This is a genomic window from Verrucomicrobiales bacterium (assembly GCA_016793885.1).
Taxonomy (GTDB): domain Bacteria; phylum Verrucomicrobiota; class Verrucomicrobiia; order Limisphaerales; family UBA11320; genus UBA11320.
This window is the reverse complement of sequence record JAEUHE010000067.1, coordinates 1-57671: the sequence shown is the minus strand read 5'-3', so window position 1 is coordinate 57671 and position 57671 is coordinate 1. Positions and strand designations below refer to the sequence as shown.

Annotated in this window: 35 protein-coding genes (1 of these 35 running past the window's edge); 18 read left to right on the top strand and 17 right to left on the bottom strand. The window is 60.3% G+C overall.

Annotated elements, in window-relative coordinates; translation table 11 throughout:
• Positions 1–4390: the 3' portion of an autotransporter-associated beta strand repeat-containing protein gene (locus JNN07_08585; protein ID MBL9167784.1), read on the top strand. It extends 344 nt beyond the left edge of the window; 4390 of the gene's 4734 nt are visible here — the last part of the coding sequence; its start codon lies beyond the left edge, outside the window; the stop codon is at positions 4388–4390.
• Positions 4391–5037: 647 nt separating this feature from the next.
• Here JNN07_08585 and JNN07_08580 read toward each other — a convergent pair.
• Both JNN07_08580 and JNN07_08575 read right to left on the bottom strand, forming a co-directional pair.
• Entirely contained in the window at positions 5038–8598 is a 3561-nt protein-coding gene (locus tag JNN07_08580; GenBank protein ID MBL9167783.1) for a TonB-dependent receptor, read from the bottom strand.
• A 32-nt stretch (positions 8599–8630) separates the two neighbouring features.
• A complete protein-coding gene (locus tag JNN07_08575) occupies positions 8631–10640 on the bottom strand; it encodes a hypothetical protein (protein ID MBL9167782.1) in 2010 nt (669 codons plus the stop codon).
• Positions 10641–11149: 509 nt separating this feature from the next.
• Here JNN07_08575 and JNN07_08570 point away from each other — a divergent pair.
• The 4 genes from JNN07_08570 to JNN07_08555 all read left to right on the top strand — a co-directional run bounded on the left by JNN07_08570 (position 11150) and on the right by JNN07_08555 (position 17276).
• On the top strand, positions 11150–11932 hold the full coding sequence (locus tag JNN07_08570) for a hypothetical protein (GenBank protein MBL9167781.1): 783 nt from the start codon (positions 11150–11152) through the stop codon (positions 11930–11932).
• Positions 11933–11956: 24 nt separating this feature from the next.
• Positions 11957–12793, top strand: a complete 837-nt coding sequence (locus JNN07_08565; GenBank protein MBL9167780.1) for an alpha/beta fold hydrolase — start codon at positions 11957–11959, stop codon at positions 12791–12793.
• Positions 12794–12949: 156 nt separating this feature from the next.
• A complete protein-coding gene (locus JNN07_08560; GenBank protein ID MBL9167779.1) occupies positions 12950–13693 on the top strand; it encodes a sigma-70 family RNA polymerase sigma factor in 744 nt (247 codons plus the stop codon).
• A gap of 70 nt (positions 13694–13763) precedes the next feature.
• The gene (locus JNN07_08555; GenBank protein ID MBL9167778.1) at positions 13764–17276 is read left to right on the top strand and encodes a protein kinase; all 3513 of its coding nucleotides are present in this window, start codon (positions 13764–13766) and stop codon (positions 17274–17276) included.
• Between the two features lie 15 nt (positions 17277–17291).
• Here JNN07_08555 and JNN07_08550 read toward each other — a convergent pair whose 3' ends face one another.
• The 6 genes from JNN07_08550 to JNN07_08525 all read right to left on the bottom strand — a co-directional run bounded on the left by JNN07_08550 (position 17292) and on the right by JNN07_08525 (position 25110).
• The gene (locus JNN07_08550; protein MBL9167777.1) at positions 17292–18359 is read right to left on the bottom strand and encodes a hypothetical protein; all 1068 of its coding nucleotides are present in this window, start codon (positions 18357–18359) and stop codon (positions 17292–17294) included.
• Positions 18360–18440: 81 nt separating this feature from the next.
• Entirely contained in the window at positions 18441–19757 is a 1317-nt protein-coding gene (locus JNN07_08545) for a hypothetical protein (GenBank protein ID MBL9167776.1), read from the bottom strand.
• Between the two features lie 19 nt (positions 19758–19776).
• Entirely contained in the window at positions 19777–20946 is a 1170-nt protein-coding gene (locus JNN07_08540) for a hypothetical protein (protein ID MBL9167775.1), read from the bottom strand.
• A gap of 175 nt (positions 20947–21121) precedes the next feature.
• A complete protein-coding gene (locus JNN07_08535) occupies positions 21122–22825 on the bottom strand; it encodes a hypothetical protein (GenBank protein ID MBL9167774.1) in 1704 nt (567 codons plus the stop codon).
• Between the two features lie 115 nt (positions 22826–22940).
• Positions 22941–23594 carry a hypothetical protein gene (locus JNN07_08530; GenBank protein MBL9167773.1) on the bottom strand — a complete coding sequence of 218 codons (654 nt, stop codon included), beginning with the start codon at positions 23592–23594 and terminating at the stop codon, positions 22941–22943.
• 100 nt (positions 23595–23694) lie between these two features.
• Complete coding sequence (locus tag JNN07_08525) at positions 23695–25110, bottom strand: Gfo/Idh/MocA family oxidoreductase (protein ID MBL9167772.1); 1416 nt, start codon at positions 25108–25110, stop codon at positions 23695–23697.
• A gap of 589 nt (positions 25111–25699) precedes the next feature.
• Between JNN07_08525 and JNN07_08520 the strand changes: the two genes are divergently transcribed.
• Positions 25700–26146 carry an SRPBCC family protein gene (locus JNN07_08520; protein ID MBL9167771.1) on the top strand — a complete coding sequence of 149 codons (447 nt, stop codon included), beginning with the start codon at positions 25700–25702 and terminating at the stop codon, positions 26144–26146.
• A 253-nt stretch (positions 26147–26399) separates the two neighbouring features.
• Here the strand turns inward: JNN07_08520 and JNN07_08515 are convergent, their stop codons facing one another.
• Both JNN07_08515 and JNN07_08510 read right to left on the bottom strand, forming a co-directional pair.
• Positions 26400–27155, bottom strand: coding sequence for a glucose 1-dehydrogenase (locus JNN07_08515; protein ID MBL9167770.1), 756 nt, complete (start codon positions 27153–27155; stop codon positions 26400–26402).
• 188 nt (positions 27156–27343) lie between these two features.
• Positions 27344–28096 (bottom strand): hypothetical protein, encoded by a 753-nt coding sequence (locus JNN07_08510; protein ID MBL9167769.1) that lies wholly within the window; start codon positions 28094–28096, stop codon positions 27344–27346.
• 579 nt (positions 28097–28675) lie between these two features.
• Between JNN07_08510 and JNN07_08505 the strand changes: the two genes are divergently transcribed.
• The 3 genes from JNN07_08505 (at position 28676) to JNN07_08495 (ending at position 31811) form a co-directional block, all read left to right on the top strand.
• Positions 28676–30268, top strand: coding sequence for a Na+/H+ antiporter (locus tag JNN07_08505; protein MBL9167768.1), 1593 nt, complete (start codon positions 28676–28678; stop codon positions 30266–30268).
• Positions 30269–30485: 217 nt separating this feature from the next.
• Positions 30486–30734 carry a hypothetical protein gene (locus JNN07_08500; protein ID MBL9167767.1) on the top strand — a complete coding sequence of 83 codons (249 nt, stop codon included), beginning with the start codon at positions 30486–30488 and terminating at the stop codon, positions 30732–30734.
• A gap of 9 nt (positions 30735–30743) precedes the next feature.
• Positions 30744–31811 (top strand): ABC transporter substrate-binding protein, encoded by a 1068-nt coding sequence (locus JNN07_08495; protein MBL9167766.1) that lies wholly within the window; start codon positions 30744–30746, stop codon positions 31809–31811.
• Here JNN07_08495 and JNN07_08490 read toward each other — a convergent pair.
• Entirely contained in the window at positions 31808–33871 is a 2064-nt protein-coding gene (locus tag JNN07_08490) for a hypothetical protein (GenBank protein MBL9167765.1), read from the bottom strand. The genes JNN07_08495 and JNN07_08490 overlap by 4 nt on opposite strands.
• A 396-nt stretch (positions 33872–34267) precedes the next feature.
• Between JNN07_08490 and JNN07_08485 the strand changes: the two genes are divergently transcribed.
• The 3 genes from JNN07_08485 to JNN07_08475 all read left to right on the top strand — a co-directional run bounded on the left by JNN07_08485 (position 34268) and on the right by JNN07_08475 (position 40127).
• Positions 34268–37708, top strand: a complete 3441-nt coding sequence (locus JNN07_08485) for a hypothetical protein (GenBank protein ID MBL9167764.1) — start codon at positions 34268–34270, stop codon at positions 37706–37708.
• 186 nt (positions 37709–37894) lie between these two features.
• Complete coding sequence (locus tag JNN07_08480) at positions 37895–38845, top strand: methyltransferase domain-containing protein (protein ID MBL9167763.1); 951 nt, start codon at positions 37895–37897, stop codon at positions 38843–38845.
• 10 nt (positions 38846–38855) lie between these two features.
• Entirely contained in the window at positions 38856–40127 is a 1272-nt protein-coding gene (locus tag JNN07_08475; GenBank protein ID MBL9167762.1) for an amino acid permease, read from the top strand.
• Between the two features lie 150 nt (positions 40128–40277).
• Here the strand turns inward: JNN07_08475 and JNN07_08470 are convergent, their stop codons facing one another.
• The gene (locus tag JNN07_08470; GenBank protein MBL9167761.1) at positions 40278–40838 is read right to left on the bottom strand and encodes a hypothetical protein; all 561 of its coding nucleotides are present in this window, start codon (positions 40836–40838) and stop codon (positions 40278–40280) included.
• Positions 40839–41032: 194 nt separating this feature from the next.
• On the bottom strand, positions 41033–43213 hold the full coding sequence (katG, locus tag JNN07_08465; protein ID MBL9167760.1) for a catalase/peroxidase HPI: 2181 nt from the start codon (positions 43211–43213) through the stop codon (positions 41033–41035).
• 259 nt (positions 43214–43472) lie between these two features.
• Between katG and JNN07_08460 the strand changes: the two genes are divergently transcribed.
• Together JNN07_08460 and JNN07_08455 are read left to right on the top strand one after the other, a co-directional pair.
• Positions 43473–43964, top strand: coding sequence for a hypothetical protein (locus JNN07_08460; GenBank protein ID MBL9167759.1), 492 nt, complete (start codon positions 43473–43475; stop codon positions 43962–43964).
• A gap of 3 nt (positions 43965–43967) precedes the next feature.
• A complete protein-coding gene (locus JNN07_08455; GenBank protein MBL9167758.1) occupies positions 43968–44129 on the top strand; it encodes a hypothetical protein in 162 nt (53 codons plus the stop codon).
• Between the two features lie 185 nt (positions 44130–44314).
• On the opposite strand, the gene JNN07_08450 is transcribed toward JNN07_08455, so the two are convergent.
• Complete coding sequence (locus JNN07_08450; protein ID MBL9167757.1) at positions 44315–45472, bottom strand: hypothetical protein; 1158 nt, start codon at positions 45470–45472, stop codon at positions 44315–44317.
• Between the two features lie 275 nt (positions 45473–45747).
• Between JNN07_08450 and JNN07_08445 the strand changes: the two genes are divergently transcribed.
• The 3 genes from JNN07_08445 to JNN07_08435 all read left to right on the top strand — a co-directional run bounded on the left by JNN07_08445 (position 45748) and on the right by JNN07_08435 (position 49841).
• Positions 45748–46707 carry a TPM domain-containing protein gene (locus tag JNN07_08445; GenBank protein ID MBL9167756.1) on the top strand — a complete coding sequence of 320 codons (960 nt, stop codon included), beginning with the start codon at positions 45748–45750 and terminating at the stop codon, positions 46705–46707.
• Positions 46708–47109: 402 nt separating this feature from the next.
• Positions 47110–48174: a ligase-associated DNA damage response exonuclease gene (locus JNN07_08440; protein MBL9167755.1), complete on the top strand. Its 1065-nt coding sequence runs from the start codon at positions 47110–47112 to the stop codon at positions 48172–48174.
• Positions 48171–49841 carry an ATP-dependent DNA ligase gene (locus tag JNN07_08435; GenBank protein MBL9167754.1) on the top strand — a complete coding sequence of 557 codons (1671 nt, stop codon included), beginning with the start codon at positions 48171–48173 and terminating at the stop codon, positions 49839–49841. Before JNN07_08440 ends, JNN07_08435 begins: the two co-directional genes overlap by 4 nt.
• A gap of 39 nt (positions 49842–49880) precedes the next feature.
• Here JNN07_08435 and JNN07_08430 read toward each other — a convergent pair whose 3' ends face one another.
• The 3 genes from JNN07_08430 to JNN07_08420 all read right to left on the bottom strand — a co-directional run bounded on the left by JNN07_08430 (position 49881) and on the right by JNN07_08420 (position 55832).
• Positions 49881–50741 (bottom strand): sugar phosphate isomerase/epimerase, encoded by an 861-nt coding sequence (locus tag JNN07_08430; protein MBL9167753.1) that lies wholly within the window; start codon positions 50739–50741, stop codon positions 49881–49883.
• A gap of 101 nt (positions 50742–50842) precedes the next feature.
• Positions 50843–53143, bottom strand: a complete 2301-nt coding sequence (locus tag JNN07_08425; GenBank protein ID MBL9167752.1) for a choice-of-anchor D domain-containing protein — start codon at positions 53141–53143, stop codon at positions 50843–50845.
• A gap of 136 nt (positions 53144–53279) precedes the next feature.
• On the bottom strand, positions 53280–55832 hold the full coding sequence (locus JNN07_08420; protein MBL9167751.1) for a phospholipase C, phosphocholine-specific: 2553 nt from the start codon (positions 55830–55832) through the stop codon (positions 53280–53282).
• Positions 55833–56264: 432 nt separating this feature from the next.
• On the opposite strand from JNN07_08420, the gene JNN07_08415 reads away from it, so the two are divergent.
• Positions 56265–57320, top strand: coding sequence for an endonuclease/exonuclease/phosphatase family protein (locus JNN07_08415; protein MBL9167750.1), 1056 nt, complete (start codon positions 56265–56267; stop codon positions 57318–57320).
• Positions 57321–57671 lie beyond the last annotated feature (351 nt).

The window sequence follows — 57671 nt, the reverse complement described above, 5'->3', positions numbered from 1 at the left end:
CGCCAGCGTCGGCGCACTTTTCCACAGCAGCCTCGAGGTCGAAGTGGAAAATCAGGCCGAGATTGAGGTGAACTTTAATCACTCGATCACGATTCAAGGCCGCATCTCCGGCGCGGGCGGCCTACGCAAAACGGGATTAGGCGGGCTGGAGTTCATGGGAGCGAGCCCGAACACCTATGCTGGGGAAACCTCGGTACATGCCGGAACGCTGCGCTTGAACAAGAACGCCGGCGTGACGGCCGTGCCCGGCGATCTGGAAGTGGGCGACGGTTCCGGCGGCAACGATGTCGATATCGTGCGCCTGCTGCAGGACAACCAGATCAGCAACACTTCCGCAATCACGGTCAATTCGGCCGGATACCTGAACTTCAACAACAACGACGATACGGTCGGAGCCATCACCCTGCAGGGTGGCCGCATCGGGACCGGCACGGGGGTGCTGTTCATGAACGGGGGTGTCACGACACTCGCATCCCTCGAATCATCCCTGATCGAGGGTCGAATTGACCTCGGCGTGCGGGGAAAAACCTTTGCCGTCGCCAATGGTCTGGCCTCCCAGGACCTCATCGTTTCGGCGCGCATCAGCGGAGGAATCCTCGTCGGGTTCAGCAAGAACGGAGCAGGTTCGATGACCTTGAGCGCCAGCAACACATTCTCCGGACCGTTGAGCCTCAACCAGGGCACGCTCAATGCATTGAACAACTGGGCGTTCGGTAGCACCAATGCCGGAACAACTGTCGCCGAGGGAGCGACGCTTTCACTCGGTACTATCCAAGTGCCCGCGGAGCCTCTGGCACTCAGCGGAACGGGCGTTGCCGACAGAGGCGCGCTTGAGGCTTTCGACAGTTCAGCGATTTGGGACGGGCCGATCAACCTCGTCACCGATGCAACCATCAACATCGCCTCCGGGGTGACATGTTATCTGCGCGGTCGCATCGAGGGTCCCGGCGGTTTCACGAAGGTGGGCGAAGGCGACCTGCGCCTCACCGGCGACCAGGCAAACACCTACTTGGGAGACACAGCCGTGCTCGGTGGCACGCTCACCGTAAGCAAGATCGCGAACCTGGTGTCGATTCCGGGCCGGCTGGTCGTCGGCCACGACACTCAGCCCGCGCCGTTCCCTCGCGACACCGTCAAGGTGATGAGCAACCATCAGATTGCCAACAGTGCCCCGATCGAAATTCACAACTCGGGCTCGCTGGAGTTTGAAGGGGTGTCGGAGGCGATCGCGTCGCTCGACTTCACCGGCGGCCGGATGGAGGTGGATGGCGGAACGGTGACGATGCTTGGCAACATTCACTGCTCTGCACCCGCGAACAGCATGGCGTTCATCACCGGCAGCGGCGTGTTCTCGATGGGCGCTCAGTCGCGGATTATCTCCGTAGACGCTCATTCAGGCCTCGCCATCACGGCAGCCATCGCCGGCAGCTCCGGCATCGGGTTCCTGAAACAGGGCGAAGGCATTCTCGACCTGCGCGCGGCCAATACCTACTCCGGCATCACTACCGTCGAAGCGGGTCGGGTGCTGGTGACGGGACCGGATGGCAATCTCGGCGGGAACGCGCAGGGTACGATCGTTGCGCCGGGCGCACAGCTGGCCATTAGCTGGGTGCAACTCGGTGAAGACCTTGTTCTCAGCGGAGACGCTGAGAACGGTCGTCCCAGCTTCGCCGTTCATGGCGACTGCACCTGGGCGGGGGACATCGCTCTCGGCGGTGCAACGAACACCATTGATATCCAGACGGTGCGGTTGATCGCCAGCGGCGTGATCAGCGGCGGCGGCACGCTCCGCCTGCGCGGCCACAAGGTGAATGAGGCGCCGACGCTGGCCTGGCTGAGCGGCACCTTGGCGAATACCTACACGGGTGCGACCGTGTGCGAATCAGTCGCGCTTCGGCTGAGCAAGCTGCCAGGTCAGAACGCGATTCCAGGCCCGCTCTTCCTGCTCGCTCCAGCAGACGCGAGTCAGGCTCCCTGCCGGGCGATCCTCACTCTCCCGAACCAGATCGCCGACAATGCTCCCATCACCCTCCTCGACGGCGCTGTGTTTGACGCGGGCGATATCAACGAAACGATCGGCCCGGTGCACCTTGATCACGCCACTCTCATGACGACGAACGGCGTGCTGACCTTGAACGGCGACGTGACGGTGGCGGCGACCCCGTCATCCTACATCCGGGGAAACCTCTCACTAGGGCCGGTGAGCCGAACGTTCAACGTGTCGGGCAAGGTCGGTGGGGCGATGGAGTTCTATCTGATGGCCAAGGTGTCCGGAACCAGCATCAATGCCGGCCTCGTGAAGACGGGTTCGGGCGAAGTCAACGTGTCGGGCAACAACTCCTATGCGGGAGCCACCCTGATCCAGCAGGGAGGCATGCGTCTGACCCACAACAACGCGCTCGGGTCGGGTGCGCACGGGACTTTGGTAAGTTCCGGCGCCGTGCTTCAATTGTGGAACGATATCACAATCGCCCAGGAAGTCTTGACGCTGAACGGCACCGGAATCGGTGGCGAGATCTACAACGCGGCGCTGATTTCCATGGCCGGAGTCACCAACGTGTGGGCCGGGCCGGTCGTTCTCGCTTCGGGTTCGGCCATCAAGATGGAGAACCCAGGCGATAGGCTGATTCTTTCCGGAGTGGTCAGCGGGGCAGGAACGTTGTGGAAGCGCGGTCAGGGGACTCTGGAGTTCGCCGGGTCGAACGCCAACACCCATGAAGCGGATGTGATCGTCGAACAGGGGGAACTGGCGCTGAACAAAACCGCCGCTCTTGCGGTCGCCGGCGGTCTGATCATCGGCGATGGTGCCGGCGGCGCGAACAGCGATGTGGCGCGTCTGCTGCAGGCAAATCAAATCGGAGACACCGTCCCGGTCGCGGTGCTGGGCAGCGGCCTGCTCCATCTCAACAACTTTAGCGACGCCATCGGGTCCCTCGTCGGCAGCGGCGCAGTGAACACGCTGTTCGCCACCCTCACAGTGGGCGGCGCCAACACGGACACGACGTTCAGCGGGCTGATTGGCGGGGTTGGTTTCGTGACATTGACCAAGACCGGGACAGGCGAGCTGACTCTGCTCGGCAATAATCCCTACACGGGCAAAACGATCATCAACAACGGCAAGCTCGTGATCGACGGCCTCCAGGCGGGCAGTGCGGTGGAGGTGAATCCGCTGGGCACGCTGGGCGGCACCGGCTCGGTCGGCCCTGTTACCGCGTTCATCGGTGCAGACATCGTCCCCGGACACAGTCCCGGCATTCTGCGCACGAAAGGATTCATCCTTGATGACAACGTCGCTGTGCATATCGAGCTTGAAGGCAGTCAGCCCGGCACCGGCTACGATCAGATCGACGTGACCGGATCGGTCCTCGTCACGCTGGCGCAGTTGCGGGTGACGAACGCTCCGAGCTTCAAGTCGGCCGTGGGAGATCAGTTCGTCATTATCAAGAATGACGGGAACGACGCGGTGTCCGGTGAGTTCGTCGGAATGCCGCAGAACAGCACGTTCGTGCTGAACGGTATGCTTTTCCGAATCAGCTACCACGGCGGCGACGGGAATGACGTGGTATTGACCCATGTGAACACCCCGCCGTCGCTCGCCGGACTGAACATCACGGCCAACAGCCCCGAAGGAAGCCTGGTGCACATCAGCGCCCAGATCAAGGATCCGGACCTCGCCGATGGATTCATCCTGATGGTGAGCTGGGGAGACGGCACCCCGGCCCAGCAGTTCGAGTTCGCGCCGGGCACCACCGACTTCAACGTTTCGCATGCCTATGCGGATGACAATCCGACGAGCACGTCGGCCGACGCGTATCTCATCGACTACACACTCCACGACAGCAGCGACCCGGGTGCGTTTGGAAACCACATCGTGACCATCGCGAACGTGGCACCGGTGGTGAACGCCGGCGCCGACGTGAAGATCGCCAAGGAAACGACGTTCAACGCCAGCGGCAGCTTCACGGACGCCGGGGTGAACGACACCTGGGTAGCCACGGTTGATTACGGCGATGGTTCCGGCCTGCAACCGCTCGCGCTGAACCCGGACAAGACCTTCGTCCTCAGCCACGCCTACACCGAGACAGGCAGTTTCACGGTTACCGTTCGTGTGAACGACGATGACTCCGGCCAGGGTGTCGACACACTCTTGGTCAATGTCGCCGAGTCTCAGGCGGCACCCGTGCTAAAGATTGCTCCCGGACCAGGCAATGGTCGGGTGACGGTGTCGTGGCCGTTGGCTGCGGTTGGGTTCGAACTCGAATCAACCACCGATCTGAACAGCGGGGTGTGGACCAAGGTCCCGTTCACGCCAGCGGATGAATTGGCCGAGAAGGTCGTAATCGTGCCTAAGAGCGAGTCCACCCTGTTCTTCCGCTTGGTGAAGCAATAGTTCGGATTGTCATGTGAGAAACAGCACCCGTTCAATATTAGGATGAAGAAGAGGCTAGGGAAGATTCCTACGTTTTCGGGTGAGTTTCTGTCCGCACCGCGAACCCGCAGGGTTCAAAGGGATTATACGGGGCGTGGAGCGCAGCGCCACCCCCGGTCGGTCCGGTCCCCTATCTGACAGCGCCCTGAGAGGCGTGCCACCCGCTGGCGATGGGACTCAAGAACGGATTGATTCCTTTTGAGTAGGGGTGACGCAAGTCTAAGACACCGGTGGCATCGCTGCGCGATGCTCCGCATTTTTAACAATTCCGGGGGTGCCAACACCCCCGGCTATTCTCTGTGAACCCAGCAGGTTCGGGCTCCGACATCGCTGTACGTTCAGGCTATCAAAGATGAGGTCGTCCACCTCCAATGAGGTAGGGAGAGACTCTGTCGAGCCCATACATTCCCACCGTGTAGGAAGCTTCAAAGGAATCACCGCGAGGAGCCCCGATAGATAACCGATGTCGTCATGCCCTCTTCGGCGGAGCCTCTATCCTGAAGGACGCCTGAGGCCATCGTGGGCTCGACGGAGTCTCTCCCTACCTTATTGGGGATTGGCGGCTAACCATCGTGTGTAGCGTCGAGATTGATGGGTATGAATACTAATCAAAAGCTCAGCCTCAAACTCGCGACGAAGGTGCGCTCGCGGGGCAACTCGGCCGACAGGTTCAATGGATTGAGCCGATAGTCCCGATCCGCCAGATTCAACAGTCCCAGCCGGACCTCCGCCCGACGATTCGGAAAACGATATCCGGCGTGCACATTGAACTGCCAGAACGTGTCTCCGGGCAAGGCGGGCTCATAGCCCTGATTGCTTTGGGCGAACAGCACCGACTCCACTCTTCCGAAAAATCCGGAGTCGTGATTGATCACCGCGAACAGCTGCACTTGATGCAGAAGACTCTCCAACTCCTGACGCGGCCGAAGCTGATACGGCGGAAAAAAATGAGGCACCGACCCTGGTATCTGCGGGAACTGATCGTCCAAGCGGGCGTTGCTCAGCCGATACTGCGTGCCGAGGGCCACGTTCTCCCCCACCAATTGGTTCACCGTGACGATCAAACTGGCCTCCCGAAAATCCAACTCCTCCAAGGTGCTCGACGGCTCCGCCAGAAAGTTTAAGTCGAATACCCCCACCTGACGGCTCAAGCGGGATCGCGCCAATTCCCCACGAACGGCGACATAGGTTTCCGTGGCAAACCGGTGATCCCATTCCAAGGATCCCATGTCCACACGCCCCCCGGATTGGCTTCCCACCACGGAGTCGGGTATCAGGCCCCGCCACGCTTGCGCAAAACCCGCGACTTGCGATGGCTCCAAGCGGTAGCTCTGATCAAGGCTCACCCCGCCTAAAGAACGCGTGTAGGCCCCGCGAAGCCGTGAGGCCGACGTGATGTTCCACAGAAAGCCCGCCTTGGGAGACCATTGCTCCTGAGTCTGCTCGTCACGCAACACGGGAGCGAAGCGGAAATTGCTCGGGGACTCCAAATAGTCATAGGTCACGCCTCCCAACAGGCGCAACGCATCGTCGACCTGCCACTGAGCATAACCATACCCGCTCCACCGATGAAGGCCCGGGTCGACCCGCTGCTCGAGAGGCACCGGCAGCGCCGCCGCCTGATCCGCGAGGTTTTCTTGGCGGCTCCAGGTATCGAAGTCTCCCTCTTGCGCCCGCGCGCCCCCGATGAACGTCCATGAATCCAGCTGCGCAATGTGCTGCAGCTCGGCGCTCAGGGTTTCCTGCTTGCTTCGATAGCGCTGATCAACGCTCGTCAACAGCGTGCCTGTCACCTCGTTAGCCAGATTCTTGGACACCAGCAAGACGGGCTGCGCCGGATCCGATGCGTTCACCTCGTCGTGAAGTCGGCCGGCGGTGACCAGAGTGTGCTGCCCGGGACTCCACCGATGGTGATATCCGGCAAAGATCAAAGGCTCCTGCTTCTCTTCAAATCGATATTGTGACCGAAACAGCGCCCCATTCGACGGATCATAGACACGCCCCAAATCTCCCCCGCTGGCATCGTAGTAGACCGTTTGCAGAAAAAGAGAGTCGTTCGGCCCGAACTGTTGCTTGAGCTTCAACGACACCGTCAGCTGCTCCAGATCATTGTTGGGGCGCTGACCCGGGCTGCTCCGGTAATCCTCTTCCAATGAGTACGCCGAACTCCCCAGCAAACCATACTGAGCCGCGCTCTGAGTCCATTCTCCGTTGCTCCGATACTCCGTCAGCGACGAAAAGCCCAACCCGTCGCGCTCAAAGAGCCGGGAGAACTCCTGAGCCGAAACGGTTTGGGAAAGCGTTCCGGCGGCAGCTGGCGCCAGAAGATTCGCCACCAGGTATTCGCCAAACCAAGGCGTTTCGTAACGGAGATCCACCTGACCGGGATCGCGTAATTCGTGATAGCTATTGGCCAGGAAGAGGTGTGCCGAATAGTTGGCGTAGTCGCTGTTGACTGCATCCACCGCCTCCCGACGACTGAGATCCTGGAAGCCGGCATCGCGGTACAGCGCGCTCAGGTTCGCACCCCGCACCGCCTGGTCCTCGTCGAGCAGATGACGGGATCGGTAGAGTCGTCGTCCCTCGTTAAGCTGCTTCGAGGTCTCAAGCTCACGAATGCCTTCATTGATGCGTCCCTGTTCCTGGTCGAGAAGAGCGGCGTAGAGCCAGGCCGTCGGATCATTCGGATCCAATGATTTGGCCAGTGAGAACTCAAGCTCCGCCCGTCGCCGATCGCCGGCGGCCGCGAACGCTTTGCCGAGATAGCTTCGCAGCAGGGCGCGTTGAGGTTCGACCGCGGCGGCCACCTCCAAGTCTTCCAGGCCTTCGCGGATGCTCCCCTGCTGAATCCGACACAACCCGCGTCCCAGCCAGGCGTTTCCCAACCCTGGGTCCAGTGTCAATGCATGTTCGAACTGCTCCAGGGCACCCGACACCTTTTCCTGAGCACACAGCTGAAAGCCCTGCAAAACGAAGGCAGCGGCGTGACGAGGAGAGTGCGACAAGCCGCGGCGGAGCGCCTTACCCGCCTCGGCGCTTCGGCCATGGCCAAATTCCAGTTCGGCCAGACGGATCCAAGCCGGACCGAACCCGGTGGAACGAAGAGCAGCGGCTTGCGCCGCGTCGCGGGCTGGGCCCAGTTTTCCAATCGACTGCTGATAGTACGACTCCGCCAGCCACTCGCTGGCGAGTTCAGGTGCGCCGGCCGATGATGCCGGCCTTGATCCTGAGCGAACCGCCGCCTGCATGAGCCGAAGTGCACCGGCCAAACGGGCTGTCCGGTCCGAAGTCGGGGATGACAGGGTCCTTCGATCGAGCAGGGTTTCACTGGGCGCCACCTGGCCGGTCGCCAACAGCAGCGCCGCCAAATAGACCTGCTCCCTATCCGACTCCGGCTCGCGTCCCTCAGGATATTGTTCGAGGGCGCGGAGCAGATCACCGCTGCGATACGCAGCTAAAGAACCAGCTAACAAACGGACTTCCGCCTCGGTAAGGAGCAACTCATCGGCATCCAGCACGATCGGATAATAGAGACACCACTGGATTACGTTGAGGGAGTAGATGACCGGGGTCCGTTGGGGCTTCTGCCCGGGGACAGCCTCTCCACCCTCCCCCGCTTCCAAGAGCAACTTGCCTTGGTCATTGCTCAGGTCGACCCGTCCATCGACAACTCGGATCACCAGGCCGCCATCCTCGCGGGCCTCCGCCACGAACTCCGTTCCGCGAATCGCCGCCGAAGCGCTCCGGGTGTGCACCTCCACGTCCGTGGGCGAACCTCGATGGAAAAAGTAGAGCATTCCCTTCAATAGTCTCAACCAGGTGACCTCATTCGTCGACGGCGAGGGGGCGATCTCGAGGGTGCTGAGCGGGGGAATTTGAATCACCCCCAGATGCGGGGTCTGGAGAAAGAGACGCGTGTTGCGACCCGTGCGCAAGCGGTCGCCGGGACGGATGTCCTGCGGCATGCGAGTCGAGGCCATTACCCAGTCAGCCGCACCCGCGGGAGCGATCCACCAGTTTGTGCCCTGGATCGCGATGGCCCTCACCCCATTCGTTGAGGAGGATGCCCCCACCGAGTTCTGCGCCGCCAGCTGCCCGCTCAGGCCCATCAGCGCAACCCAGCCGAAGAGAGCCAGGGAGCAGATTCGACTGAGGCGAGGCGGGTTCATTCCATGAGATCGGTCATCCAGCTGAGCAAAACCTATGGGGTCGCTCGGGAGAAGCGATAAAACCGGGTCAATCCCGTGCTGACATTCCACAGGCTGGGTTCCCGGGAAGGAAGAATCGTCCCTATCGACTCCCAGCGTATGCCAGCCTCGATCCGATCAGCGGCGTCCAGGTTAATGGGTTCCGGGGTTGCGCCCAGCAGTTGGAAGGTCCCTGCAGAAACCCGCGCAATCGCGGGGGGGGCGCTCTGGCAGGGATCGACCACCACCAGAATCACGCCCGGCAACACGAGGCGGTTCGTGCCATTCTGGATGCTGACCGCATAGCGCCCCGCGTCCCCGTAGTCGATCGCGGGAAGCACCCAACGTTCGCGGTCAGCTCCAGCAATGCGTCGTCCATTCAGGCTCCATTGAAATGTTCCATTTAATGGTATCAATGGCGGATTCACTTCGAATGCCAGGCTGCTTCCGCGCATTTCCATCGACAGATCGACGTCGGTACCCAGTCGAATCGTTCGCAGAGGTGCAGGAGAGTCGGACTCAAAGTGGACATTGAAATGGATGTTCGTGCCGCGCCTTCCTCCCACGGTGTCCACCACCACCCGATATACGGTCCCCGCCGAGGCCTGAAAGCTAACCCGGCTGCCTCTTCCCGTCGCTCCATCCGGGGCCAGGACCTCGTCGCAATCGCCAAAGGCCCGGTGGTTGCAGTCCACCAGGGGCTCATAGAGATTGGTGCAGATCGCAAAATTCTGGAGATACACGGCGAGCACCGTGTCCACCCCGCTACCTTCGGTGTCCAAGGTGCAGATGCCATCGGACTCGGCCACCAGCTGAAACCATCTAGAAATCCCCCCCGCCACTCCGCAATGGGCCGGCTCGCATCGATCCGTGGTGCCGCCGCTGAAGAATCGTTGGTTGATGGTGGTGCCTGAGGCCAGCGAGAACGTGCCGGCCGAGGGGCCAGCCAGAAGGGACGCCAGCGCGGGACCATTGGCTATGGCGGGGGCCTCGGCGAGCTTGTCCTTGGATTGGATGTCGGGGTTGGGACCGATCTCCAAATCCACAGGCGCACTCACCACCGACCGTCCGAGAGAATTAGTCACCGCCAGCGCATACTGGCCCAAGTGAGCATCCTGAACGTTGGAAATTGTGAGACGAGAGGAAGTGGCGCCCGGGACGGGAACCCCGTGATGCAGCCATTGGTATCGCAGAGAAGGCTCCGCCTGAGCGATCACACCTTCGAAAATGGCGGTTCCTCCCGGCGGCACTGTTTGGCCCCGCGGCGACTGAACGAAGACCGGAAGTCGGTCGAGCGTGATCTCGAGATTCCATTGGCACACGTACATGCCGGTTTCGCCTGTCACCCCATCGATGACAATTCGATAATCCGTCCCCGCCTGAGCATTCCAGCTGACTTGGCTGGTATGAAATTCCCCGCCATCATCATCGCTCACCAACTCCGTGAGCGTTTTCAAGTCCGTCCCGGTATACACCGCCAACACCGTATCAAAGGTGCTGCCGCGGGTGTTAAAAGTCACCACGCCGCTGAGCGGCGCCTTCCAGACGTACCAGACGGAGTTGCTCGTCGCCAAGGAGCGATGCACTGGCTCCCCGATCTCACGGGACGCATCGAAGCTGAAGCCGCGGACTGTGTTGCTAATCGCGGCAATGAGCTGACCCTCCACAAAGCGATCCGCACCAGGAAGTAGCGTAGCGGTCACCATCAGCACCCCCTCATCGCTTTCGCGCGTGCCCAAGCTGTTGGAGACCAGGGCGCGGTAGGCACCTCCGTCGGAAACGGACAGATTGCTCAAGCTGAGGCATTGATTGGTCTGGTGCGGCAACAAAACTCCGTTCTTTTGCCATTGATAGGAGAAGGGCCCGCTGCCCTCGGCGCGAGCACACAACATCACGGAGGATCCTGGAGCCGCGTTGGTGGCCGCAGGATCGGTCCAGGCTGCCACTGGCTGCGCGCTCGAGGAACAGCGACACAGAAAAAGCTCCACCAGGAGGAGAAAGCCGCATACTCCAACTCGCGCCATAGACAACTTGGGCCCTGATTTCATCACATCTTTCCTCTCCCGTAGGCCGCAAGACTACACAACTTCGACACGCCTGCAAGAAAGCACAGGGCGCTTGTTTCCTACCGCGAGATCCGTTCTCGCTCTATGCGTCGCAGGATCGGCTCATGAAGAGGAGATGCATTCAAAAGGTTCATGCCAACCGTTCCCGGCACAGGGAACAACCCTGCACCAACTACTCCGGAAGCGCAGGTCCAGGTCTTACAAGGAAATGGGTGAGCCAGCAGAATTGGGGAACGCCGGAAGCCAGTGGATTCGCCCTCGCCCCCTACCGAAGACGAATATCTCCGGACCGCCAACTCTGGTAGCGTTCCACCATGTACTACGTCGTGTCGTCCGCTCGTCAGCCCAGCCCCGCGATCAAGAGCTGCGAGCCATCTTCCAGATTTCCGGGTGGGCCAGAATCGACACCGCAGAAGCCGAACATCCATACCACCTCGTCGCTTTTTCTGTGCTCAATTGGGCTCCTCATGATGCTCTTGTCACCGGTTTCTGCGGCTCCTGTCACCTTTTGGTTCGCAGGCCAGGTCGCACGCACCAACAGTCATTCCACCGCCTTGCCTCTCGGCATCGAAATCGGCACCCCGTTCGCCGGACGGGTGACCTACGATGCGGATTTCATTGATTATCAAAGCACCAGTGCGGGAGGTGACATTGGCAACTACTATTTCCGCACACTGGCCGGCTTCTCCGCCCATATCCAAATGGGGACGCACACCCTGACCAACGCGCGCATTGCGACCTCGGGCTGGAGCGGAAACATCAGCGTTTACAATGACTTTCAGAACGCCGACCAAATGTTCATCGATATCGGTCAGGCTGGACTGATAATGGATGGACAGCAGCACACCAACTCGGTCATCGAGCTCTACCTGAACGATCAGAGCCTCTCGGCCCATGCCTCCCGCAGCCTTCCCACCCAGGGACCTACCGCGGTCGCATTTCCGGACCAGCGGGAGCTGACCTGGACCGAGCAGGACGGCCACGGCAAACTCCTGTTCGGACTTTCAGGCTCGATCACGCACCTAACGACCGCACCGCTAGTGTTGCTGAACGTGCGTCGGCTCGACAACGATCAGCTCAGGATCAGCTGGCCGCTGGCGGTAAGCGGCGGCACCCTCGAAGAGTCCGATGGGCTGGCCCCGGAGGATTGGCACCCGGTGGGAGAAGATGTTTTGCCCGATGGGATGGAAAACGCGGTAATCCTACCGCCCGGCAGTCCGGCGCGGTTTTTCAGACTAATCTTGCCCTAAGACGCCGAAGCGCCACTTTTGAGAATGGCTTTGATCCCAAACCACGGTGCCGAGCTCTACTTCGAAGTCCACGGGACCGAGGGAGCCGCGGTGTTGCTCATCCAAGGTGTGGGTGCGATCGGCAATGCCTGGAAACCGCAGGTGGACGAGCTCGCCGCCAGCCATCGGCTGGCATTGTTTGACAACCGCGGCATCGGGCAAAGCACCATCGAGAAGAACGCGCCGTTCTCGATTGCCCAGATGGCAGATGACGCCAGGGCTGTGATGGATGCGGCGGGGTGGGATTCCGCGCACGTGGTGGGACATTCGATGGGGGGCGTGATTGCTCAGCAACTTGCCCTCGCGCATCCCCAACGTGTGCGCAGCCTGGCGCTGTTGTGTACGGTGGCTCGGGGCAAGGACGCAGTTCAAATGACACCAGGCATGATCTGGACCGCGCTGAGAACCAGCCTGGGACTGAAATCCGCGCGCCGAAAGGCATTCCTCCAACTGATTTACCCGAAAGACTTTCTCCGTAGCATCGATTGCGCCGCCTTGGCCGCAGAGCTCGCGCCGCTCTTCGGTCATGACTTAGCCGAGCAATCGCCCATGGCCATGAGGCAGGCCATGTCGCTTCGCCGACACGATGGCACTCCCGGATTGCCATCCCTTGGCGGTATTCCAACCTTCGTCCTCAGCGCCGCCCATGACCCCATCGCGCCTCCCAAATTCGGCAAGCAGCTGGCAGCCCAGATTCCAGGGGCTCGGTTCGTGGAGATTCCCGATGCGTCCCACGGCATCACCATCCATCAGTCTACGAAGGTGAATCGTCTTCTCGCCGACCATTTCTCCCGCGCTGGCAGGCCAGCCAGCGGAGAGTGAGAGCGTAGGCTCCAGGTTACCTTCGTCGGGGTCAAATCGACGATAGGGGGGGCCGACGAAGCCCGATATCGGTTTTGTCGGTTGAATAGACTGACACAAATCATTAAGAATCTGGGCAACCGCGTTGGCAAACCCAAACGTCTACACCTTGGCATCATGAGCGACAGTCCCAACAAGCCCGGCTCAGATCCCGTGTTCGTGACCACGCATTGGAGCATGGTGTTGCGCGCCAGCAAGCCCGAAACGCCGGAGGCGCTGGCGGCACTCTCCGAGCTGTGCCAGAAATACTGGTTTCCGCTCTACGCCTTCGCACGCCGACAAGGATGCGATACTCACCACGCCCAGGACCTCACTCAGGAGTTTTTCAGCAAGCTTTTGGAGAAAAACTACCTGAGCGGCGCCGATCGCCGCCGGGGCCGATTCCGCTGGTTTCTCCTAACGGCATTCAAATGCTTTCTCGCCAACGAGTGGGATCGTACCCAAGCCCAGAAGCGAGGCGGAGGGAAACAAATCGTTTCGTTCGACGGCATGAGCGCGGAGGAACGCTACCTCCACGAGCCAGAGGACTCGGCCAGCGCGGATCAGCTTTACGACCGGCGCTGGGCTGCGGACCTTCTCGACGGGGCGCGTACCCTGTTGAGAGCTGAATATGCCGATGCCGACCGTGCGGAACGGTTTAAGTATCTCGAAGCCTACCTGCCCGGAGGCCACCCGACCCTGAGCCAATCCGAAATCGGTGCCGCTCTGGGGCTTACGGAAGGAACCGTGAAACAGGAAGTGTTCAAGGTGCGCCGCCGCTACGGGGAATTGCTCCGCGAGGCGGTCGCCCAAACAGTCGCCCACCCGGACGAGGTGGATGACGAGATCAACTATCTCATCGATGTGGTGTGCCGGCGTTGAAGCGAACGAATCTCAGCTAACCTGAGGCCTGATTTACTTAATTCTTTAGAGGTCCCCGGTAGACCTGGCTGTGAACGACCTTGCCCCCAAAGAAAAGTGCCCTGAGTGCGGCCTCGCGATCCCCCCTGGACAGGGGTGTCTAGGATGTTCGCTGCGGCTGGCGCTATCCCCGGAGGCCATCACTCCCACGGAAGCGCGACGCCCGGTGCCGCCCGGGTTGAAATCGCGCTTCTTCGCGGACTACGAGATCATCGAAGAAATCGCGCGGGGTGGCATGGGGGTGGTCTACCGGGCTCGGCAGCTTGGAATCAACCGGCAGGTGGCCTTGAAGATGGTTCAGTCGGCGCACCTGCTCTCCGACGAGGCGCGTCTGCGGTTCCGCATGGAGATCGAGGCGGTGGCCCAACTGCACCACCCTCACATCGTTTCTCTCTACGAAAGCGGCGAGCACGAGGGCGCGCACTTTTTCACCATGCGCTTGGTGGAAGGGGGCGATCTAGCTTCCCAGCTGAACCTGCAACGCCCTGTGCGGGAACGAGTCCAGCAGCTCATCACGATCTGCCGCGCCGTCCACTATGCCCACCAGCGCGGCATCCTGCACCGGGACCTCAAACCCTCCAACATTCTGCTGGACGAGCGAGGGGAGCCGCATGTGGCAGACTTCGGACTGGCCAAATCGCTCGATCAGGATACCGGCTTCACCTTCACCTCGTCCGTTCTGGGTTCGCCCAACTACATGGCTCCCGAGCAGGCAGCCGGCAAGACACGCCAGCTGACCACCGCCGTCGATGTCTATGGTCTCGGAGCAATTCTATACCATCTGGTCGCTGGTCGACCACCGTTCCAGGCCAAGACACCTATCGAAACCTTGCGCCAGGTGGTCGATCAGGATCCCTTGCCGCCGCGCCAAGCCAATCCCCAGGTGGATCGCGACCTCGAAACCATCACGCTCAAGTGCCTCCGCAAGGAGCCCTCCGCCCGCTATGGCACCGCTGAGGAGTTGGCGGAAGACCTGGAGCGCTGGTTGGTAGGCCTGCCAATCCTTGCTCGTCCACTGGGCCCCATATCCTCGGCTTGGCGGTGGAGCCGACGGCGCCCCGCGTTGGCGGGCCTCTGCCTGGTCAGCCTCATTGCCGCGTTAACCCTGACCATCGGTAGCAATCTCGCGGCTCGCCGGCTGAAAACAGCCAATGATCGTTCGGTTCAGCTGGTCAAACAACTGCAGCGCGAGAAAGTCGAGAGCTTGCTGGAGGGAGGGGAAAGCTCCAAGGCGCTTGCCTTGCTGGCTCATCTGCTAGAACGCGAGCCTCAGGAGATTGCCTTGGGAGAGAGATTAATGTCCGTCTTGGCGCAGCGTTCGTTCGCTATGCCCACCGCCAGGCCTTGGAGCAGCGGCTCCGAGATAATGGCGGTGGGGTTCTCCCGCGATGGCAACAACTCCCTGGCATTGGCACGAAACGGCCGATACCGCTATCTCGACCTGAGGACTCAGCAATCCACGGATGGATCACTGGAGTCCACCAGCCCCCCTATCGTCAGCGCCCGGGCGCACCCAGTCTCTGAGCTGCTGACAACTGTTCATTCCGACGGAGTTCGGATCTGGCGGATCGCCCCGCGCTTGTTGGTATCCGCAACCCTGCCCCATGACGCCACCATCCGATCCCTGACCCTCGACCCGAGGTCCCCAAAACTCGCCACCGTGGACGATCGGAGCCGCGTTCGGCTGTGGCAGCCTAGCCGGAGCCAGGAGGACCTGAGCCAATGGAGCTCCGAGATCCTGGTCCACTCCGAGCAGGATGCCATTCAGACCTGCGTTTTCAATGCGCAGGGGACTCGTTTGGCGCTCGGCTACGAATCCGGGCTGGTGCAGATCTGGTCCAGCGAAACCCGCTCTCTGGAAAAGCAGCGCGTGGTGAAGGGGACTGTCCTCGTGCAGGAGTTCGATGCCTCCGGCCGACGGCTCGCCACGGCAACCGACCTCGGCCAAGTGTCGGTCTGGGATCTGGAGCAGCCGGAGACAAACCTGGACTATTACCCATTCGACGCAGGGGCGACCGATCTCGAGTTCAGCCCGGATGGTAGATTTCTGGCCCTCGCCGGCTGGTCCCATCGAGGTGAGGCTTATGTCTGGGATCTCCGCTTGGGCCGTCGGGTGACCGACGCTCTCGTGCATAGAAGCCATGTGACCTCGGTGCGCTTCAGTCCGGATGGGACACAGCTCGTGACCTTGGGCGACGACGCGACTGCCCGTTGCTGGGACACCTCTACGTGGCGCTCCGCACGCGAGCCTCTCATCCACAGCTCGGGCGTGCTCCAGGTCGCGTTCAGCCAAGATTCCCGGCGCTTGGTGACGGGGAGTTACTCGGGAGCACTCTGGTGGGACATGGCGCCACCCCTAGGGCAACCGCGAATGATACCGCACGACGCACGCGTCACACGGGGCGCTTTTTCGCCCGATGGTGCCCTCACAGCCACAGCGACGCTCGCTGGAAAAGTGCAGCTTTGGAACACTTCGGACCTGAGGCTGGTCCAGTCCTACCAACCACATCAGGGTTATGTTCACTTTCTTGAGTTCAGTCCCTCCGGACGCTTTTTGGCCACCGGCGATGCTGAGGGGACCGTCCATCTTCAGAATGCGTCCGAGGGCCTGAGCCTCGGAACCCTGCCACATCCCGCACCCATACTCAGCCTGAGGTTTTCCTCGGACAGCGGCTTGATCGCTACCGCAGGACGGGACGGGTTCGCGCGACTCTGGCACATTCCGAGCGGCGAGCAGGCGAGTCCTCCCCTGAATCATGGAGCGCCCCTGCTGGGCGCTGAGTTCAGCCCGGATGGAAGGTGGATCGCCACCCACGGTGGTAATCACTTGGTTCGTTTGTGGGATACGCGGAGCGGCCGCGCTCATCTGGCCCCGCTGGCTCACGACGCGCTCGTCGAACAGGTAGAGTTCAGCCCAGACAGCCGATTTCTCGTCACCGGCGGAAGAGATGCACGGCCCGTCCGGTGGGAACTGGCCACCGGAAAACAAACGAACCTGCGCTCCGTGAGCGCTCGCGGTGTTTCCGCGCTCGCCTTTAGCCCAGACGGGCGGCTGCTTGCCTGCGCGTCCCATGACGGCACACTGGAGATCTTGGACACGACTGATCGCCAGCTACCATCGCGGCTGATCGCCCCCACGGCAGCCGCAACCCATCTGCAGTTCACCCCTGACAGCAGATGGGTTTGCTCCGTAACACTGCGTGGGGAAGCACAGCTCTGGGATCCACTCTCCGGCCTCCCAATTACCGATCCTCTACGTACGCAGCCCTCGTGCTCAGCCGCCTGCCTGTCCCCTGATGGGGCTTCGCTGCTCTCATTTGGCGACACCGAAACGGCTGGGCTGTGGCCGCTGCCCCGTTTCGACACCAGCAAGACACCATCGCTGATCCGACTCGCCCAACTGATTGGACGAAAACAAATTTCCGCCTCAGGTCAGTTCGCCGTCACCGCCTTCACTCCAGAAACCCCGGCAGCCCCTCGAGAGGAACTGAAGAGTTTGCTCTTTTTACCACCATCCGCGATCCCGTTTGACCCGCCTCGTTGAATCGTAGACCGCGAGTCACCCCTGTAGATAGCCTTCGCAATTCCGGCCAATCTTTCGACACAGCTCACGAAACAGTCTCTCTCTCAGCGTCGGATTATCCGTGTCGAACTGGAGGAAGAAGGGACGCTGCTCCCAATCGAAAGCCGAGGGGGCTTTCCCATGGAGGTACATGAGCATGGCCGCAAAATGAATCGCGTTTCGTCCTCCTCTCAGGACTCCCCTCAGGAGAGCGTCGATAACGCGAGGCGGATGGTGATTCTCGATTTCGAGCAACGCCTGCGTTAGCCCTCCGTAAGTGTCGGCCCTGTGCACGGCATCAACGAGAACTTCGGTTCGCTCCTCTTCCGACAGCAGATGAGCCGCGTACTGAACGAGGGCGACCCGAACGGAACACTCGGAGTCAGTCAGTGCGGCCCTCAATTTAACTCTGGCCCGAGGAGACTCCAGTTTGGCCAAGGCCTCCACATCACGCCAGTCATCAATCGGTCTGGATAGCAGCAGGGTCTCAATCTCAACCAATTCTTCGGAGGTCGCGGTCGAGAACAAGGAAGTGTCATAGCCAATACCCTCCCGCCATCGCTCGTAATCGATCACCATGCTCGCGCAAAAGCGGTCCACCAGCGGCGATACTCTGGCAGGGGAAGCCGGCAGCAAGTCCGGAACGAACAGCCTGCTCGTGTAGCCGGCCTCTTGGCGCCGAAGTCGTTCGGCTTCCTGATCGCGATACAACGCCGCATCCGCAGCCTTTTGCCGGGCTTCGATCTCCGCACGGATCGCGTCCATATCAGGAGGTGGTTGCGGAGGGTGCGGAGGTTCGAGCACAAAGAAGAACCGGGTGGCATCGGTGAACTCCCCCGAGTAACTCGACGAGTTTCTGTCGTAGAATCGAAGCTTGGGCGTGCTGTTCCTGGAGTGGGTGGTCACCGGTTTGGCCAACTTGACATACGCCCCAGCCGGTGGTGCCGGAAAGCAGCTCGCCAATTCCACAATCTCATTGCCGGCCTGCAACTCGGCTGCGATCAGCTCGCGAAGCTCCAGGGGAAACCCAGCAATGCGCTCACGGTACTGAACGGGAATACTCATTGGATTGGAGGACCAGCATCATGATGGTGAATCCGATCGTGCACAGAATGGCCAGAACGGCCGCGATGGAAAGCAGAAGCTTCATGAGGGGCTAACCGGGGACGAGTTGAGTTCGTGCAGGATCACATCGATGGCCGTCCTGAGAGTGTCGTCGGAGCGGCTCAAACGATGCCGCAGGCCTGTCAATCCGCGAATGACTTCGGGAGAGTTCAGACGGAGATCGCCCACTGCCACCAACAGCGACTCGAGACGACTCCACCCCACCACTCGTCCGGGCAGTTCCGGGGAGGGATCCAAGGACGCCTGGTTGATCGCTGTCAACAAGAGCTCCGCCAACCGGGCACGATCGCCCCGGAAGTCACGAGCCATGGCGATCCCCGCGCTGTTCCAGGTCGCATCGCTGCTGTCGAGAGCCTGTTTGAGGATCTGAAAGGCATCCGCACGACGAATCAGGAGGTCGGCCGCAATCACGCTGGCCGGACTGCGGAGCTGGGCCAGGTAGATCAACGTGGTGACGTCGCTATCCTTGCTCAGTTGTAGCGCCTCCCAGAGTGCGACGAATCCTTGGAGCATAGGCGGCATTCCAGCGGGGGGGCGGATGGACGGACACTTCGCTTTCCTAATGGCCTCGGTTCTCGACAAAGTCGCCTGCTCGCGCGTCAGTCTAGCCTCTGCCGTCGAAAGTGCTTCGATGGTTTCGCAGCGGAGATCGGCCGGATAGTAAAGGGTTGGATATCGGACCAAGTCCGCGGACATGGGCCACCGACTGGGTGCTCCGGCGTGGTCGATGTTCACCCGTGGCCACAAGGCTAACCACCGCAAGATCGGCTCCGGGACCTGGACTGGACGGTATGCAATGAAAGCCTCTCCCGTATAACGCCCATCGTCACCCACGCGCTCCGCGCAGGTAACGGTTCCGCAACGAAGGCACGCATGAACACAAATGTGGCCGGTTGGGATGAGCGATCGATGAAACAAAGGATCGCAGCCGCACGCCACCGCCACACCATCCAAGCAAACTGCAGGACGGGGGGCCTCTCCGCGAGAAGCATCCGCCGAACGTTGACTTTGATCCGCAGAGTGCCGGTCCCGCGTGCCCACCGGGTCGGCGCCCTTCGCTGGTATCGTGCGACTCTCTGAAACGAACTGACCCAGCTCAAAGAACTCCCTCATGCGACCGCTGCCCGGCCCTTCTTTGGAGGACAGCCCGAAAACAAGGCGCTGGACGGTCCCCTGACGTTCCAAGTCCAGATAGATCTCGTTCTGGCCGAAATCGACATCCATGCGTCGGAGCACGCCTTGTTCGCCGGCTCGAACGCGGATCTTACGTTGATCGACGAAGTCGCGAAGGACCCGCACCTCGTGATCGGCCCTGAGATGATCAATGACACAGCCCATAACTCAAGTTAACCCCAGCTCAGGCAGTCGCCCGCGGACTCTCCGCTTCGAACCGGAAGCTGTTGAGAACCAACTCCCCAAGATTGCAGGCAAACGTGGCCTTCTCGGGGGTGGCGGTGATCCGGGCGCGCACCACCAATCGATCATCCCGGAAGGCCGTCAGGAAGTGATACTGCTCAATCGCTTGCGCCCCATCGGCGATATTCCGGACGCCCAAAGCATCGATCTTGCCCGAACTCATGCGCCGGAACTCCGGGGCTGGGTAGTCCGACCGGGTGGCGCTCTCTATCTCTTCAAGCACGGCATCATTGGCTCGTCCCTCGCGTGGCAGAAGGCTCAGGTTGATCTGCACTTTTCCGCCCGGATCCAGCATCAAGGTGCGCTTGCCGTCATCGATGACATGCCATCCATAAGGAACATCGAATATCGCCATCACCGCACCCGCGGCTACAGTCGCATAGCGATGCTCATCATGAGTGCGAAGAACATTGGGCACCAAGCCCGCCCCACGGCTGCGCAGGTTCACATTGATGGGCGCCTCCGGATCGAGCGTGGCCGTATCGGTCGCGAGCGCGAAATCCCCTAAAGCCGAGGCGCGTTCCGGTGCGGGCGCAGCCTCCACGACACCACTCGAGCTGACTTCCTCCGCAGCAGGCTCCGGGACCGGACTAGAAACGGCTGCACCCGCAGTAAATCGGGAACCTTTCGGAGTCTCGAGCGTGAACGACTGCAACGCCGCAAACCAAACCTCCCGAACCGCATCCGCCAGCATTTCCGGAGCGGAAAACGAGAGGTTGACCAGTCGGTCCCCATCCTCGAAGAACGCAAACCGCACGACCATCGTGCCCATCTCAGACTCTTGGGTGGCCTCACCCACAACCGCGGGCACGCCCGCCACCTGATCCGACCCGACAGCGCGCGGTTTGAGCTGGTTGTGATTCAGATGATACCACGCCCAATCGTGCAAGGTGCCATCGCCATGAGCCGGACGTGCCGCGACCGCGAAGATAATCGCTGCGTGAGGCGCCGTCACGACAGCCAATGGAAAGAACTCGGTCGGCTGAGATAAATCCGGCCCCTCCCCCGGCAGCTGATGCACAACCCAGTCGGCGGGCAGGCGGGTGGTGAATCCCAAATCGGCGATTCGCGACGGGAAGTGACGAGGTTCAAGGTTGAGCGGAGTAGCCATGGATGAGTTGGAGTTAAAAGTTAACCTCAGCCGGGGTGGTGATGTTCATCACCGCCTCCCGCTGGGAGCAGGAGCATAGATTCGTAGTGGCGCCGGCGTTCATATTAGTAACGTCGCATCATCCTTAGCATGGCCGGGGGGGGCCAACAATTCGCCTAAGGACGAAGGCCCGTAGTCAATCCTTGATCCACAGGGAGTGGACAGCAGCCGCTCCGGAGTCGGTGCGAAGGATCGTGAGCACCGGCTCAGGAACCTTGTCCGCCACGCGCGGACGGGTCCCCCAGAAGGCGACCGCATTCGTCGCGGGAAATATCTGCTGAAGCTCGCCAATCCCCGTGTCAGCCTCCCATACGGCCTTGCCGTTTGCATCCACGCGAGCAACGAACAGTCGCCGCTGGAACAGGTTCGTCTTTTGCCAATAAGTCAGGAGCTGCCCATCGGGGTTAGCCAGCCTGAGGGTTGACGTTCGTCCGGAATCTCGGATCAAGGACTGGTCCAAGCGTGCCGGATCCGAGGAAGGTGAAGGGGAGAGATAGGAGTTCACCGGATGAGGCGGAAAGACCGGCTTGTTGCCACGCGATGGCGGCGCTGGCTGTGCGATGAGAGTCTTCGGATCGATTTCAACCACGATCGACCGATCCCGGGTGCTCACCCTCAACCGATCGATCACTTCATAATACCCTTGAGGCCACAATGTCTCCAAGGAGGGGTTCAGTCGCCGAAGATCTTCCAAACGAAGCAGCTTGCCCGCTTGATAGTCGTAGCCGAGGATCTCCCGACTCAGAACCCAGAGGACTTTTCCATCGAAGCCGAGAATGCGTGTCGACTGGTGCGACTCAGAGGCCCGGAGATTACTCTGCAGTAGAATGAGCCGACGTGCGCTCTTACCGTCCCGGGGTTCCACGAGGAGGTGGACTCGAAACCGATCGTTGTTCGGGTTGCGGTGAAGGGAGGGGATATAAGGCTCCTGCCTCGCCACCAGCAGGGCGATGAAATCAGGCGTTCCGCAGCCCTCACCAATGGGCACGCCGATTGTTCGCACACTCAACGCCTTGTAACCTAACCCAAAGGCCGCAGCCCCGACCAGGAGGATGATGCCGAGAATCAACCGCAGCCGGCGATACCGGCTAAGGAACTCGACGTTGGCGGCTCGAGAGCTTCCGGAACTCGCACGGGTTACGCTCGGACTCCTCGCGGGCTGGAGCAACCGGAGAATCAACCTCCAAGCGACGACATCCGCGACTTTGTGGGGATGGGCATTGCGTGAGGTCTCCCAATCGTAGAATTGCCGCAGGAAGGCCAGGAAGCGGTTGGGATCCCGGAACTCCTCCCTTCGGCTCGACTCGCCATAGTCAGCGCGCACGAATCGGCCCTGACTGAAGTTGATCGTGGTGCCGCCCTCCTTATGCGCGGTGGAAAAGGAAGCACCCTCGCGCATGCGGCTCAGAATTTCCTGCTGGATGGACTGCACCTCCATCAGATGCGCTTCAGCGCTGACGGCGGTGTCGGCCAACTCTCGATACCGCTCGATCGAGCCGATGCCCGGCAAGGGCGGCGCCGACGCCTTGAAGTTTCTTGTCCAGAGGCCAAACCAGCTTTCCAACGATTTGCGGTAGGCGTCGGACTGCAGCAAGGGAGAACCAAGCTCGACGGCTTGGATGCGCAGCGAATAGGAATTACGACCGCCGTGAGTCTCCTCGAAACGGAGCTTAAGCTCATGGGGGATGCCGGCGACGGGGATTCTGGCTCGAAACGTGAGTTTCGGCTCCTCCGGATCTACTTGGAAGAGCTCCATCAACTCCCGTTCGAGCTCGAACCTAATATGATGCGGAGGGCGAGAATCTTCAAAATGGAGAATCTTGGCTTCAAAGGGTGCCATGAGTCGGAGCCGTGAAGGTTTCGTCAAACGTGTCGCGCGCGGGCTGGAAATCGACAGCCGAGCTGAAAAGCTTGATCGCCAATGATTTCAATACCGGCGCAGGATTCACAACCGATCAGTTCCAGCGGGCATTGCGGCCGCAGACCAGGATCACCAACATGAACAGCCCGTATCCCGCTCCCACCAGCAAGATCGGTCCGCCCGCTACCAGAGCTGCCGCGCGAACTTGCCCAGTCCACTTAAGCCAAATGCTGGTTCCGGCCAGCGACAGGAGGACAAGAAGGATCATCAGCAGCGAACGACCCGAACTGGAAGTGACCGTGAAGTTCTTCAGGAGCACGCTTATCAGGTAGAGCGTAGCAGCGCCCAGCAGAAACCAGCTCACCAAGAGGAGCGCTGGCCAGAGCCCGTTGGGACTCGGAGCGGCCGAAACCTCCGCGGGAACCGAGGCGGAACCTCGGCCCCAGGCCAGGGCGACCGCCACTCCCAACAACGACCAGATCAGCCAGGCCCCAAGCGCGAGTCTCCACAGCTGCCCCCCGCTCATAAAATGCCCCCAACGCAACGGAACTCCCGCCACATAGTTTTTCCAGGACATCTCGCCCACCTCCGTGGTCTGGAGCAGGAGCGCAGCCGCACCGCACAAGCAACCCCATGCGGTCACCCACAGGACCAAGGCGGGCACAACTCCCATTCGTGTCAATAACCAGCCAAGGGCCATCAAAGCGAGCCCTGGAGGAACAACCTGCATAATCACCATTTTGAGCATGAGCAATCCTTCGTAATTCAGCAACGATCTTACCTCGGATTGCGGCCTCAGCAATTCGCCTTTAGGCGAACACGGGCCTCCCGCCCGGAACCGCTCCCCATCAGAGCTTCCACCCCTCACGACTCGGACGCTCAACCCAAGCGTTCAGTTCCGGAAGATTGGTGACCTTCATGTTGGGGCCATCCCAGCGGACGGGCTTGCCCGGGCCCGCCTTCATGGCCAAGTTGCCGAGGAGGGCGAATTCAGTCAGACGGGCTCCATACTCAAACGGCACTGCAGTCTCAGTCTTACCAGAGCGCACGGCTTCCAGGAAATCAGTAAAGATATTCCTCGGTCGCGGTAGGGATCTGGGCGGAGCTGGGATTTCACGCATCTTCGCATACGGAACGATATGCATCTTGTCGCCATAGGTCCCGGTAAAGATGACCCCCTTCTCACCCACATACAGTGTGCCGCTGTCCCCCGCATCCAATTCCTCATCGGGATACTTGGCTCTCAGCTCGAGAAGCAGCGCAGGAAGATTGCGATCGTCTCCCTTGACCGCACGCAACGAGCCCATGGGCTTTCCGGTAGTGGTCGCGTTGAGCCCTTCATACCAATACGCCTTGAGGGCCGGCATGTCGCCACGGGCCGGTATGTCCCATCGAACGCGGCTCCCGGTGGGATATCTTTCGTCGCTGCCCCCACGAAGCTGCTCCACCTCAATGCTCGTCGGGTGGTCGCACTTAAGTGCCCAGAAGACACCATCGAGAACATGGCAGCCCATGTTCCCGATCGAGCCGTTTCCAAAATCATACCAGCCATGCCACTCGTGCGGATGGAGATCGTCGTGAAAATCACGATAGGGGGCCGGCCCGATCCACTCGTCCCAATGAAGACCTGCGGGGGGAGCGATTTTCGGCGGCCGAGGTCCCTCCCCGCCATTGGCTCGGTTCGTCCAGCTATGGGTTTCCGTGACGTTGCCAATCACCCCGCTCCAGATGTACTCGCAGAGTTTACGATATCCGTCCTCGCAGTGGCCTTGATTGCCCATCTGAGTCGACACTTTGGTTCTGGCGGCCATGGCGCGCAGCGCCCGGGCCTCGGCGATATCATGGCAAACGGGCTTCTCGCAGTACACGTGCTTCCCCAAACTCATGGCAATCATCGCGGGCAACGCGTGCTGATGGTTGGGCGTCGCAATAAATACGGCGTCGATTCCCTTCCCGACCTGATCAAACATCTTCCGATAGTCGGTGAACACCGCCAATTTGTTGGCATCGCCGCCCTTGCCTTGGATCCACTTCCTGACAACCCCGTGTCGGCCTTCGTCCACATCGACAATCGCGACCAGGTGCTCGTCCTTGGTAGCCGGCAGATGCGAGGAGGCACCGCGGCCGCCGCAGCCAATCTGGACCACCCTGACTTTCTCACCCGCGTGGGCGGCGCTCAGAATGTTGAAGGGAGCAACGGCAAGCACACCGGCACCCAAGGCCGATGTCTTCGCAAACGAGCGACGAGACAGTGATGTTTTCATGGCGAGGGAAAGTAATGGTTCACCTCAGCAATACGCCGTGAGAAGCCGGTCGGCTAGCCCAAAAGCAGGACCTTGAGTCAGGCGATTCTCATGCACGGAAATTTCCACCAATGGTCGAGACAAAGTCAATGCAACGCGCCGAGATGGGGGTATGGCAGATTTCGGAAACGACGCCAAGGACTGTTAAACCGCAAAGGACGCAAAGGACGCGATGTCTAAAGGGGAAGGACCAGTTCCGTTTTCTTGTTCCCTCCGGGTTCCCCATTGCGTCCATCGCGGTTTAAAATTTCGGGCCCGTTCCCCTCACGGCCGGGGAAAACGTGGAGCGCGGGGACTTGAAGTTTTGGGCTGCCGAAATCCGTTCCGGTTCAGCGTGGATGAGCAAACCGGCTGGCTGGTCTGGGGAGATGTTGGTCCGGATGGATCCCCTCCAGGGGGACATAAAACCCCTCTTCTCACGACCCCACAGAGTCAGGAATCTCTTTTGGCACCGATCCGCCCTCACCCACAACCAATCACACCCCACGGTCACCGCTCCGCGCCGTAATGCTTGCACGCCAATTGTAGAAAGCTCAACGTCTCGCCGACCATGGCAACCCACACTATCCGACTGCACCGGGTTCTACGTTCGACGCCTGAACGCATTTACCGCGCCTTCCTAGACAGTGACGCCATGAGCAAGTGGCTCCCACCCTTTGGCTTCACCGGTAAAGTTCATCACATGGATGCCAAAGTGGGCGGAGGATTCCGAATGTCGTTCTGCAACTTCACCACCAACAAGAGCCACGCCTTCGGCGGCGAATTTCTCGAACTGACACCCTACGAACGCATCCGCTACACTGATCGGTTCGAAGATCCCAATCTTCCCGGCGTCATCCAAGTGACCGTCACGCTGAGGCAGGTCTCCTGCGGAACCGAGGTCAACATCGTGCAGGAAGGAGTGCCCGAAGTCATACCCGCGGAGGCCTGTTACCTTGGCTGGCAGGAGTCCTTGACCCAGCTGGCGCAATTGGTTGAGCCGGAGATTCCAGACTAGAGTGGCGTCCGAGCTCTGGCTGATCACAGCGCATGGGACTCAGGAAGTTTGCGGCGTCCGTTTAACCTAAAAAGGAGAACGGAGCGGGATGAGTAGAGGCAAAGTAGACCGATTCTGAACAATCGGACTGAACTTCTCGAAAATCCGGTAGCCGGATTTTTTATTCTAGCAGGCCGACGCCCAGAAAGCCCTGGAACCAAGGAATAGCCCGGATGGGCACCCCGCAGAGCGATATTCTAAGTCCGACGGCCTGCTAGCGGTATCCACCGGCAACCCGCAAGGTCTCGCCGGTGATCCAAGCAGAGTCCGAGGAGGCGAAGAACACGACTACAGAAGCGATGTCCTGCGGCTGGCCAATGCGCCCCAAAGGGGTCTGCGCTTCGACTTGCCGGCGCATGTAGCTGTCGGAGATCCCAGCGGCACGCGCACCCTCCGTCTCGACCATGCCGGGATTGATCGCGTTGACCCGTATACCACGTGGCCCCAACTCCTTGGCTAATGACCGGGTGACGGAGTCAACCGCGCCCTTCGTCCCGCTGTATACGGTGGCTCCCGGAAATCCCATGCTGCTCACCACCGAGCTGATGTTGACAATGCTACCGCCGGCGGGATTGAACTGCTTCACCGCCGACTGGGTGGCACGGATCAGGCCGAGAACGTTGAGATCGAACTGTTTGTGGAACTGTTCCTCGGTGATCTCCTCCACCGGAGCAAATTCATAGATACCGGCATTGTTCACCAGGATGTCCACCGGACCCAGCTGGCGCTTGGTTTCCGCGAAGAGCTGGTCAATATCGGATTTTTTCGACAAGTCGGCCTGTACGGCAATGGCCTTGCCTCCAGCGCGCGCGATGTCCTGGACCACTCGCTCCGCGCTCTCCTTGCTCGACGAGTAGTTCACCACCACCGCCGCGCCTTCGGCGGCAAGATGCGTTGCGATCGCGGCGCCGATACCCTTGGACGCACCTGTGACCACCGCCACCTTGCCTAAAAGCTTTTTGCTGCTCATAACATTCTTCGCGCTATTCTCACTTCATCCGGGACCTAGACGCCCCGTTCATCCCATCGACAAAACTCGGCCGGTCTGGAGTCATGTCTGCGAATACAAACCGTGAGCGACGCCCGAAGGCCTACTCCCTTCCACTGCCCCGCGGGCGGTCGGTCCACCAACTAGTCTAGCGCACTTTGAACCACACCCTACCGGGCGTGGCCGCGATGGCTTCGCTTGAGAGACCGACCAGACAGCCACAATGCGGAAGTGACACTGAGCAGCCAGAACGCACTGGGCTCCGGAACCATCGTGAGTTCGACGCTGTCCAAGCCGGTAAACATGGAGTCGCTGAACCCACCCCCCTGGAAGATCAGCGCCGCACGTGAGGCCGTGGCATCAAGCTGGACAGAAAACGGCTGCCAGTTCACTCGACGTAGGCCTGGGTTCACGTTGCTGAAGCGATCCCAGGTCGCAGTGGTTCCGATCGGCAAGGTCGTGGCGCTCGCTAAAGAGTACAGATTTGCGTCGGAGATCGTGTCTGATTGAAAAATTGCCAAATCCAACCCGCCCCAACCACTCACGCTGCCGGAGTTCTCAATATCCTCGTAGGAACCCACGCTGAAGGTCAGCACATAGCTCGCTCCCGGCACGAGATCTACATACTGCCAGAGACTCACGGAATGAACGTTGACGAAGCCATTTCCCCGGTCAGCATTGAACTCCATCGAATGGACGCCGTCAGCGGCTGTGTAGGAGTAAGACACTGGGAACGGTTGAACCGGGCCGTTCGCGGATTGGCTCTTCCAGCTGGGATAGATGTAGGTGTTGTCTTGCGTCCATGAAACCAGATCTGGCCGCTCGAAATCCCCATTTCGGATCAAACTGGATTGAGCTCTCAAGTCGCTGGCCAGCCACAAAAACACCGAAGTAACGCCGAAGTAGATTGATCGTTCGATCATAGTCACAAGCTCCTCAATTAATATTGGACCGGGCTGGGCCGGATGATAGATCAGCCGCCGCTGCGCCGTCTTCCATCATTTGGAATTATATCACACAACGCCTCCCTAAAAGTCAACTGCGCGGCCTTTAGAAGTTGGCGACAGCGCCCCCCAAGCCGCCCACTACCGAAATATCCGGAACTTCTGTTGTATCCTCAAGGCCGACCTGTAGTCTCGTTGGCAAAATCAAACTGCATTGAACTGATATGGCCAAAGGAAAAAGAAGTCAGAAGCGCGAGGTCCGAAAACCCAAGAAGGAAAAACCCAAGCCGGCGCCGGCGACCTCTCGTCGGAAAAGTTGAAGCCACCGGAGGTCCGAATCCCAACCCGCAACTCGAAAGACTGCCTGCCAGGTTCCAGTTGACGGAGAAACACCGTGCCTAGCAGCCAACCTTGTCTCCTCCGCACCGAAGGAGGATAAAACTACCCGAGGCATCGCCCGGCCGGGATGAGCCTCCTTCCGGGGTCGTCACAAGTTTCCGCTGATTTTCGCAGTCTACCGCTGGGCAAGCGAAGCCTTCTACGTCATCCTGTCGGCGCATGACCAGTGTCGCAGAGGTTTTCGTTGGGTTGCTCCTGGCAGTAGCGGTGTTGGCGCTGCTGGCTCGGCGCTTGCACATACCTTACCCCATCCTCTTCGTGGTCGGCGGATTGTTGCTCGGACTCGTCCCGACACTGCCGAAGGTTCGACTCGATCCCGAACTGGTCTTCCTGTTCTTTCTTCCGCCCCTTTTGTTTCCCGCTGCGTTGTTCACGTCTTGGAGAGATTTTCGGGCCAATCTGCGTTCGATCTCCCTGCTCGCCGTTGGCTTAGTTCTTTTTACCACGGTGAGCGTCGCGATTCTGAGCCACTACCTCATGGGCCTCCCGATGGCGGTCGGGTTGGTCCTCGGGGCCATCATATCACCTCCGGATGCGATTGCGGCAACGGCGATCGCGAACCGATTGAGAGTCCCCCGGCGTCTCGTTACGATTCTGGAAGGCGAGAGCCTGGTCAATGACGCCACCGCGCTGGTAGCGTACCGTTTCGCCACGCTCGCCGTGGCGACCGGATCATTTTCACTGACGCAGGCCAGTGTCATGTTTTTATGGGTTGGCTTCGGTGGGATTGGGATGGGCCTGTTGTTCGGTTGGTTGGCGGCCAAATTTCACCAGAGCGTCGACGATGCTCCGATCGAAATCACGGTGTCGCTGTTGACACCGTTCGCCGCTTACCTTTCTGCGGAACGACTGGAGGTTTCCGGCGTTTTGGCGGTGGTAACCGCTGGATTGTATCTCGGTCGACGGATGCCAGACATCCTCACTTTCCAGACGCGCCTTCAAGGGGGACCGGTTTGGGACATGGTAGAGTTTCTTCTCAATGGGTTCGTTTTTATTTTGATCGGGTTGCAGCTTCCCGAAATCCTGGACGCTTTGACCTCCGCCGAAATGCCAGTGGCTCAGGTGATAGGATACGCCCTGGCGATCAGTGTGGCGGTGATCCTCATCCGCATTGTCTGGGTGTTTCCGGCATCCTATCTCCCCCGCCTGGCCTCCAAATCGCTGCGTCAACGCGACCCGTATCCCCGATGGCAGAACGTGGCACTGGTAGCGTGGACGGGAATGAGAGGGGTGGTCTCCCTCGCTGCGGCGCTGGCGCTCCCGCTGACGGCGCAAAACGGCCAGCCCTTCCCGGCTCGCGATCTCATTATTTTCATCACGTTCGTGGTTATTTTGGTAACCCTCGTGGTTCAGGGAGTGAGTCTCCCGCCACTGATTCGGCTGCTGGGGATCAAGGACGACGGGTCCATGGAATTGGAGGAACGGGACGCCAGGCTGAAAGCGAATCGGGCCGCCCTGACCAAGCTGGATCTCATGCAGGAGCAGGAGCCGGAAATGGCTGACGCGCTTCGCCGGTTGCGCGCTGAGTATCAAGATCACCTGCTTCAACTCGAAGGCGCCAAAGCTCACTCACCAGGGATCCCGCTCCGAAGGTTCTCCTCAGATTTCGAACGCCTGTCCCACGAAGCCCTGCTGGAGGAGAGACGCACGATTGTGCAGCTCCGCGATCAGGACATCATCAGCGACGAAGTGCTCCGGCATATTCAACGGGACATCGACTTGGCTGAGGCACGACTCGGCCATCATTCGTAGCGCCCGACTTTTGCCACGAGATTCTTTCACTCGCGACTCCTCGCGGTCCCGCTTCCGCGGGGCCAACTTTTCCGTCAAAGAGAAAGATGAGTAAAACTCTAAATGGCACGGGAGGACGGCTCACGGTATGGGACACGAGCACCACCATCCCAACCAGCTCATCCTTCTACCGCCTACACGCTTCACGCCCACAGTAATCCCCTGAAGGAGCCGCATCGTGATTGCCTCACTCCTCAACTCAGGCCTATTCTTCCTGGTGACCAATTTTGGCGTCTGGTTCTGCGTGGCGACCGATCCGAAAACCTCGGGCGGTTTGCTGGAGTGCTATGCGGCAGGGCTGCCCCTCCTGGCCAACGGGCCGCTCGGCGATTTGTTTTATGCCGGCCTGCTGTTCGGATCAATGTCCCTAACGGAGCGTCGCCTCGCCTCGCTTCGCGCGGTCACTCCCGTTCCGTCCGCAGCTTAAGAAGCTCAAATGCCCAAGCCTCCACCCACTCCTGACTTGCGTCTGGTCTCACTGCTGCCCTCAGCAACGGAAATGGCCTGCGCGCTGGGACTCATCGATCAGTTGGTCGGCATCACCCATTGCTGTGACTATCCACCGGAGATCCAAGGCAAACCGCTGGTGGTTCATGGCAACATCCCGGTGGATGAACTGAGCCCTAGCGAGATCGATCACGCCGTCAGCGCATCGGTGGCGAGAGGCCAGAGCCTATACCAAGTTGACGAAGACCTCCTGCGTCAGCTCGCGCCCACGCACATCCTTACCCAAGACCTCTGTCAGGTCTGCGCTCCCGCCGGCAACGAAGTCAGTCAGGCTCTCAAGGCCCTACCTCAAACGCCGGAGATACTCTGGATGTCGCCCCACTCGATCGCGCAGATTGAGGAGAACCTGCGTGAACTCGCCAACTCCACTGGCCGCGCCAGCGTGGCAGAGCATCTGATTCACACCGGACGCCGTCGGCTCCAACGCATCGCTGATCGGCTGCCACCCAACGCCACGCCGGTACGTGTCTTTTGCGCCGAGTGGGTCGACCCCTTGTTCTGCGCCGGGCATTGGGTGCCTGAAATGGTGGAGATTGCCGGAGGCACCGACTCGCTCGGGCGCAAGGGGGCCGACTCCGTTCGAGTGAGCTGGGAAGCGGTACGGGGGGCCAGGCCAGAGGTCTTCATCCTCATGCCATGCGGCTTTGGAAGCGGGGCAGCAGCCGCGCAGACAAGATGGCTCACGCAGCAACCCGGCTGGCTGGAACTTCCGGCGGTGCGCCAGGGCCGTGTCTTTGCCGTGGAGGGAGGATACTTCAACCGGCCCGGACCCCGCGTGATCGACGGAACCGAGTTGCTCGCCCACCTCCTCCACCCCGAGTTCTTCGACTGGCAAGGGCTTGCGTCCGCGTTTCGCCGGATCGACTGCAACTCACCACTGCCACTTCAACCTGGAGATTTCTACTTCGAGGCGGGGCTTCTCGTGCTCACCGCGCAATACCATCGACGACGCGGCTACTGTTGCGGGAGCGGCTGCCGCCACTGTCCTTATGTCTAGCGCTGCGGAATGGACGCATCAGAATCGACGATCACTCGATAGAACCCAGCCGGATCCTCCGCCACAATATCGAACGGACTCACAGCTCCGGGAATGGGATGCCAGGGGCCGGTGGGGGTTGGCGCCACCTCCAGTTGGCCGAGCGACCAGCTGAGCCGAGTGCCGCGCCCGCTTTGTCGGAATCGCAGACGACTGGCCAGATCAGCCACCGACCATTCATAGACGCGGTCGCCCGCCGTGAGCACGCTGGCTCCCTCTGGGCTAAAAGCCACCGCGCTCACCGCCGCGCGATGCCCACTGAAGACTCGAAGCGGCTGCACGGTTTCGGTGTCCCAGAGGGTCGCAGTGAACGCCGGCCAACCTTCACCGGTAAGAACATACTGGCCGTCGGGCGAGAAGGCGGCGGATTCAAGAAATGCTGCGCGAATGACGAATTCCCGCCTGAGCTCAAAAGTCGTGGCGTCAAAAAGACGGATCAAGCCGTCCCCCCAGGCCACCAACAGGGTCTCACCTGCGGGGGCGATGGCCACAGCGACCACGGGACCAGCCTCGGCAATCAAGGTGCGGACGAGTCGACCTGTCCCCACCTCAAAGACCCGGGCGTTCGAATCCGTGGAGCCGCAGACCAGGATCGAAGCGAGGGGAGAGAATGCCACGCTTCTGATCCATCCCGATCCGATCAACGTACGGAGCAGCGCACCGGTTCCCGCGTTGAACACACGCACCCGTCCATCCTGTGCACCTGCAGCCACCAGAGAGCCATCCGGTGACCAAGCGGCGCTCATCGGATGGCTGCCCGTCCATTTGAATTCACGAATCATGGAGCCGCTCTCCGTATCCCAGAGGCGCGCTCCAGGATCGGGAAGGCCCACGGTGGTCAGCAGTTGGGCTCCGTCCCTTGAGAACGCGGCGGCCATGGTACCAGATCCACCGCCCAGGAACTCCCGCACTGCGCCACCGGTGTGCCTATTCCATAGTCGCGCCGGCCGCTCTGTCCCGGCGCTCAGCACAGATTGTCCGTTGGGTGAAAACCCGACGGCCGTGTGAGTCGAGGTCGTATGACCGCGATAGGACTGAAACACCCTTCCGGAGGGCAATTCCCGAAGACTCAGGACTGAATCAAGATCCGCCGTCACCACTAAAAATGCCCCCGTGACGCCCGCGCCGGTAACGATGGGGACGCCGGGAACGACTTGCTGCAATTCGCCCGATGGGAAGTCCCACAGAAAAACGCGACCGTCATTCCCTAACGCCGCCAGGGTGGAGGAGTCGGGCATCCAAAGATCGATCACCAGGAGGGTTGGCGCCGCTATCCCCCCAAACGATCGGATCACCTGGGGAGCTTCGATGTTCCAGAGAAGAATCTCACCACCGCTAGCCGCAGTCACCAGTTGCCCAGTAGGAGTGAACATCACCCGATCGGCGGTCCAGTTGGTGGTCGGCAACGAACGCAGTTCTGCCTGCTCAACCACATTCCAGAGAGTGACGCTATTGGTGCGTGACGCCTCGAGAGTGGCCAGCACGTTTCCATCCGGGGACAAAGCCGCGGCAAAGAAGAAAGCATCGCGTTTCTCCACCGCGAACGTTTGCCTCCCGGTTTCTGAAGACCAAACCCGGGCGATACCCTCGCCCGCTACCGATACAAAGCTCCTTCCGTCGGCGGAGAACTCCAGGCTGAAGATATCGCCTCGCGACGGTGGATGGTCGTGAATCACGTCACCGGATTCGATGCTCCAAGACCGCACCAAGCCGCTGCTCCCTCCGAGCAGGGTCCTTCCGTCGGGTGAAAAGGCCAGCGCGGTCACCGACCACGGCGAATCTAAGGGGGTCAACAACTGACCAGATTTCAGGTCCCACAGAAAAGCTCCGGTCTGTCCTGCGGTTGCCACGAAGCGCTGGTCACGGGAAACGGCCACGCTTCGAACATCGCCAAGGCCAAACGTCCGATTCGGTTCGACCACGAAATCCAGTGCGCTCGTCACTCCACCTACCACCGAAAGAAAGCAGAAGAGGAGGTTCCCCAAGCGGAGTTTCAGTTGAGATAGGTCGGACGTAGTCATGGTGCTCAGTCAGATCGGTATTAAGGGTGCCCCCGGCCGAAGCAGGCCATCTGCCCAACAATCGGCACCGGCTGGTCATGATGCCCAAAGCATGGGAGCGGGACAATGGAACCAAAGGAGCAATGAATGGGTAACCCGCCGAGCCCAACAAGGGGTCGAGGCAGGGATAAGCCCCCTAGCCCGGACCTCAAGTGGCCAATCGGACGCAACCTACTGGTGAGCATTACGATCGATAGAAAACCCTCATGGGGTGAACTCTCGGATCCCTCCGCAACCACGACAAGGGTTATAGCGCCCCACTTCCGTTACGCTCCAACTCACCCATGGAAAGTAGCCATCCTTTCAAATATTTTCTGGATCGGACCCTACGCCACCGGTTAAAGATTTCAGCTAATCATGAAGGTTCTCCCAAAAAATAGAACACGCTGCGTTAGTTCACTTCGACCCCGTTTAATCTGGGGTGATCCAGGTCACGCCACCCCGCAGCCTAACCGCTGCTTAGCCAGTCGCCGAATCACGGGGTGGTGGGCACTTGCCACCACGGCCCTCCTTGCGCTGATTACGGGCGGAGGTTCCCAAGCCCAGGCCCAAACCCCAAACCCGATCGTCGTCGAGAATGCTCTACCCGGCACACCGCAGTCGACGTGGTCGCCCGGGGCATCCGTTCCCACGATTCGCGGGTTTACCAGCGATGTCAGCGTCAATAAGGGGGAGGACATTACCTTCTACATCCAGACACCCGATGGGCCGAACGTCGTATACGATCTGGTGGTGTACCGCCTGGGATACTACCAAGGCAACGGAGCGCGCGAAGTGGCGCGCTTCACCGGCACCACCGTCGATCAACCTCAGTGTCTGACAACCCCCACCCCTTCGCTGGATCCAGCAACGGATGCCCGGGAGTTTCCATTTCTCATCGACTGTGGCAACTGGACTCCGTCGTTGACTTGGAGCACGCCCGCAGACCTGGTGTCCGGGCTGTTCATGGCCAAAGTGCAACGTCGCGATACACGCATCTCATGCGGGATATTCTTCGTGATACGAGATGACGCGCGAGCATCGGATATTCTGTTGCAGACATCCGACACGACCTGGCAGGCATATAACTACGGTGCCGCCTACCAAGGCAGCTCGATCCCGCCCGAACAAACCATGGATGGCCATTGCGTGTACGATGCTCTGAATCGCCGTGCGTATAAAGTGTCCACTCGACGCCCGCACCTCAGCGCCGTGACCAACATAGCCCCCCCTCACGCTCAGGTGATCCTCGAGAACACCGTCGGGCAGGTTTTAGGATACGGCGAGGAATACCCCCTCATCCGCTTTCTCGAGGCGAACGGATTTGATGTCAGCTACACTACCGGCAAGGACAGCGACCAGAGGGGTGAACTCATTCGCAATCATCGTCTGTTCATCTCCAGCGGCCACGACGAATACTGGTCCTTGCCACAGATGCGTCACGTCGAGGCGGCGCGGGACGCGGGCGTCAACTTGGCGTTCTTCTCCGGGAACACCGCCTATTGGAAAATTCGATGGGAGGACGATCACAAGACCATGGTCGTCTTCAAGGAGCAGAAGGGCTTCAAGCTCGACCCGCTCCCGGGCGTGAGCACGGGTTTGTTTCGCGACTCGAAGTTCGGCCCACCCGCGTATGATGGCTATCTGCCCGAGAACGGTTTACTGGGGTTACTCACCTCAATTCCTACCCATGTCGACCATCCCCTCGAAGTCCCCGAGGCCGATGGAAAGCTGAGGTTCTGGCGCAATACCAGCGTCGCGAACATGACCCCGGGACAGGTCAGCGTTTTTGACGATTTGCTGGGATATGAGATCGACGGCGATCTAGACAATGGATTCCGCCCTCCGGGTTTGTTTCATCTCTCGACTACCGAGCTGACCAACCAGCCTGCCTCAAGCTTTGAACTGGGACTCTCGTCCGTGCTCCACCACATGTCGCTCTACCGGGCCAGCAGCGGAGCATTGGTCTTTAGTGCTGGCACCATGCGGCTTCAACGAGCCTTGGCAGGTTTCTACAGCATGGCTCCGAGGGCTGGGGATCCCCGGCTCCAGCAGGCCATCGTCAACCTCTTCGCTGACATGAACGTACAGCCGGCGACTCTCCAAAGCGGGCTGACCCTGGCAACCGCCTCCACCGACCAGACGCCACCGACCGCCCAGATATCCCTTCCTTCCAGCGACACCAATGTGAGCGTCCACGATACGGTGTTCATTTCGGGATCTGCAGCCGACGGCGGCGGACGGGTGGCCGCGGTGGAAGTGTCCACGGACGGCGGAACCAGCTGGCATCCTGCCAAAGGCCGCGAATCCTGGAGCTACGCCTTCACGCCCTGTGATGTCGGCGTCTATGGAGTTGTGGCCCGCGCAGTCGATGACAGCGGTAACATCGGGTTGCCCACTTCAGTGCGCTCACTCGTTGCAACGTTGTCGACTTCGAGCAACTTCGTGGCAAACGGATTGTTTGACTGCGGCTTCGACGAGTATCCACTGCCCAACACGGTCAATTGGATTGCCCGCGGATGGTTCCAGCAAGCCGAGTCCGGCCGAACGCTGGTCCTGACACCAGGAGGATTGGATAACGGCGTGAGTCTGCAACGCGTCGTTGCAGCCGCCGGCCGTGACGGCATCGCACAGAATCTCACCTTGGTGCCAGGGCAAAGATATGCCCTCACAGCAAGAGTGTTCCTGGAGAGTGGTGCCGCGGTCCTAAAAATTGGGTCCTCAGCTGCCACGGCAAGTGTGACGGTGCCCATCAACTCCATCGGCCGCTGGCAAACCCTGAGCGCCGAATACTCCCCGAGCCTGCCCAATTCCACCCTGGCCATCTGCAGCGATGCTGGGCCGGCGGTGTTCAAGGTCGATGACGTGGTGATTCAGATGCTGCCCCAACCTCCGATCAATATTCCACCAACGATCTCGGCAATCAGCTCCCGCAGTATCAACGAGGACGGAACCACCGGCGCCATTGTCTTCACCCTCGCTGATGTCGACTCCCCCGTGAACACCCTGCAGGTGACACCCACGACTTCCAACCCGACGCTCATCCCGGTTGGAAACATCACCATGGCCGGAACCGGCGCGGGCCGTACGGTGACCGTCAAGCCCGCCGCTAACCAGTCCGGATCGGCGATCATCACTCTCACAGTCGCCGACGCCAGCGGAGGCAGGGCGTCTTCCTCGTTCACTCTAACCGTCAATGCTGTGAACGACGCACCCACCATCACCTCCATCTCTGCTCGGACGATCAACGAGGACGGAACCGCGGGCCCGATCGCCTTCACCCTCGCCGATGTGGATTCGTCGGTGAACACCTTGACCGTTACCCCCACCACCTCCAACTCGACGCTGGTTCCGGTGGGTAACATTGTCGTTGCAGGAACCGGCGCCAGTCGTACCGTGACCGTCAAGCCCGCGGCCAATCGGTCCGGATCGGCGACCATCACCCTGACCGTGGCGGATGCGAGCGGAGGCAGGGCTTCTTCATCGTTCACCACCACCGTCATTGCCGTGAACGATCCACCCACCATCACGACTGTCGGACCGCAAACCATCTTTGAGAACGGAACCGCAGGCCCGCTTGCCTTTAGGATCGCCGATGTGGATTCCTCTCTCAGTGGCCTCCGAGTGAGCGTGACGTCTTCCAACACGGCTCTGGTACCGACGGCGAATATCGCCTTCGGAGGGCTGGGAGGCAATCGCACCATTACCATCCGGCCCGTCCGATCGAGAATAGGCACAGCCGATGTGACCATCAAAGTTACCGACAGCGGCGGGCGGAGCAGCACCACCACATTTCGGCTGACTGTGGTGAGACGCTAACACGTCTGCATCTGCGGTTTTCGCTGGCGAGTCATCCGCGAACCTGCAAAGTGCCGTCGTTCTTTGAAATAGCCTTCATTCTCCGTTTGTCGGGGTCTGAAGGCTTTTTCGTTTCAGATTCCGCCCTGGTCTCTCCATCGTAAACCCGCCTGGTCGCTTGCGACCGGGCATGATGAAAGACCAAACATGCGGACATCTCGTTTCTCAGCACCGGCCAGTGCCGGCACCTCCACTCCGCCAAACGATCGGATCACCTTCGCCGTCTCCACATCCCAAAGCGAGCGTGTTGAACTCAATACGTTAGCGCCGAAGAACGAAGGATTTCGCAAAAAGATTCAGCAGTTCCCCAGGAGATTTACTCTCTTCCCAATCGCGACCGTCCTCTGCATTCTCCAAGGCACCATGAAACAGATTCGCAAACTGATCGCCTTCAGCTGCTGGGCTGCCTCCCTGGTGTGGCTCTCGGCCTGCCAGACATCGCCAGCTCCGAGCACCCGCGCACTCGCACCCGAGGCCAGCGTCAAACCCGGCATTAACACGGAATACCTCAAACCGAATCTCAACGTCTCCAATTGGGTCGAGCGCTTCGAAAAGGAGGGACGCGAAATCTACGACCACCGGGAGAAAATCGTCGCCGCAGCCAAGATCCGTCCAGGCTCGGTTGTCGCGGACATTGGTTCGGGCACCGGACTGTTCACCCCCATGCTCTCCGCTGCAACCGGTCCTAAGGGCAGCGTTTATGCTGTCGACATCGTTCCCGCCTTCCTGAAGCTCATTGCGGAACGTGCCGGGCAGGCCGGGCAGCACAATGTTAAGACGGTCCTGTGCACGGAGCGCTCCGTGGAGCTGGCGGATAACTCCATCGACTCGGCTTTCATCTGTGATGTGTATCACCATTTCGAATACCCCCAGCATTCGCTGGCCTCCCTGCATCGTGCCCTCCGCCGCAACGGCGAGGTATTTTTGATCGATTTCAAACGGGTGCCCGGGGTAAGCTCGGACTGGATTCTGAATCACGTCCGGGCGGGCCAGGAAGTGGTGACGGCTGAGTTTGAGGCCGCTGGGTTTAAGAAGATAGAAGAGCTGCCGCTGCTCAAAGACAACTACACCCTCCGCTTCCGCAAAGTGAGCCGCTAGGATCGTGCGCATGGACGCCCCCTCCGCGCCACACCGGACGATCGGGTTCTGGAGTGCGACGGCACTCGTGATCGCCAGTATGCTGGGGGCGGGCGTTTTCACCACCAGTGGTTTTCTGCTGGCGGATTTGAAATCTCCCTGGCTGGTTTTGGTCGCCTGGATGATCGGCGGCGTCATCGCCATGCTGGGAGCCCTGAGCTATGGAAGCCTGGCGCGACACCTGCCGGAGTCCGGTGGTGAATACCTGTTTCTGTCCCGAACGCTACATCCGGCGGCGGGGTACGTGGCAGGATGGATCTCCTTGCTGGTAGGCTTCTCCGCCCCGCTCGCCGCCGCTGCCAATGCCTTTGGTGAATACATGCAAGCTTGGCTGCCCGGCAGCAGCCCTCGCGTCATCGGGACCGTTCTGATGATCCTGATGTCCTCCCTGCACGCTTGGAATGTCCGTCATGGAACATTCGCCCAGAACCTGGCAGTGCTACTTAAAGTGATCCTGATCACCGCCTTCGTCGGCTTCGGTGTGACCAGGATCCCAGGCGCCCCCAGCCCCCCTTCCGCCGACGTTTCCATTCCTTCGTTCGCAATGTCCCTGGTGTGGATTTCGTTTAGCTACGCGGGCTGGAATGCGGTGATCTATCTGGGTGGCGAAGTGACCCATCCCGAGCGCAATCTGCCGCGCTCGCTCGTGACCGGTACCCTGGCTGTCACCGCGATCTACCTGGCCGTCAATGCCGTGTTTGTGCTGACGGTGCCGGCTGAGACGATCTCCGGTAGATTGGAAGTGGGCCGACTTGTGGCCGATCGCCTAGGGGGAGCCGCCTGGGCAAACGGCGCGACGCTCCTCATCGCGCTGGCGCTCATTACCTCCGTGTCCTCGCTGATCATGACCGGGCCGCGGGTCTACGCACGAATGGCGGCGGATGGCTATCTGCCCTCCTGGTTGGTGCAGGAATCCGGCCCGCCCCGGCCGTCCATCGCGTTCCAGTTCGCCATCGGCTTGATCATGCTCTGGACCTCCAGCTACACGGCCCTGCTCACCTTTATCGGATTCACGCTCGGCCTCAGCACGGCCGCCACTGTCCTGGGCCTCGTGCTCGTCCGTCGCCGGCTGGGACCCGCACTGCACGTGACCGGATGGCCTTGGGTACCTCTCACATTCATCGCCGCGGTCCTGGGGACAACTGCGCTGTCCATCTCCCGATCCCCGCTGCCCAGCCTGGCCGGGTTTGCCGTGATCGGCCTCGGCTGGGCCGCCTGGCGCCTCAGCCGTCGACTCGGTTGAGCCCGTCAGATCAGGAGGCAAACCCAGCGGGGTATCGTGATCCGTATTGACGAAACCGAATCCTAAGCAAAACCCGCCCCACCTTACGTCACTTTGTCTTCAAGGTAACCGTGAGATTACCGGTTCCTTTTCCGCAGGAAAATATCTAGGTCACTTTTTAGAGGCTCGGCCGCATCCCGGTCCCTTGCCCCCCCCGAAGCAGCACTCGTTCGAGGTCCCCGCGGTTTGGGTAGCCACAACCACTGCTGGATGGCTGCGGTCATGAGCTTTCCATCCTTCTTTGACGAACTCGGAGATCACCGCCGCGTGGTTTTGAGCCACCCGAATTGCGTCCCGAGTCTTGCCCGTCACGGTCATCCTAACTCCTTTCTTCGTTTTCGAGAAATGATGACGAATGTCCGAGTAGTGCGCGACGTACTCTGCAAATGCCGGATCCCAACGTCGCACCATCAGGCCCGATTCCAGACGGGCGTTCATCTGGCGAATGTGCCCTCGAAGCGCAGCCACGGCCTTGGGATCATCGGACTCGGTGGTGGCAACATACCCGTTTTTGGTGTTCTCCACCGAGCGAGTGATCTTGGCATGAACCTGGAACAGGGTATGGATATTCGCCTGCGCTTCCGGTGGCATCCCCTGGCCATGCACTCCCAGAGGACCCCATGCCAGAGCGCCTGCTAACCCCATCGCCACTGTCAAAAATATCGTTTTCATAGAGGCCTTTCCCGCGTTAATGATGGGAACGTTCCCATCGGGCCGGCCGCATCGAAGTGACCGGTTCCAACCCTTACTGAGCCTGCGCCCATGCAGAAGTTACAACCTTTGGGAAAGGACACGACCTCACTCTGGATGTTCCCCCTCAGAACCCCCGGGCACCCTTTCAGAGGTGCCCGGGGACGGCCGATGCATTAAGCCAGGTCAAAACGATCCAGATTCATCACCTTGGTCCAGGCGGCGACGAAATCCTGAACGAACTTCTTCTCCCCGTCAGAGCTTCCATAGACTTCCGCCAGGGCGCGAAGGATCGAGTTGGAGCCGAAGAGCAGATCGACACGAGTGCCGGTCCACTTCGGTTCACCCGTCTTACGATCGCGACCTTCGAAATAGTCGGCCTCCATCGAAGTCGGCTTCCATTCAGTCCCCATGTCGAGCAGGTTCACGAAGAAGTCGTTGCTCAACGCTTCCGATTTCTTGGTGAACACTCCGTGCCGGGTCTGGCCGGCATTGGTGCCCAGAACACGCAGTCCCCCTACCAACACCGTCAACTCCGGCGCAGTCAGGGTCAGCAGTTGCGCTTTGTCGATCAGCAACGCCTCCGCCGAGATGGTGTACTTGCACTTGAGATAGTTGCGGAATCCGTCGGCGATGGGTTCCAGCACAGCAAAGGACGCCACATCGGTCTGCTCCTGCGTCGCATCCATGCGTCCCGGGGTGAACGGAACCGTCACGTCATGGCCGGCATTTTTGGCAGCCTTCTCGACCCCAACACCACCAGCGAGGACGATCAGATCAGCCAACGAGACTTTCTTGCCGCTGGACTGAGCACTGTTGAACCCAGCCTGGATCCCTTCCAAAGTCTTCAGCACCTTGGCCAGCTGCGCGGGTTGGTTGACTTCCCAATCCTTCTGTGGTGCCAACCGGAGACGAGCACCGTTCGCACCACCACGCATGTCAGAGCCACGGAAGGTAGAGGCGGACGCCCACGCGGTGGAGACCAGCTCCGAAACAGACAGACCGGATGCCAAGATCTTGCTTTTGAGCGCCGTGATGTCCTGAGCATCGACCAACGGATGGTTGACCGCGGGGATGGGGTCCTGCCAAACGAGCTCTTCCTTCGGAACCTCGGAGCCGAGGTATCGCGCGCGCGGACCCATGTCCCGATGGGTCAGCTTGAACCAAGCCCGAGCAAACGCGTCCGCAAACTGACCAGGGTTCGCCAGGAACCGCCGGGAGATCTTTTCGTAGGCCGGATCAAAGCGCAGCGCCAAGTCCGTCGTGAGCATGGATGGCGCAATACGCTTGGAGGGATCGTGAGCCGCTGGAACAGTCCCAGCACCGCCTCCATTCTTCGGACGCCATTGATTGGCACCGGCGGGGCTCTTGGTCAGCTCCCATTCAAACCCAAACAGGTTTTCGAAGAAGTTATTGCTCCACTTCGTCGGGGTGGTGGTCCACGTGACTTCCAGACCGCTGGTGATGGCATCGCCACCCTTCCCAGTCCCGAAGCTGCTTTTCCAACCCAGCCCCTGCTCTTCCAGGCCGGCCGCCTCGGGTTCTACTCCCACATGGGATGCCGGTCCGGCACCGTGGGTTTTCCCAAAAGTGTGCCCACCGGCAATCAGCGCCACCGTTTCCTCATCGTTCATCGCCATGCGAGCGAATGTCTCCCGGATATCCCTAGCGGCAGCGATCGGATCAGGGTTGCCGTTCGGACCTTCCGGGTTCACATAGATCAAACCCATCTGCACGGCGGCCAAAGGGTTCTCCAGGTTGCGGTCGCCCGTATACCGTTTATCGTCCAACCACTTAGTCTCGGTGCCCCAATAGACATCCTGGTCAGGCTCCCAAACGTCGGCGCGCCCACCTGCAAATCCGAACGTCTTGAATCCCATCGTCTCCAAGGCGACGTTACCGGTCAGAATCATCAAGTCGGCCCAAGAAATCTTCCGCCCGTATTTCTGCTTGATGGGCCACAGGAGCCGGCGGGCCTTATCCAAGCTCACGTTATCCGGCCAACTATTCAGGGGCGCGAAGCGCTGCTGGCCCCGCCCGCCGCCGCCACGACCGTCCCCGGTGCGGTAAGTCCCGGCGCTATGCCATGCCATACGGATGAACAAGGGCCCGTAGTGGCCAAAGTCGGCGGGCCACCAGTCCTGCGACTGGGTCATCAGGGCGGCGAGATCCTTCTTTAATGCAGCCAGGTCGAGACTCTTGAACTCCTTGGCATAGTCGAAACCCTCTCCCATCGGATTTGATTTCGTGGAATGCTGGTGGAGCAATTCAACCTTCAGATGGTTCGGCCACCAATCACGGTTGGCTGTGCCGCCGCCGGCGGTGTGGTTGAACGGGCATTTAGCTTCGGATGACATAATATTCGCGTTGGGATCGTTGTGCTACACTCTATTTACAAGCAATCAGTTAGTCACGACTTGGTGAGCGGTCAACTCCATATTCGTAGCCGCATCGCGAAGTGTTTTGGAGTGCGCTAACCCTCTGCCGCTTCCCGGCCCCCCGGAGGGGGATCCTGACTGTGCTCACCCGGGTTTATTCACTCCCCACCCGCGGTGCTGGCCGAATTTAGTGTCGCCTGAAATCTCCCGACCTGGCATACAAGGCCTGGCTGATACGATGAACGTCGACAACATCCTGGCGGCACTCAATTCCGAGCAAGTGGACTATCTCCTAATCGGGGGAATGAACTTCCTCATCCGCCACCTGCCCGAGCTGACGTTTGATGTCGACATCTGGGTTCGAGACGAAGCCGACAACCTTGCCCGCCTCAACCGCGCCTTGACGGCTCTCGGGGGGGCGTGGGGGCCTACCGAACAGGAGTGGGCCTCGGTTCCAGAGGATTGGAACTGGCTGCGCCGCCAATCCGTCTTTTGCCTGACCACTCGTGAGGGCGCTCTGGACGTCTTTCGCGACGTCCGCGGCCTGGAAGGAAGCTACGCTGCATGCCGTGCTCGTGCCGACGTCTGCGCCACCGCTGCCGGACAACCGTTTTTAGGCCTGAGCGACGAGGACATGTTGGCGTGTCAGAAAGCGCTTCCAGAACCCGAACGGAAGCCCAGCCGGGTGCAACATTTGGAACGCGCGATCCGGGAGCGTCAGAAAGGATGAGCGATGGCTGACGGAGAGCTGAAGAAGCGCGAGGAACTCAAACGGGATCGTGCCTACGATCCGTTGCAACGCTGGCTCCATATCCAGCAGACGATCACCTGGGCGGAAGCAAACATGCCTCCCCATCTGCGCCGCAACCAGCCGCGCCGGCCACGCCGGCCTTGAAACGAGAGCTGGGAGTGGGTGGCCCGCGGACCACGCAGATCACGCGGCAGGACAACAACTTTGTGAAGATCCTGAAGGCCGAAATGGGTCCCTTTTGGGGAGGGGTCCTTTGTTTTCTCCAAACCCCATAGGCTCAGTGTGTTCCGCCTGTCTTCTCTGCGCTCTTCCCGTCTCTGCGGTGTAAATCAGTTCGACTTTGTTTTCTGCGGGGGTCTTGGGTCCGTCTTGCGATAGACCTTCCCCTGTTCATACAATTCCAACCGACGTCGATAGCCCGCCCGCGCCCCTGTGGAACTGTCCCGAATCGCCTTCCGTTGTTCGCGCACTGCCAGGTCAAACTGACCCGCAGAAGCGTAAACCGCCGCAAGGGTATCGCGAGCATCTGGGTCTTCCATGACCTCCAGCACGCGGGTGATGTGCCTTAAAGCCGCTGCGTGATCGCGCACGCTCAGTCGGGCACCTGTGGCCGTAACCCAGGCAAATTCGCGTCGCGCGTCCAGGTTCTCAGGATGCAACTCCAGCGCCACCGCCAGCTCTTGGAGCGCGCGCTCCGAATCACCCTGTCGCTGATGTCGAACCGCCAGCCAGTAGTGAACGCAGCCCATCGCTTGGTCGACGGTTAAATCCGCCAACGCCGCCTTGGCTTGAATGGCACCGGATGAGATGTTCCAGGGTTTGACGTAGGACTCGTCGGTGCGGATGGCCCCGTCCATCGTCTCCCAGTTAAGTTGACGGTTCCCTTCACGCCAGCGAACAAATGCGTGCCCCGGACGCCGGTCGCGCGAGGGAATCACCACCAGGACCAGGGGCAGTTGAAGCCGCTGCGCCACGCTCAGGTACAAAAAACTCACCGTATCACAGTCTGCGGCGTAGAACGGACCCGGAAATCGCTCCGCAATCATCTTCAGTCGTCGATGGTTCTGCGACTGCATCTGAAAGGCCGATCGACGAGCCGCCGTCATCCACGACGGGGTCAGGCTGTCCGCCATGAAGTCGGTGGCGCCGGTCTCGGGATAAACAAACCCCTGCCGAATCAGGGTCGCATCAATGCTCCGCAGAACCGCCTCCGCATAGTGCGGATCCCACCGACCCGTTCTTGCCCGTTTTACCTGGCCTGCCGCGGCGCATGCCTCCTCCAGGAAACGGTTTAGGATTTCGACTAGGCTGGGTTCGACCCGGCGGGGCTCTGCTTCCAATCTCAGAATTCGGTGGGCGATGGTTTCCGAAGGATCACCAGTCACTGCCGCATGGGGCAAGGTGACGGGGACGGACGATGGGGGCGGGCGATCGGCACCGGTCAGGGATAGCACGGCTGTGAATAGCGCCAGAGCGCTTGCCGCCACGCATGAGATTTCAACTCGCATTGATTCTTTGTCTGTCTCCACACCGACCTATGATCGCGTCCGCGCAGGCCGTAAACTAGCAACCGACTCGCGTGGCTCAAGATGAATTGGGAGCGTCAACCCGGAGGAGGAACCAATCAAGATACTATCGCCATGATAGGACTGATATCATGCCGTTCTGCTTCATACAAGCGTTTAACGCTCCAGGTGTCGGCGCAAATTCTCCGGACTCAAATAAATTGGCCAACTCGGCAGCCCGCCGCTACATATAGGCCATGCGAACATACTATCGCCAAATTCTGAATTTGCTCTTGGTATGGGTCTTGGGGATCGTTGCCCCACAAGCGGCCATGGCCGCACCTGGGGTGCGCGACGATGCCGCGGTCTTTTCGTCCCGGACAGTCAGACAAGCCGACGATGCTGCTCGGATGATCCAAAAGCAGCTTCACAAGGAGCTCCTGGTCGAGACCTTCGCCGGTATTCCGGAGGGGCGGAGCGAGGAATACGCTCGGAACCGCGAGGAGTTCTTCTCCAACCTCGTCCGCGATCGAGCCCGTTCGGCTCAACTGGATGGAATCTATGTGTTGGTGATGAAGGAGCCCCCGCCGCACCGATTCCGCATCCAGGTGGGCGTGGGTCCGGCGACTCGAGAAAAAGCGTTTCTCACCTCGAACCGTGACGAACTGGTTCGCATTTTTCAAAGTTCGTTCCGTGAGGACCGTTTTGATGAGGGCCTTCAGAACGGCGTCGCTTACGTCGAGAGGACTCTGCGGGCGAATCTCCGGCCATCTGCGGCCGCCGGCACGCCGTCCGCCTCTCCCAACGGATCGTGGGAAACAGCAGCGGCTACCAATGAACCCTCTTCGCGAGGGTCGATCGGATCCTTTTTGCTCCTGGGAGTGCTGCTCTTGGGAGGCATTCTCTTAGTGCGCTTTCTCTTCCGAATGATGCGTGGAAGCCAAGGTGGCCAACTCGCGGGTGCTGGAGGAATGGGCGGACGTGGCGGCGGGTTTCTAACCAGCTTGTTGGGTGGCATTGGCGGTGTCATGGCGGGGAGTTGGCTGTATGACCGTTTCATGGGAGGCAACGCGCACGCCAGTGATAGCTCGATGACGGGTCCGTCGGACAACGGAGCGTCTGATGTAGGCGGAGACTTTAGCAGCTCGGGCGGTGACGTCGATTTCGGCGGGGGTGGTGACTTCGGCGGCGACGGCGGCGGCGGCGGGGATGCGTAATCGCTGAGCCGCCTGGCCCGAACGCTTGAGACACTCATTGCGGCCGTCGCTTTCATCGCCGTTAGGAATCAGCCATGGCGGCTCCCGCTTGACTGCGGGGTTGCACCGAGGAATGGGCGGTTTGCAGGCTCCAGGCTGCCGAGGCTTGCAAATCGCCTACTAGATCCACTCCGGTCTTCAAAACATTCCCGTCGCTTCTTCGACTCTTAGCGGGTGCGGCTCGCGTTGCTGTTCGATCTTGAGGCCAGGGGGTAGCCATTGACATCCCGTTGGCACCATTCAGGCTAGGACTGTCGATAAGCGCCCTTGGACAATCGGACGCCTAGTGGGTTGCCGTGAGGTGGAGTCGGACGAGCGCTCCAGGGCGACCGCGAAGTCACCGCCTTCTCATAAGCTCACACTATGGATCTGGTTGTTTCTACCTCGAATGGCCTTTACTGCGTCCCCGGCGATTTCTACATCGATCCCTGGAAGCCTGTGGCTCGCGCCGTCATCACCCACGGCCACGCAGACCATGCTCGGGGGGGCAGCGGGCATTACCTGACGGCCACGAGCGGGGCAGCCATCCTGCGCAAACGGCTCGGGGATCACCTCCCGCTGCAGACCGTCGAATATGGCCAGATCCTTCAAGATCATGATGTCCAACTAAGCCTTCATCCCGCGGGCCATGTGCTTGGGTCCGCGCAAGTGCGATTAGAACACCGAGGGCAAGTTTGGGTGGTCTCGGGCGATTACAAGACCGAGGACGACGGGACCTGCGCGCCCTTCATCCCCGTCCGTTGTCATACCTTCATTACAGAATCCACTTTCGCGCTGCCCATTTACCAGTGGCCGACTCAAGCGCAATTGAAGTCCCACATCCTGGCTTGGTGGCGGTCGAATGCGGAGCAAGGAAGAACCAGCGTCGCTTTTTGCTACAGTCTGGGAAAAGCGCAACGCATCCTCGCCATGCTCGACCCCTCCATTGGGCCAATTCTCACGCACGGTGCCGTGGAGCGCATGAACGCCGCCTATCGAGAGACGGGGGTCAATCTACCTCCGACCCAGTATGCGGGCCAGGTGACGGAGCCTTCCGATCTGCGTCGAAGCCTCGTGCTGGCGCCGCCCTCGGCACAGGGTACCGCCTGGGTGAGACGCTTCGGCGATTACGCCGATGCCTTCGCGAGCGGCTGGATGCAGGTGCGTGGCACACGCCGGCGTCGCGGCGTGGACCGCGGCTTCGTGATGTCGGATCACGCCGACTGGTCAGGTCTTCAGCAAGCCGTGAAAGCCACCGGCGCACAGCGCGTGATCGTCACCCACGGTCAAGTGCATGTGATGGTCCGATGGCTTCGTGAATGCGGTTTGGAAGCGAATGCATTTCCTACCGAATACGGAGAGGAAGATTCAGAGGGCCAGGAGGCCGTTCCCGCGAATGCCGCGGACCTCAGCCCCGATAAGATCGACCCCACACTGCCTCTTGTATGAAGGCATTCGCCGAACTCTATGCCCGGTTGGATGCTAGCACGAGCAGCCACGCAAAACTCGAGGCCATGCAGGACTACTTTCGCGACGCCCAGCCGGCCGACTCGGCCTGGGCAGTGTATTTTCTGTGTGGAGGCAAACCACGCCAATTGGTGCCCACCAAGCTGCTTCGGGAACTGATCACCACGACCTCGCAGCTTCCCCAATGGCTCTTTGACGAATGCTACCAAGCCGTCGGCGACCTGGCCGAGACCCTCTCCTTGTTGCTCCCGCTGAGTAGCACAACCAACGCCGATGGTCTGGCTAGTTGGGTGGAGGGCAAGCTGCTCCCGTTGCGCGACATCCGAAAGGACCTTGGGGCCATGCATTTAATGCCTTTGCTCGATCAGCTGGATAGAGGCAGCCAACTTGTATTCCTCAAACTGATCACCGGCAGTTTTCGCGTCGGAGTTTCCAAGTTGCTGGTCACCCGAGCATTGGCGGCCTTGGCCGGTCTCGATGCCAAGCTTATCGCTCAGCGACTGGTGGGCTACACCGATGGATCGAGCCCGCCCACCGCTGACCGATATCAACGCTTAATCTCGCAACCTACGGACGGCGCTCCGGATGACCGCGACGCAGGTCAGCCTTATCCCTTCTTTCTAGCTCATTCGTTGCAGCTGCCGGTAACGGAATTCCAGGAAAGAATCGGGCCTCCGAGTGACTGGCAAATTGAATGGAAGTGGGATGGGATCCGCGCTCAGATCGTCAAGCGCCACGGCACACTGTGGATCTGGTCCCGCGGTGAGGAGCTGGTGACCGAGCGTTTTCCGGAGCTCTCAGCACTCGCTTCCACACTCCCGGATGGGACGATTCTGGATGGAGAGATCGTGGTTTGGAAGGCCGATCAGGTGCAACCGTTTGCCCTGTTACAGCAGCGAATCGCGCGCAAGAGGCTCCCTGCATCCCTGCTGAAGGACGCTCCAGTGATCTTTGTAGCCTACGACCTGTTGGAGTGGCGGGGAGTGGACTGGCGCACCCGCCCCCAGCGGGAGCGACGCCAACAGCTCGAGCATTTAGTCAGAGAAGTCCCGGAACCACACTTGCGCCTTTCCGAGCTGTTAGAAGGTGCCACCTGGAGTGAACTAGACCAACAACGGGCTCGTTCGCGAGGGCTAGGGGTAGAAGGGATGATGCTCAAAGGCAAAGAGGCACGTTACGGGGTCGGGCGCACCAAAGAGGCCGGGGTGTGGTGGAAGTGGAAAATAGATCCCTACACGGTGGATGCGGTTCTCATTTATGCGCAGCGAGGTCACGGGCGCCGCGCGAGCCTCTACACCGATTTCACATTTGCTGTCTGGAGCGCAGGCCTGGAGGTGGCCGACCGCCGCCTCATTCCGTTCGCCAAAGCGTACTCAGGACTTACGGATGATGAGATGCGACAGGTGGACGCGATCGTCCGTAAGACTACGATCGAAAAGTTCGGCCCCATGCGTAGCGTCACCCCTACTCTGGTATTCGAGATCGGCTTTGAAGGGATCGGCGCGAGCGCCAGGCACAAAAGTGGAATCGCGGTGCGCTTCCCCCGGATCTTGCGGTGGCGCCAAGATAAGCCCCTCGCCGAAGCGGACACGCTGGAGACGCTCCGAGCTTTGCTTCCGCCAACGCAAACTCCCGGAGCCGGCCTTTGAATGCGGTACGATACTCCGTCCTCTGAGCCCACCCGACTGCTAGTCCCGGAGTGACCTAAAGACATCCAGGCAGCGCTTGGCGGTTTCCATTTGGGAGAAACGACTTCCTTCCTGCTCGATCAGGTAGTGTTCAACGCCGCCGGAAGTCTCGGCCGTCTCGAGCAGGGGACCCCAACGTCCCACGCCCTCACCGAGTAGCACGCGATATCCCTTCTGCGGATCGCTTGACCAATCCTTAAGATGATAAGTCTTAATGCGTCCGGGGTTTGCCCGGATGAACGCCAGTGGATCGGCACCCGCCGCGAGGCAGGTCGCCACATCGAGTTGGAACGCGACCTCCTGGGGCGTATTCCCGGTCAGAATATCGATCGGCCGAGTGCCCTCGAGCGGTCGAAAATCGACGTCCCAGTTGTGGTATCCGCAGCCAAGCCCTGCTTTCCGGAGCTTCGTGGCCGACTGAGCCAACACTTCTGCCGTGCGGCGCCAACCATCCAGATTCTCCTGTGTACCCGCATGCGCCATGATCACGTAACGGCTGCCAAGAATGTGGTTCAGTTCGATGGCTCGAGACAAAGACTCTTCCGCAAAGTGCTTCGCGGCTGTATGGTTGGAGTAACAGCGCAACCCCACATCATCCAGACGTCGACGGATTTCCCGCGCACGCGATGGAGTCCAATCAAGGTAGGGTGCCCAAAACTCGACGCATTCGTAGCCCATCTCGCGCAGACGACCCAGGGTGGAGATCAGGTCGCGCTTCTCGTCATCCCGCACCGAATACATCTGAATGCCAATGGGTATTTTCGGGCGCGTTCTCGGCTCAGCCGCCGCCGTCGAAAGCGCCCAGGGGGTCGCTCCGACGGCAGCGAGAAACGATCGACGAGAAATGCCATCAGAGTTCATCGTTCCGATATGAAGCGCACCGGTTGATCGCTCAACGCACCACCGTTGAGGCCTCGCCGACGCAGGCGTCCCCTTGCCCAGCGGGCCTCCGCAGTCCATCCTCAGGGCAACACTTCCACACGATAGAACACGCTACGCTCCCCAGCGGGCAATGCATTGTCCGTGAAGGTCGTCGTGGCACCACCGCTCGGAATCGCCGGATCCAGGTTCGTCCAAGCGCTGAGATTGGTCGAACGTTGAACCCGATAGCTCTTCCCGGCGGTGGAAACCCAGGTGAGGGTAAACGTCCCCACTCCAGGCCCGCCACCGAAGCCAGTGATGACCGGAGAGTCCGGCGGCTGAGAAACCAAACTGTTCGCCCCACCCGTCATGACCTGCTGGACTTCTGAAACGCTGAGCGCTTTGCGGAAGAAAGCCACGTCATCAATCCGTCCGACCCAATAAAATGCCCGGCCATCATCCTGCCCCGCACCGATATGCAGATCCTTGATCGAGTTAGCAGCCACACCTACCTCCTGGCTGGCCACTTCTACTCCGTCGAGATACATGCGACGGATCCTCGCCTCCGCATCATAATTAATCGCCACATGCACCCAGGTATCCGCCACGACGGCGCCGCCATCGATCGGATTCCAGCTTCCCGAGGGTCCATGGTCGCCGGCCCAATACTCCCATCGACCGTTGAACGTGTTGTAAAGAATCGGCCCATTGACCGATGCCCCGTTATCCTCGCGCGAGGTAAAGGGTGAATGGTAGTTCCCGTCGCCCACCACTGTCGGATAGGCCCAAAGTGTCACCGTAAAGCTGCCGGATTCACCAGGAAGGCTCAGCCCGGGGTTCAGACGCGGATCGTAAAGCACATCGATACGGCTGTTGCCGTCAAAGGAAGCGGAAGCACCGGTCGCGGCATTGGCTCCTTCTTCACCGAAGATAACCTCACCGAAGATCGTGCCATCATGGCCGTTCCCGCTGGCATCGAGAGCGTCCTGATCGAGCGGCCACCAAGCTACCAAGGGATCGGTGAAAGCTACCAGGGCCTTCGTGAGAACAATAACTTCCGGGGTAATCGGATCATCCGTGGTCACCTTCAAAAGAGCCGCGATAAGCCCGTCGCCATCCAGGCGATCAAATGTCACACGGATGGCTCCACTGGCTCCCGGAGCCAGGGTTGCCGGAAATTCGGTGACGGTGAAACTCGCCGCCTGTGGGCCAGTGACCAGAACTTCGGTAACGGACAAGACCCGGCTTCCTCCCACATTCTGAAGATTGAAGGCCGCTGTCACTGGCCCTGTGCCCGCCGGCAGCGTGCCGAAGTCCAGGGCCGCCGGGGCCACCACTTGAGGGTCGTGGATACTCCCCCGCAGAACGACGGACCGAACCGGCTCGGTGCTATCGTTGCTGGTGATCTGCAGAACCGCCTCAACGTCCCCACCGGCACCCTGAGGATCGAAAGCGATGGTGAGCGTGCCCGCGCCCCCTGGCTCGATAGGTCCCGGAGCGGTAACCACGGAAAAATTCGCAGCATTGACCCCGCTGAACTCGGTGCCGCTGATCGTCAAGGTTTTGGTCAGGCCGACATTGTTCACCGTGAGCGGAAACTGCTGAACGCCTCCATTCAAGGGTAGGATGACGGGAGAGGCAATCCGAAGACGCGGGTCGGGAACCACCGGACCAGCATCGACGCCGTTCGCCATCACGTTCTGAACTTCCTCCTCGGTGAGCGCGTTGTCCCAGATCCCCACATCGTCGATGTCACCCGCCCAAGTGAACGAGTTGCCATCATCAGCACCGCCCCCGATATGCGTGGGACGAACGGAATTGGCTGAGATGCCGCCCGGCTGGTTGATGACTTCGACGCCATCGAGGTACATTTTGCGGGTAATGGTCTCGGAATCATAAACAATCGCCACGTGCACCCACGCCTCGGCGGTGGCCGGCCCGGCCGGGATCGCGTTCCAGGTGCCCGAGGGGCCATTGTTCCCCGCCCAGAAACTCCATTGACCGTTCGGCTCAATGTAAAGAATCGGCCCGTTCACATTGGCTCCATTGTCTTCCCGAGAGGTGAACGGAGAGCGGTGGGATCCTCCGACGCGGGTGGGACGCACCCACAAAGCGACAGTGAAGCTGCCCGAACCGTCCGGAGCCTTCACGCCCGGATTGAGCAGCTCGGAATAGGGTATGTCGATGTGACCATTGCCCGAAAAGGTGGCCGCTGCGCCGGTGCTGTTGTTGGCGCCCGCAGCGCCGAAACTAACGGTGTTCCCATCGATAACGCCATCGTGGCCGTTGCCAGTGGCGTCCGTAGCATCCGTATCTAGCGGCCAATGAGCCACCAGACCCGCGTGCGCCGGAAGGATAAGAAGGGAGGTAAGACAACCAAGAAACAGAGGGCTTAGCTTCATAGAGTGTGAAGTTACTGGGACATGTACACTGCCGACCACTTGAGGTATCCTAGGCAAATCCGTAAGGGGAGTCCAATGAGTTTTTCGGCCACTGAAGACTCCCTGCATTCATAGAGCAGACATCAGGGGTTCCCGCTCACACCCGGCCCATCAACGGGTCGCTGAAACTTTCGAATCCGTTCTCAAGATGCCCGGCGAGGCGCTGTTCAAACCTAGCCGCGTCTTGGATCTGGACCTGGAGATCATACCATCCATGGCTGCGGGCCAGGCTGATGACGGTCTTAACAACGGAGCCGGACGTACCGCCCTGCCCCAGCCGAAGGGTGAGCGGCTCGCCTCCGTAGGCCATATCACGGACCGTGACTGTGACGTTGTTGGCGTCGTGGTTGATCAGCGTCAGCAGCCCGCGGGATTTGCCGTCACGATCTTCCTCCGCGGCCTGCCATTGAACCTCCACCCGCGGATCCCGCGCACTGCCCTTGAACTCGCGCAGAAATCCGTTCGGCCCATGGACACAAAGCCGATACTCGCCGGTTTCGAAACGATCCAACCGCCAACGATCCGACAGCGTGTCTCCCGCGACGACCGCGTACGCCCAGGTATGACCCTGCTCGAAGGACGGCTGGGTGGCGCCGTCACCGGACGGTCTCCACTTGACGGGCGCGTAAACGTGGAAAGGAGCTCCCGATGCCCTGCTCCCGAACAAAGCCTTGCCGGCAGCAAATCGAATTTCAAATGTTTGCCTATCCTCGCTTAAAGCACCCGTCACCGTCAGCTCATACGGAAGCGCACAGGCAGGACGAATGCCCGGTTCTTGCCGTGGCATGAACGGAGCCGAAGCTCCCCCCTTCCGCACCAGCGCGCGCTCCTCCGAGTTCAATGCCTTAAACCCAGTGGGGATTTCCTTAAACTGGGCCTGATGAATCGAGCCCAGGAATGCCTCGCGTTCGACGGATCGCGGCAATTCCATCTTCTCACCGTGGTAGGGGCGAAAGGCGGAACTCAGATCTCCACAGACTGCCCTTCGCCAAGCGGAGATGTTGGTTTCTCGAATGGTTTTGCCGGTCTTGTGACTCAGCCAGCCCTCCATCAGCTGCAGGATGGAGGTGTGATCGAACACTTGAGAGCATACGTAACCGCCGCGGCTCCAGGGCGACGCAATCAGGAGCGGCACACGAAATCCGAGTCCGATAGGATCGGTGGGAGTGGATCCCGGTCCAGCGGACGTCGACGAGGCGTCTGGAACGCGACGGCGCACCAGTTCGATGGAGGTATCGATCGCAGCCGACGCTTTGCCGGTGTCCGGACGTTGCAGGTCGGGTGGAACAAACGGAGGTACATGATCGAAATAGCCGTCATTTTCATCGTAACAGAGAATGAAAATGGTCTTCTTCCAGACTTCGGGATCCTGCGTCAGGATATCCATCACCTCGCTCAGATACCACGCACCGTACCAGGGCGCTCCGGGATGGTCCGAAAAATTCTCCGGTGCAACGATCCACGACACCTTGGGCAGTTTTCCGGTTCGAACGTCTTGGCGGAATTGATGCAACACATCGCCCTTCGGGATCTGCATCCGCCGCTCGGTCTCACCCTGCCGATACGTTAGGCTCGTCAGTTTGCGGTAGTCCGGATCCCCCTCGTTGGTGGTGAAGGCTTTGCGATGCAGGCTTTGCGCCCGCTCAGGCAGCTGGCTGAACTTCTCTTCGGTATAGGTCTGAAGATGCTGGCGCACCTCCTCAAGCTCCGAGCGTGTGGAGTTGAGCTTCTTTTTCTGAGCCTCGGTGGGATTGGCAATCCCCTCGAGCTGCGCGACCTGGGCCGTCAAAGCTTTTTCGCGGGTGGGTAACTCGCGACGGTAGGACGCGCTGAAACGCACATGATACTGGCTAAACCACTCGATGGGGTTGTCCGTGAAGTTGGCCAGCCACGCATCCTCCGGTCCGGTCAGCCCCGTTTTCAGACTCAGCTCGTTCTGATAAATCTTCCAAGCAACACCCGCATCCTCCAGACGCTCCGGAAACGTCATCCAAGAGGCCTCGTCCCCATAGTCCACATCCGAGTTCCAGACGTTGGCTTTCGTTTCGATCGACGGCTTTTCACGGATGGTGCCCGTCCAGAGATGCAGACGATTCGGAGTGGTTCCCGTCAGAGAAGAACAAAAGTTCTGATCGCACACCGTGAAGGCATCGGCCAAGGCGTAGTAGAACGGGATATCCTCGCGATTGTAGTACCCCATCGTGAGGGGCAGATGAGCATAGTCTTTTCGACCCGAGGGTTTGGCGGGCAACCATCGATCGTGCTTGCCGTCGTTGCGCGCCGCCGTTTGGTCGCCCCACGAGTGAGGCAACGCGCTCATCCACGTGGCCTTGGTATCCTTGATATTCAATCGAAACGGGGGATAGGTCTCGCCCCGCGCGTTGGATTGCAGCCAGACCGGATTCCCATCCGGCAGGTTCACGGCGCGGGGATCGTTGAACCCTCGCACACCCCGCAGCGTTCCATAGCAGTGGTCGAACGAGCGATTCTCCTGCATCAGGATCACGACGTGTTCGGCGTCCAAGTAAGTCGTGCCTGGAGGCGGGTTGATGGCCACCGCTCGCTCAATGGCGGCAACTTGCGATGCCGACAAACTCCCCCCCGCCGCCAAAAGCGCGGCCTTCTTGAGAAACTCGCGTCGTGAATCCATACTTAACCAGAAACCTAGCAAAGCGTCCCCCAATGGATAGGGAAAACCCGCGCGAAAGATCGTCACTCTAGCGCGACATCAGGCAGAGGAGTGACACTGGATCTCAGCCGTTCCAACCCCGCCGTCTCTGTGGTGGCACGACACCGCTTTTCCTTCACGCCGACCATCTCCCCCCGTGAACTCCTAGCCGAGGAAGCCTCCCGGTCACGACGCCGCACGCAGGGCAAGCGGCAACATATCCCGAACACTACCCATCACCAATTTCATGATTCTAAGTAAAGTATACCTTCCCTAAATGCACATTTTTAGATGCTTTCGATGCGTTTGAGCATACGTCCCGTCCGTGTGCGAGAAAACCGTGCTCGTCCTACCTCAAGAGTCCGCTCGGAAAAAGCGCTTGCTCCCCGAAACCACGCTGGAGCAATTTTCCGCATGCAGCCCTCATCGCGCACAGCTTTTCTCGCTCTGCCCTGGCGTTCCACCTCAGCCGGAAACGTACTCGGAAACCTTGTCGAATGGCTCAGGGCTGGGTGGAAACCCCCGACCAAGGTGAGAGGCATCGTCCACTTGACGATCTGGCTATTGATCGCGGGTGTGCCCAATCCCATGGCCCAGGGCGCCGAGGTGCTCCGCGTGATGACGTTCAACCTCTGGCATGGGGGGGAAGCTGGCGGCCAGCCCCTGTCTCAAACGGCGGCTGTGATCCAACTTGCGAAGGCCGATGTGGTCGGCCTTCAAGAAACCTATGGGCGGACTAAGCAAGGATCACAACCCGACAACGGCAAGAAGCTGGCCGAGCTGCTGGGATGGTTTTACTTCGATCAAGGTGAACGCACCGGCATCCTCAGCCGTTTTCCGATCGCCACCAACACGCCCCACAAATGGGGGGTTTCCGTCCGATTGCCATCCGGTCGGACTTTCTGGATGTTCAATGCACATTTCTCTCATGCTCCCTACCAACCCTACCAGCTGCTGAAGATTCCCTACGCCAATGCTCCCTTTATCGAAACGGCCGAGGAGGCGGTGAATGCGGCACGCCAGGCACGGGGCCACCAAGTCACCGGCCTCCTGAAGGACCTAAGGCCGATGCTCAGCTCCGGAGCGACCGTCTTCCTCACCGGCGATTTCAACGAGCCCTCCCACTTGGACTGGACGCCCCGGGCGGCCGCTGCTGGCGTCTGCCCCATCGCGGTCGACTACCCCTCGACCCGCGTCGTGATGGACGCCGGCCTGCGGGATGTCTTCCGCACCGTCCATCCCGACGAGATACAACGGCGGGGCAACACCTGGACACCCACCACAACACCGGACGATCCCAAGGACCGTCACGACCGCATCGATTTTGTCTTCTTCAGCGGCACGGGGGTGACCGTCAAGCTGTGCGACATCGTGGGCGAAAGCAAAGCCTACGCCGATTTGGTCCTTACTCCCTATCCTTCGGATCACCGGGCCGTGGTGGCCACGGTCCAGTTGCCCGATTCGAGATGAATGTGGAGTTGACCGTGAAGCGGTCCGACCAGGTTTACAGTTCTGATTTCCGGCAGCCCCCTGCCGCTTTGGTCCCCCCCGCGGAGCGGGCATCCCCTCCAGGGATACCGAAAAGCTGTAGAGGGCTACAGCACTCCAAGACGCTTCGCGACCGACTGGCCGATATGGAGTGCGGCAGACCCCTGCCGCTTTGGTCCCCCCCGCGGAGCGGGGATCCCCTCCAGGGATACCGAAAAGCTGTAGAGGGCTACAGCACTCCAAGACGCTTCGCGACCGACGGGCCGATATGGAGTGCGGCAGACCCCTGCCGCTTTGGTCCCCCCCGCGGAGCGGGCATCCCCTCCAGGGATA

What these genes read in the sequence shown, in the direction of transcription:
- JNN07_08495 (MBL9167766.1), top strand. Translation starts at nt 30,744, where the DNA reads ATGCCCAAGCCTCCACCCACTCCTGACTTGCGTCTGGTCTCACTGCTG.
- JNN07_08580 (MBL9167783.1), bottom strand. Translation starts at nt 8,598, where the DNA reads ATGAACCCGCCTCGCCTCAGTCGAATCTGCTCCCTGGCTCTCTTCGGC.
- JNN07_08575 (MBL9167782.1), bottom strand. Translation starts at nt 10,640, where the DNA reads ATGGCGCGAGTTGGAGTATGCGGCTTTCTCCTCCTGGTGGAGCTTTTT.
- JNN07_08540 (MBL9167775.1), bottom strand. Translation starts at nt 20,946, where the DNA reads ATGGCTACTCCGCTCAACCTTGAACCTCGTCACTTCCCGTCGCGAATC.
- JNN07_08475 (MBL9167762.1), top strand. Translation starts at nt 38,856, where the DNA reads ATGGACGCCCCCTCCGCGCCACACCGGACGATCGGGTTCTGGAGTGCG.
- JNN07_08490 (MBL9167765.1), bottom strand. Translation starts at nt 33,871, where the DNA reads ATGACTACGTCCGACCTATCTCAACTGAAACTCCGCTTGGGGAACCTC.
- JNN07_08510 (MBL9167769.1), bottom strand. Translation starts at nt 28,096, where the DNA reads ATGATCGAACGATCAATCTACTTCGGCGTTACTTCGGTGTTTTTGTGG.
- JNN07_08415 (MBL9167750.1), top strand. Translation starts at nt 56,265, where the DNA reads ATGCAGCCCTCATCGCGCACAGCTTTTCTCGCTCTGCCCTGGCGTTCC.
- katG (MBL9167760.1), bottom strand. Translation starts at nt 43,213, where the DNA reads ATGTCATCCGAAGCTAAATGCCCGTTCAACCACACCGCCGGCGGCGGC.
- JNN07_08545 (MBL9167776.1), bottom strand. Translation starts at nt 19,757, where the DNA reads ATGGGCTGTGTCATTGATCATCTCAGGGCCGATCACGAGGTGCGGGTC.
- JNN07_08470 (MBL9167761.1), bottom strand. Translation starts at nt 40,838, where the DNA reads ATGAAAACGATATTTTTGACAGTGGCGATGGGGTTAGCAGGCGCTCTG.
- JNN07_08430 (MBL9167753.1), bottom strand. Translation starts at nt 50,741, where the DNA reads ATGAACTCTGATGGCATTTCTCGTCGATCGTTTCTCGCTGCCGTCGGA.
- JNN07_08520 (MBL9167771.1), top strand. Translation starts at nt 25,700, where the DNA reads ATGGCAACCCACACTATCCGACTGCACCGGGTTCTACGTTCGACGCCT.
- JNN07_08535 (MBL9167774.1), bottom strand. Translation starts at nt 22,825, where the DNA reads ATGGCACCCTTTGAAGCCAAGATTCTCCATTTTGAAGATTCTCGCCCT.
- JNN07_08440 (MBL9167755.1), top strand. Translation starts at nt 47,110, where the DNA reads ATGGATCTGGTTGTTTCTACCTCGAATGGCCTTTACTGCGTCCCCGGC.
- JNN07_08550 (MBL9167777.1), bottom strand. Translation starts at nt 18,359, where the DNA reads ATGAGTATTCCCGTTCAGTACCGTGAGCGCATTGCTGGGTTTCCCCTG.
- JNN07_08560 (MBL9167779.1), top strand. Translation starts at nt 12,950, where the DNA reads ATGAGCGACAGTCCCAACAAGCCCGGCTCAGATCCCGTGTTCGTGACC.
- JNN07_08455 (MBL9167758.1), top strand. Translation starts at nt 43,968, where the DNA reads ATGGCTGACGGAGAGCTGAAGAAGCGCGAGGAACTCAAACGGGATCGT.
- JNN07_08445 (MBL9167756.1), top strand. Translation starts at nt 45,748, where the DNA reads ATGCGAACATACTATCGCCAAATTCTGAATTTGCTCTTGGTATGGGTC.
- JNN07_08565 (MBL9167780.1), top strand. Translation starts at nt 11,957, where the DNA reads ATGGCTTTGATCCCAAACCACGGTGCCGAGCTCTACTTCGAAGTCCAC.
- JNN07_08570 (MBL9167781.1), top strand. Translation starts at nt 11,150, where the DNA reads ATGATGCTCTTGTCACCGGTTTCTGCGGCTCCTGTCACCTTTTGGTTC.
- JNN07_08485 (MBL9167764.1), top strand. Translation starts at nt 34,268, where the DNA reads ATGAAGGTTCTCCCAAAAAATAGAACACGCTGCGTTAGTTCACTTCGA.
- JNN07_08480 (MBL9167763.1), top strand. Translation starts at nt 37,895, where the DNA reads ATGCGGACATCTCGTTTCTCAGCACCGGCCAGTGCCGGCACCTCCACT.
- JNN07_08515 (MBL9167770.1), bottom strand. Translation starts at nt 27,155, where the DNA reads ATGAGCAGCAAAAAGCTTTTAGGCAAGGTGGCGGTGGTCACAGGTGCG.
- JNN07_08525 (MBL9167772.1), bottom strand. Translation starts at nt 25,110, where the DNA reads ATGAAAACATCACTGTCTCGTCGCTCGTTTGCGAAGACATCGGCCTTG.
- JNN07_08530 (MBL9167773.1), bottom strand. Translation starts at nt 23,594, where the DNA reads ATGCTCAAAATGGTGATTATGCAGGTTGTTCCTCCAGGGCTCGCTTTG.
- JNN07_08420 (MBL9167751.1), bottom strand. Translation starts at nt 55,832, where the DNA reads ATGGATTCACGACGCGAGTTTCTCAAGAAGGCCGCGCTTTTGGCGGCG.
- JNN07_08435 (MBL9167754.1), top strand. Translation starts at nt 48,171, where the DNA reads ATGAAGGCATTCGCCGAACTCTATGCCCGGTTGGATGCTAGCACGAGC.
- JNN07_08505 (MBL9167768.1), top strand. Translation starts at nt 28,676, where the DNA reads ATGACCAGTGTCGCAGAGGTTTTCGTTGGGTTGCTCCTGGCAGTAGCG.
- JNN07_08460 (MBL9167759.1), top strand. Translation starts at nt 43,473, where the DNA reads ATGAACGTCGACAACATCCTGGCGGCACTCAATTCCGAGCAAGTGGAC.
- JNN07_08425 (MBL9167752.1), bottom strand. Translation starts at nt 53,143, where the DNA reads ATGAAGCTAAGCCCTCTGTTTCTTGGTTGTCTTACCTCCCTTCTTATC.